Origin of the sequence: Bacillus cereus group sp. BfR-BA-01330 (assembly GCF_022663885.1) — a bacterium.
GTDB classification, from domain to species: Bacteria; Bacillota; Bacilli; order Bacillales; family Bacillaceae_G; genus Bacillus_A; species Bacillus_A cereus.
Map to the genome: position 1 here is coordinate 519,044 of NZ_JAKUGK010000004.1, position 57,671 is coordinate 576,714.

The window sequence follows — 57,671 nt, forward strand, 5'->3', positions numbered from 1 at the left end:
TTCTACCCATACTTTAGATCCTAATGGGATTACTTTCGGGTCAACTGCAATAATTCTCATATTCGGATTTGCCGTTAAATCATGCCCCATCGCAGTTAATACGCGTCCACCATATGTACCATTTTCACTTGGATCAGCAGTATACGCTGTCGCTACTACCGTTAATTCACGTTTAGCAGACTGTATGTTGTTTTTAGATACTTCTTTCGCTCTCTCTTCTTCTTTAGCCTTTGCTATTTCTCTTACTCTCTCTTCTTCTTTAGCCTTTGCTATTTCTCTTGCTTTCTCTTCTTCTTTAGCTTTTGCTATTTCTCTTGCTTTCTCTTCTTCTTTAGCTTTTGCTATTTCTCTTGCTTTCTCTTCTTCTTTAACTTTTGCTATTTCTCTTGCTTTCTCTTCTTCTTTAACTTTTGCTATTTCTCTTGCTTTCTCTTCTTCTTTAGCTTTTGCTATTTCTTGCGCTTTCTCTTCTTCTTTAGCTTTTGCTATTTCTCTTGCTTTCTCTTCTTCTTTAGCTTTTGCTATTTCTTGCGCTTTTTCTTCTTCTTTAGCCTTTGCTATTTCTTGCACTTTCTCTTCTTCTTTAACTTTTACTTCTTCTTTGATTTTTGCCTCTTCTTTAGGCTTTACTATTTCTTGCGCTTTTTCTTCTTCTTTAACTTTTACTTCTTCTTTGACTTTTGCCTCTTCTTTAGGTTTTACTATTTCTTGCGCTTTCGGTTCTTCTTTAACTTTTACTACTTTTGCCTCTTCTTTAGGCTTTACTATTTCTTGTGCTTTCGTTGTTTCTTTCGCTTTTGCTACTTTCTGCGTCTTTACTTCTTTCTTTTCTTTAACTGATTTTTGTACTTTCGCTACTTGCTTCGTTTTCTCTTCGGTTTTCTTTTCAGTTGGTGCTGTACTTGATAGGAAAGAAACGTTTGCATAAGCAGTTTTTCCTTTATACTCAAATTGCAGCCATCCGTCTTTTACTTGATGCGTTGATTCAATTACATCATCTTTTTTTAGTCTGCCAAGAATTTCTGAATCTGTGTTTGCTTCAGTACGTACATTTAACAAATTCGCCGTTACATGATATACATCTTTTGTAAACTCCGAACTTACAAACACTTCTTTACCATTCAACTCAATTTTTGACCAGCCATCTTCGGTATTTATGACTTTTAACTCTTGCCCATTCTTTACTTTTTCGACCACTTTTGATTCTGTAGTCGGTTTTTCACGTACGTTAAGTACATCTGCTGTTACGATTGTTTCTGCGGTAGCAGTTGTGGTAAACGCTCCCAATCCAAAAACAGTTGCTGTTGCTGCGCCAATTACTTTTTTCATATTAGCCTCCATTAAATTTTTTTGAATTTTATCAAATGCCTCCGTAAAATTGTATAATTTTACATAATATCAAAACATTTGCAACAGTATATTAATATTGTTTAATATACTGTTATTAAAACTCCTTACTCCAATACTATCAAATTCTCATTTCTAATTCTATATATTATAAATCTCCTTATCTTTTATAAAAGCTCCATGCCCTTCTTCACACTAAATAGTTGTGGCAATTCCCGCCAAAAATAAACTTACGATTGCTAAAATTTGAGTAGCGACAATAGCCCCTCTTAAATGAAACTTATAATCTTTATATCCTTTCATACCTTCCGTACTAGGAATCACAACAAACCTTGGAGTAATCCAGCAAAAAATTAGCCAATCAATTATAAGTAAATCTACTAAATTGAAAATCATTAAAATACCAAAAGTGTGTAAATAGGCATCCATATACATTAACTTTTCATGCTTATGTAGTATATATGTAGAAACGAAAGGAGTACCGAAAAGAATAGTATTATATACAATATTAAAATAAATGGTTTGCTTTTTTTCATGAATCGATTTTGGAAAAACTACTTTTTGAATATCTTTCGGATAATCAGTTAACGAAAGTCGAGGATTATAATATAAGGACCCTAAAATCATTACGGATAGTACAATAGACATGATGACACCAACGTACATCATTTGCTCAAATTGATTCATATGCTTCATTCACCCTTTTCTGTAATTACTATGATGGTCATTCACTTAATTACATATTGTATGTACGTACATAATCAAAAATTAACAACTAGCTTTAATAGCGAAGCAAAATTGTTGCAATGCAAATGCAAATTTAATACAGTGGAAGCCTAATTGATACAGATAGGATTGGTGAAACCTATGAAAATTGAACATATTGCAATTTGGGTAAATGACTTAGAATGTATGCGTGATTTTTATATGAAATACTTTAATGGTAAAGCAAACTCTTTATATCATAATAAAACGAAACAATTTGAATCTTATTTTATTACGTTCGAATCTGGAGCAAGACTTGAACTTATGCGTAAAAAAGGGATTGAAAATAAGCCTAATTTAAACATAACCGGCTATACTCATATGGCTTTTTCTGTCGGTAGTGAAGAACGTGTGAATGAACTAACAAAGGTGATAAAAGATGCTGGTTATCCTTTATTAAATGGACCACGTTTTACTGGAGATGGCTATTATGAAAGTGTAATAGGCGATCCAGAAGGCAATCAAATAGAAATTACGATTTAACTTACCCTTTTCCACCACCTCCGTATTTTTCCACAGATTAGGCGGTGCTGTTGTTGAGGTGCCAAATGAGGCAACTGCTTACTTTTACCGAAAAGCACTATCAAACATGCCAATATTCGCTACTTGGGAACAGCCAGAAGGTGCTGGTGGAAGTATTCGATGGGTTGAAGACTTCCGCTTAGCAATGCTTCCATTTACAAAAGGTGTCTATGTTAATACTCCTGACCTATCCATTAAAAATTGGCCAGATGCATACTTCAGTTGCAACTTTGACCGATTAATGGAAGTAAAAGCGGAATACTTTGCGAAAAATGTCTTTAACTTTCCGCAAAGTATTCCGCTTTTTTAAACTATATATTCCACCTAATATATCAAAATATAAAACATCCATTTTTTTATGGGTGTTTTACAAAAAGAGTTTACATAATATAATTATTAGTTGCTTCTTTTACTAAATATCTATTCAACAATCGAAAGTAACACTTTCTCAAGGTCTTTTTTAGATAACATACTTTCGTTTATATAGCCATTCTTTTAATTGTACTTCATCCAAAGCTCCGTTCCCCTCTCATAATCCTTCACACTATATTCGCTCGTTTTTCACAAAAGGTTCATTTTACATGAAAATTTATTTATTACAATAAAAATATAAGGTATATTTTTATGAAAAGGAGGAATTCAATAATGAATACAGAGGATAAAATTCACGCTGAAAAAGTGTTGAAAAATCTATTCATCGGATCACAAGTTGATGGATTACAATTTGGTATTTCTCCAGGCGCTATAAAGATTCATTTCACAAACTTTCACGACTCAGTTGATTATGACGGACAATTATATATCAATATCGAATCCAAATGGTGTTTATTTAATAAACCTCAAAAAAGCTACCCATTAAATGAAGATGAATTTGAAGTTTATTCTGAGAAAGAAGAATATGAAAGAATATGTAAGATAAGAAGACAAAAAGTTACCGATATACAACTTGGCTTAGAAAGCCCTCATTTAATTATTACATTAGAGAGTGGACAAATTATTTTTTTAAATGGTTTTCATGATTATTATGAATATTGGCAAGCTGGTGTCCTATGTGAGCAATGGCTTGTAGTCGCTGCACCTGGGAATGAAATCGCCACTTGGGCTCCCGATGAGTTTACCGATAAGTAAACTGTCTTCACGAAGAAGAAACGAAGATATTTTATGAAGTACTATACTAATGAACTACATAATCATTTCTATTATACGTAAACAAAATGACGATTTTACTTTAATAGAACTCACTTTATTAAAGTTGAAAGGATGATAATGATGGCATGTGTCCATGATTTTGGAATAATTGACGATTTTACTTCTCAAAAAAATTACGAAGATTATACACCAGAGAAATATCATTGTATATCTGTTGATGATGATATTATCAGTAGTTTAAATCAAAATTTATCAATTATGAAAACCTACTTCCATACAGTCAAAAATCAGAAATACGGTTTAGCTTATTGTGGTATTACAATTATCCCGCCTGAATCATTAGCAATTTTCTATGAAACAGTTACATCCTCAAAGTTCTTCAGAAAATCTGATGAGCTGAATGAGTTAGCTTCAAAAATTGTACAAGCTGCAGCAGAACAGAAGTACATGATCCATTATGGGGTTTAAATGTAATTCAAAAAATGCTTAGGATTTCTCCGAAGCATTTTTCGTATGTTACTAATACATTTATTCCTTAACCATTTAGTCAATGCTTGAGCCTATGGATCCATCTTTTACAAGTGAGGGCGCCCCTATTAATCTAAATAAGCGTCTCATTTCCAATCTTCCAGCTAAACCATCTCCCATGCCCTTCTGTTTCTCCAACCGTTTCACGATATTCGTTTCCGTTAATATAATAATCAATATGAAGGTCACGATCCCACATGTTGTTATACAGGTGGAATACATCACGTTTTGCTCCAATTTCTTGTATTTGTTTTTCTAACTTATGTTTTACTTGTTCTGGTATTTGATTTGCAACATGTGTATGGAAAATACAAATAACAGCTTCTTCACTTATTTGTTCAATAATAGATGATAATAGCTCTACACCGTCTCCTTCTATTAATTGGACAGATTCATTTTTCACTAAAGATGCAGCTTGATCAAACATCTCAAGCCTTTCTTTATGTTCTGGCCAAATTAAAGCACGTAACCATAAATAATCTTCCTTATTATGTAAATCATTCACATGTAAGTCCAGTCCAATTCTTTCTACGACAGATGGGCTTTCTTTTAGAAAATGCGGCACATTCGTCCCTCTTATTTCAGAAGTTACATGCACATTTGAATTTATATTTCCGTACATTTCATCCGTCCCGTACGAATAACTATATTGGTCCCAGAACAGTTGCAACCCAGAACTTGTCCCAATTTCAATTAACGCTAACGGCTTCTTCACTTTGTTAAATATGTAGCAGAAACTTGGGTATAAGTATGCGCACCGTCTTACTTCATTTGTTTGAACGAGTTTCGTTTGTAACAAAGTAATGATTTCTTCTCGGTACTCTTTACAGAAATCTTTAAAATGATTAAAAGCTTTATCTAAATTTGTATCAGCATTTTCAACTAAACTACTATAATACGTTTTTAAATGATGTTCTTTCCCTGCTAGCAATAAATAATGTACTGCACCTAATAGTAAGTTTGGGACTGGTTGACCTACCTGAGCATAGGACGATAGTGTAAGTACTTCCTCATCTTCAGCAATTTTCATTGATAAATATTCATATAAATCACTTGACCCTTTACATTCCTTTATTGAAAAGTTTCGAAATAAGTTTGAAATTTGTTCTTTTGTGCACATTAGAGTCCCTCCTTTTTATTTTTCAGAATAATCTTACCATTACAGAAAGAATAATCCTATAAAAAGGTACTCGATTTAGTCACTTAAGGATACGTAAGCTTTTTCGAGATAATTTCAAACTGTAATTTTTTTCTATTTATCACCTTAAAAGAGCTTGTTAAATAAGATTTTTAGCGAATAAAACGTTAAATAGTTTAAAATTATCAGATAACACTAGATATTTTAGTCTATTAATTATTATAATAGAGTATGAGATGGTTATATAATTGAGACAAAAAAGGTATACACCTAGGTGGGGCCTAGGCGGTGTTTCTCTTTTACGGCTTAGACATAGAAAACACCTACACTTTTTTGCCAATATAGGGGATGGAGAGATTATCATGAGCAACATGCAGCAAAAAACAGACGTTATCTTAATTGGTGCAGGAATTATGAGTGCAACGTTAGGCTCATTACTAAAAGAATTAGCACCAGAATGGGAAATTAAAGTTTTTGAAAAACTCGCAAGTGCCGGGGAAGAAAGCTCTAACGAATGGAATAATGCAGGTACAGGGCATTCTGCGCTATGCGAACTGAACTATACTTCCGAAAAAGCTGACGGATCTATAGATATTAGTAAGGCTGTAAAAGTGAATGAGCAATTCCAGCTTTCAAGACAATTTTGGGCATATCTTGTAAAGAGCAAATTAATTCGTAATCCACAAGATTTTATTATGCCACTACCTCATATGAGTTTAGTACAAGGGGAAAAAAATGTTGAGTTTCTAAAAAACCGTTTTGAAGCGCTTTCAAAAAATCCACTGTTTCAAGGAATGGAATTTTCTGATGCTCCTGAAACATTAAAAAAATGGCTTCCACTCATTATGGAAGGCCGCACATCTAATGAACCGATGGCGGCAACGAAGATTGACTCTGGAACAGATGTTAACTTCGGTGCATTAACACGTATGTTGTTTGATTACTTAAAAACAAAAAATGTCGAGCTAAACTACAAGCATAGTGTCGAAAATATTAAGCGCACGAAAAATGGTTTGTGGGAAGTAAAAGTACACGATATGAATAGTGGTAAAATTGAGCATCATACTGCTAAATTCGTCTTTATTGGCGGCGGTGGCGGTAGCCTACCTCTACTTCAAAAGACTGGTATCCCTGAATCAAAACATATCGGTGGATTCCCGGTAAGTGGACTATTTATGGTATGTAAAAACCAAAAAGTTGTAGAGCAACATCATGCGAAAGTGTACGGTAAAGCTAAGGTTGGTGCTCCGCCAATGTCTGTACCTCATCTAGATACGAGATATATAGACAATAAAAAAGCTTTACTGTTTGGACCATTCGCAGGCTTCTCACCTAAATTCTTAAAAACAGGTTCAAATCTTGACTTAATCGGTTCTGTAAAACCGAATAACGTCTTAACGATGTTAGCCGCTGGTGTAAAAGAAATGGGACTTACAAAATACTTAATTCAGCAAGTTATGTTATCACATGAAAAACGTATGGAAGAATTACGCGAATTCATTCCGAACGCGAAAAGTGAAGATTGGGATATTGTAGTTGCTGGGCAACGTGTACAAGTAATTAAAGATACTGATGCTGGCGGTAAAGGGACACTTCAATTTGGTACAGAAGTAGTAAGTGCAGCTGACGGCTCAATCGCCGCATTACTAGGCGCATCACCAGGTGCTTCTACTGCTGTTCACGTCATGCTTGAAGTATTAGAAAAATGTTTCCCAAGCCGCATGGTAGAATGGGAAGAAAAAATAAAAGAAATGATTCCTTCATATGGCATTTCACTAACTGAAAATCCAAGATTGTTCCAAGATCTTCACACTTCTACTGGTCGTACACTTGGATTAAACGAAAAAGAAACTGTTCATAATTAATGAAGAAATAAAAAAACGTCCGATATATTCGGACGTTTTTTTGTCTACTAAAAATTATACTTATCAATATTGTCTTTCGTAAATACAACTCGTTCTGGTAATACGATAATTCCATTCCCTTCTGCCTCATAATCATATCCTTGAATGGAGTTTGGCTCTACCTTCACTTTTCCAATTCCTTTTACTTCGAAGCTATCCCCTACTTTTAACTTCTTCCCTTTTACAACAATTTCATTTGCTACATACGTTGCGAGAGCACCTTGTTGTTTTACATCCCATAAACCAAATTGTGCTACTGTTCCTCGTTTTACGTAATCACGCATAACGTTTGGTGTAGAGAAGCCAGTTACGACAACCTTTTTATCCATTTTTAAATTTTCAGCTGCTTGTGCCATTGCCGGAAGTGCCGTTGCATCTGGACAAATGACTGCATTAATATCAGGATACGTTTTTAAAATATTCTCTCCTACTGACAAAGACTTTTGCGCATTATTTTCACCGTACTGCGTCGTTACAATTTCCCAGTTCGGATATTTCTTTTTAATAATTTCTTTCGCTTTCGTTACCCATTGGTTTTGATCCGTTACTGTCGGGCTAGAATAAAAGAAGGCTACTTTTCCTTTATCTCCAATTTGCTTTGAAGTCATTTCTATTAATAAATTAGCAAGTTGGTCTGGTGTTCCTTGGCTGATATAAAAGGAACGGTCTTTCGGATTCACATCAGAATCCCATGTTAACACCGTCATCCCTTTTTTCTTAGCACGTTGCAGTGATTGCGATAACCCATCCACTGACGTAGATGAAACCATAATCGCATCATAGTTTTGATTAATGAAATTGTTTATATATTTAACTTGCCCTGAAACACTCGCTTCAGACGGTCCATCATACTTCACTTGCACGCCTAACTTATCTCCCATCTCTTTTGCCCCTTCACCACCCGATGTGAAGAAACCAACTCCTGTTAATTTCGGAATAAATGCAAATTTCACATCATCAACCTTTTTCTTATCTGCCGTTTGGCTAGAACACGCAATTAAACCGATTAAACAAATACATACAATCAATACAATCCCCAGTTTTCTCTTCATGACATTTCCCCCTTATGCAAATTCTTTCTTTTCTCCGCTAAGAATTGATGTAATTTGAAATGTCTCATAATAACTGAAAGAATAAGGATAATACCTATTACTACATTGGATTGTTCATTTGTTAAACCCGTCATTTGCAAGCCATACTGCATGAGCCCAATGAAAATACTCGCCAGTACAGTACCAATAATGCTTCCTTTTCCGCCTGTAATAAGTGTACCGCCTAAGACGACTGCTGTAATGATTGGTAAAATTGTTTCACTTCCCATATCAGCACGTGCGGAACCGAAGTAGGCAGTTAAGAAAGCGCCTCCTAATCCACCTCCTAACCCTGAAAGTATGTAAGCAATAATGACTACTTTTTTCGTTTTAATCCCGGTGTATTTTGCTGTATTTTCGTTCGCACCTGTTAATTTTACATGGCGCCCGTATATAGTTCGGTGAAATAATACAGTACATAAAACTGTTAATACGATCAGTAGCCATAATAAATTCGGTATTCCTATAAAACTACCGTTTGCCAGTTGTACAAATGTGTCAGGTAAACCGCTTATTCCTTCGTACCCAGAAGCACCTGCCCCTCCTGAAATGACGAGGGCAATTCCCCCATATAAAAACATCGTTCCGAGTGTAACGACGAGTGGTTCTACATCCGTCATTTTTATAATGAGTCCGTTTAAAGCGCCTGCTAAACAACTAATTATTAGGGCGATTATAACAGCAAACAAAATAGGTATTCCGTTCATCCAAAGTACACCGATTAAGATTGAAGTGAGCCCCATTATTGAGCCGATCGATACATCAATTCCTCCTGTTACTATAACAAAAGTCATTGGTATCGCCGCAATTGCGATAAATAGGAAATCATTTGTACTAAAAAGGAGATTACTAATATTTAAGAAATCACTATTTATTAAACTAAAAAGGATGAATTCTACAAGAAGTAATACAATTAGAACCCCTTCCCATCTATATACATACTTCATAGATTCATCCTCCTTTCTGCCTTCCACTTTTTCATAACACTATCTAATATGATGATAAGTAATAATAAAAAACCTGAAATAGCATTATTCCAAAATGCTGGTATTTTTAAAAAGACGAGTGAGCTACTTATTGTTTCTAAAAATAACGCTCCTAATGCAGCTCCAAATAAAGATCCTGTTCCTCCTTTTAAATGAATTCCTCCTAGTACAGCGGCTGCGATTACTTGTAATTCTAATCCTGTACCTGTTTGATTTGGCACGAAACCGATATTCATAACAAATATGCAACCAGCGAGCGCAGCGCTTATGCCTGAAATCATAAACGCATATATCTTCACTTTATTTACAGGTATACCAATAAGCCTCGCGCCATCTTCATTATCACCTACCGCATAAAAGTATCTTCCCAATGGCACTTTTCTTAAAAAGAAGTATAGTAGTAGTAAAATAATAAGAACGAACCATACAGTTATAGGTAAACCAAGAATGATGATAGATGACAGCTGCTTAAAATCGTTTGGAATATCTTCAATCCACTTCCCGCCTGTGAAAATTAACATTGTACCTCTAATAATTCCTAACATGCCTAATGTCATAATAATGGCTGGTACCCGAAACTTCGCAACTCCAATACCATTTACGAAACCAATAATGGCCCCAAGTATAATAGCTACAAATATCGACAAGAATGCACTATACCCATTCGTTAACATCATTCCGCAAACTGCTGCACTTAACCCCATGCTTGAACCAACTGATACATCTATATTTTTCGTAAATAAGACGAACGATTGACCGATTGCTAGCACGACTAAAATAACGCTTGATTTCATCAGTAAAGATAACGAGTTAAATTGAATAAAACTAGGGTTTATCATTCCTACAATAGCTATATAAATTAGTAGTAACAGTATGATAGACGTTTCATGCATTTTTAACATATGTTTCATTCCGCTACACCTCCGTATGCAAGGCGTGTAACTTCATTCACACTCAGTTGTTCTTTTTCCATATGAGAAACAAATCGCCCATTTCTCATTACATATACACGGTTTACTAATTGGACAATTTCTTCAACATCTGAAGAGATTAATAAAATTGCGAGTCCTTCCCTTTTCATTTTTTTTATCGTCTCATACACTTCAAGCCTTGCTTTCGCATCAATTCCGCGAGTCGGCTCATCAAGAATAATAATTTTAGGATTACATGCAAGATACTTCGCAAGCACGACCTTCTGCTGATTACCTCCTGATAAAGATGCCAGTTCTTTATTCATATCCTGTACAACAATTCGGAACTGTTCTATAAACGAATTAACTAAAGCGCTTTCTTTTTCTTTATTTATAAAAAAGCGATTATTTTGATATAAACTTGCTGCTGCAATATTTTCTTTAACAGAAGCAATTGAGAAAATTCCATTCCTCCCCCTATCCTCTGGCACATAAACTAGTCCTTCGTCTAGCCTTTTATGCAAAGAACACGTATCAATTGATTTTCCACCCAATAAGATAGACCCTGATTTTATAGTTTTCAATCCAAATATCGCTTCTGCTAATTCCGTTCTGCCAGATCCTATAATGCCAGCAACACCTACAACCTCACCCGCATGTACAGTGAATGATATATTTTCGAATGCGTGACCATTTATATCAACCACTTCTAATATTTTTTTCGTCTTTACTGTCTCTTGAACTACTTCTATTTTCTCTTTCTGTTTATATCCTTTTGGCAATAGTCCCTCCATCAGCATGTCATATGTATAGTCACATACATCACCTTGGCTTACAACCATTCCATCACGTAGTATTGCTACTTTGTTGGCAATTTCAAAGATTTCTGGAAAACGATGCGTAATATAAATCATCCCAATTCCTTTTTCTTGTAAACTTTTCATCAACACAAAAAGACTCTTAATTTCGTGTGTTGTTAATGTCGATGTTGGCTCATCTAGAATAAGAATCTCAGCTTCTCTTATTAATCCTCTAACGATTTCTACTAACTGTTGTTGCGCAATCGATAATGTTCCTCCTAGTTTATTAAGGTCAATATCCCATCCTAAGCTGCTAATCAATTGCTGAATCTGTACTTTTAGTTTCTTTTTCTTTTCTTTTAACCCGATACATATATTTTCTTCAATAGTCATATGCGGAAAAATGAGTGGTTCTTGCGGTATTAAATAAATCCCTTTTCGGTGTGCTTCTGATGGATTTGAAAACTGTTGCTTCCTTCCTTTTACATACATCTCTCCATCATCATACGAATATAACCCCGTTAATATTTTCATTAATGTTGATTTCCCGGCGCCATTTCCCCCCACTAAAGCGTATATATCTCCGCGCTCTACTTGTAAGTTCACTTCTTTTAATACAAGTTGATTTAAAAACGCCTTACTCATTTTCTTTACTTGTAATAAAGGTACGTTCTCCACATGATGTCACCTGCCTTTATCCAGAACATTTTTTGAGAAAATGATTATTTGTTCTACTTGTTTTGTAGCATTGTATATTCCTTTTTTTATATCTAGAACACTTTTTTCTACGTACTATTAATCGTTTCAACTGGAATAAACAAAATATATGGTACATATGTTTAAGCTGTGGTCAATTGTTGAAAGGGATGAAGAGTATGACTCAGCTGAACTTTGAAGAAAATTTATTAACTAAAGTAGCTTGGTACTATTATAAAGACCAATTAACACAACAGGAGATCGCGTCACTTCTTCATATTTCAAGAAATAAAGTCGTCCGGTTATTAGATAAAGCGCGGAGTGAAGGTATCGTTACATTTCACGTAAAAGGGACTGGTTTGCACTGTTTAAGTATTGAGCGTGACCTAATGAAAAAATTCCACTTAAAAGATGCTTTTATTATCCCTACCCCAGTAAACAATTATCACGCTTCTCTCGGAAAAGCTGCTGCACAATATTTAGAAACTCATCTCCAGCAAGGCGATTTACTCGGTATTGGCTGGGGAGAAACAATTAGCAAAATGCTAGAAAACATTCATTTTGAAAGTTCTATCAACCTTTCAATCGTAACGCTCACAGGCGGGGTAAATCACTATCTCCCGAGAAAACAAAACTATTTACACTACATGCAAGGCGAACTTCACATTATCCCTACGCCGTTTCTAGCGTCTACAACCGAAATGGCACAAAGTATTCTATCAGAACCGAGTGTAAAAGATATGCTTCAAGTCGCTTCACTTGCTCATACGGCTGTTGTCGGTATTGGGGGATTATCTCAAGACGCTACGATTGTAAAAGAAGAAAAATTAACACTACGTGAGATGACATATATTCGTAGTCAAAACGGTGCTGGCGATATTTTAGGACAGTTTTATAATACAAATGGCGATTTATTAGAACTCTCGCATCACAATCGTCTAATTGGCACGCCCCTCTCTATTTTGCGCAATATGAAGCATGTCGTCGGTGTTGCTGGAGGTACTGAAAAGATAGATGCAATTTATGGTGCCTTAAAAGGAAAGTTTATTCATTCATTAATTACCGATGAGGAAACTGCCCTCTCCTTATTACGAAAGGATGGTGATTGTTAATGTCCCATTTATTAGCTTTCGATGCTGGTACAGGGAGCATTCGAGCAGTTCTTTTTGATTTACATGGTAATCAAATTGCAGTAAGTCAAAAAGAATGGATTCACAAATCTGACCTTCGTTATCCAGGCTCTATGAACTTTGATGTAGTAGAAAATTGGAAGCTAGTACAAGAATGTACGAAAGAGGTGCTTCAAAAAAACAACACTCCTGCCTCTTCTATTCTTGCTATTAGCGCTACAAGTATGCGAGAAGGATTTGTTTTATATGATCAAGATGGGCAAGAAATATGGGCGTGTGCAAATGTTGATGGGCGCGCATCCGTCGAAGTTAGTGAATTAAAAGAAATTCGGTCACATCTTGAAAAAGATTTATATACAAAGTCTGGTCAAACTTTTTCATTAGGTGCTTTACCACGCCTACTCTGGATAAAAAAACATGAACCCGACGTCTATAATAATATTTACTCTTTTACAATGTTAAACGATTGGATTTTATATAAACTAAGTGGCGTACTACAAATTGATCCCTCAAACGGATGCACGTCAGGTATTTTTGACTTACAAAATAGAGTGTGGGATAACGATGTCGCTAAGGAGTGCGGTCTATCTTTGCCATTTTCACCAACAGTAAATGAAGCTGGTACAGTAATTGGCAACGTTACAAAAGAGTGTGCAGCATTAACTGGATTACGTGAAGGGATTCCTGTCGTCGCCGGGGGTGGAGATGCTCAAATGGCATCGCTCGGAACAGGAATCGTGAAACCAAATCAAACGTTAATATGCGGGGGTAGCTTTTGGCAACAAGAAGTGAATGTTACTGAGCCAATAACAGATCCACATGCTGCGATTCGAGTAAATTGTCACGTCGTTCCGAACCTATGGCAATATGAAACAATCGCCTTTTTCCCAGGTCTCGTTATGCGCTGGTTTCGAGACGCTTTTTGCCAAGAAGAAAAGAAACTTGCTGATAAACTTGGTGTAGATGCTTATGAATTACTAGAAGAACAAGCGAAAGACGTACCTGTCGGTTCACATGGCATTATCCCTACTTTTTCAAACGTTATGAACTACATTTCTTGGCGTCATGCCGCACCTTCATTCTTAAATTTAAGTTTAGACGCTGACAAATGCGGAAAAAAAGAACTGTTTCGTGCTATTGAAGAAAATGCAGCCTTCATTACACTTGGAAACTTAAAATTAATAAAAAATCTAACTGGCACATTCCCTTCTGAAGTTATTTTTGCTGGCGGTGCCGCTAAAGGAAAACTATGGCCACAAATTCTATCAGACGTACTCGGTATTCCTGTAAAAGTACCTGTTGTGAAAGAAGCAGCTGCTTTAGGAACTGCGATTGCTGCTGGAGTTGGTGCTGGCATATATTCATCTATGGAAGAAACTGCCGAAGAGTTTGTACAGTGGGAGCAAACATTCGAACCAGTTACTGAAAATCACGAACTATATAAAGAGTTCTATGAAACATGGAAAACTGTATATGACAGTCAGCTCGCTTTAGCTGATAAAGGGCTCACCTCACATATGTGGATTGCGCCTGGTGCACTGTAACACATTACATAAAGGAGTGAACTGTATGTTAAAAGCGAATGAAAATGACTTCTCCTATCGCTTCGGTGATAACGGGCCGAAATATTTAATACAAGGGCCAAATATTGATCTTGGCCTTGTTGTCATTCAACCGGGCCAGGAGTTTCAAAACCATTATCATACGACGTGCGAAGAGGTCTTTTATGCATTAGAAGGTGAAATAGATTTCTATGTAAATAACGAAAGAGTTCCGATTAAACAAGGTGATGTCCTGCAAGTTCGCCCTCATGAATCTCACTATCTGATTAACCATTCTGACAAACCTTTTAAAGCTGTTTTTATAAAGTCACCACATTTACCAAATAAAGATACGGTACAAACGGAAAATCCAACATTAACGAAGGAGTGATTTTGAATGACTTGGGGATTTAAAAATCGATTAAATACAATTTTACCTGATGGTAGAGCGGTTATGTTAGCAATAGATCACGGCTACTTTTTAGGGCCAATTCACGGGCTAGAACAACCACTTGAAACAGTTAAAAACTTACTTCCGTATACAGACTCCCTCTTTTTAACACGCGGTGTACTTAGTTCCTGCATTCCTGAAAACTGCAGCACACCGATGGTTATGCGTGTATCTGGTGGCGCTACTGTCGTCGGTAAAGATTTAGCGAATGAAACAATTGTTACACCTGTAAAAGAAGCAGTGAAGCAAAACGCAATTGGCGTTGGCGTTTCTGTTTTTGTCGGATCAGACTATGAAACACAAACTGTTACAAATCTCGCAAATGTAGTTTCTGAAGCTCATGATTACGGCCTACCAGTACTCGGCATTACCGCAGTCGCAAAGGAATTACAAAAACGTGAAGCTCGCTTTCTAGCACTTGCTTCCCGCGTATGTGTTGAAATGGGTGCTGATATTATTAAAACGTATTACTGCGAAGGATTCGAAAAAATAACGAGCACATGCCCTGCCCCAGTCGTCATCGCGGGCGGCCCAAAACTAGATTCAATTGAAGACGCATTAAACATTACGTACAATGCATTGCAAGAAGGAGCAATTGGAGTAGACATGGGCCGAAACATATGGCAATCCGAGCACCCAGCTGCGATGATCCAAGCAATACATGGCATTGTGAAAAATGGATTGAATGTGAAAGAGGCACTTGAACTTTATGATGATGTGAAGAATTAATGTGAAAAGACAGACTATTTATTAGTCTGTCTTTTTTACTTTACAGTGAAACTTTCATAATCCGTCTTCTAATATGATACATACTTAAATTTTATACACCTTCAAATGATTACTCTTGTTGATCGCTATTAAGCTTTGAAACTTTCTTACCTTCTCTATAATCAAGACAAGACACTTCAATTAATAAGCCATTAAATACTGTAAAATAAAAACCATAACTACTACCTCGCATCGAATAAGGTTCCTTATCTATTTCAATGCCGCCTGCTACTAAACGATTATACGCTTGATCAACTTCATTTGAAGTATCCACTAAAAAACCAATATGAAAAGCTTCAGGATACATCACTTCCTTATTCCCCTTAAATGCTTTGGGGTCGCTTAGCACCAGTATAAATCCACTCTCATCACTCATTACTAATAATGCCTTTCCCTTTTGCTCTAAAAATTGAAAATCAAAAAATGTTTCAAAGAAATGTCTCGCTTCTGATAAATCATCAACACATAAATTCAAATGATTTAACTTCATTCACTCATCTCCTTTTAAGCAGAGGGTATGTAGACTCATTTTCATAACACTTAAATATGAAAGGTAAGATATTCAAGCGTTCCGTCTAAGACTATGCTTTATAAGTCTAATACTTTTCTCCATAGCCTAGAACGTTTTTTATGACTGCAATTATATAAACTGTTCGACGTGAAATATTAATGTACCTATATAAAATAGTCTCATTATTTATTTTCCAGATTGTGTAGAACCCACTCAACCAGGAAAATTGCTGAAGGGATGCGCTCTGTTGTATCACCTAAAAATAGCTTATTAAGTAACTCATCTAAATGAATTGGCTTATTCGGCAACGTTTGAATATACCTTAAAGCAGATCCCGCTGGCGGTACTGGCTTATTATTAATAGCCCATATCCCTTCTAACAATGTCCAAGTTGACGTATGAACTAAGTATGAAGCTTTTAACTCATCATTTGCTTTTAAAGCAGATTGAATTTTAATAAGCGAACTATGCAACCAATGAGAAATGCCCTTCATTTTGTCGCTTGAAACACGATAGTTTTCAAATTCATATGTAGCTATTTCCTTTAACTTTTTTAACTCACCGCTTTTATCAAACAAAATTTTCCCTTCTAGAAATGAGTATAGTTCCATCGGATTGTTTTTAAAGTTTACTTGAATTTGATTAAAATCTGCACTCTTATATTCAACTAAAATATCTTCTCTCATTTCAGAATGAAATTTCTTCTTTTGTCCGTCTTCTAAAAGAATATAGAAGTCTAAATCAGATTCAGGATATGCATCGCCTCTTGCAACAGATCCAATTAGCATGAATCCATTTACCTTTTCCATAGATAAGACTTCCGCTACTATTGTTTGCACTAATTTTTTATGTTGTTCATATGTAATGAATGCAAGTTTTTCTATCATTCCCATCCCCCCAGTCATAAAAAAGAGGATACATGATTGCTTCTACAACATGTATCCTCTACTTATATATTACGACTGTTGATAAGCCGATTTCGATGATTTCACATAATAAACTGCATGATCCACATTAATAATATGATCTGGCTTTGGTTTACCACGGCCCGCTCTATGTCCAGCTAAGTGTTCTTCACTTGTTTCCCAGTTTTTCCATGCTTCTTCAGATTCCCAGCGAATCATTACGACAACTTCTTCGTCGCCGCGTCTTACTTTTTTCACGAGAACACTTAAATCGATGAAGCCTTCAAATTTTTCAATAATACCTTCTCCAGTGAAACGTTCTACAACTATATTTGATGTACCTTCTTTTACTGTAAATGTTTTCGTTTCGATAAACATATATCCCACTCCCTCTTTGTTATACGAATACTAGTATTCTTCTATTATAATTGATTATGATAATTATTTTCAATTGTAAAGTTTTAATTTTTTGAATTATGCTGATTTCTTTTCTATCGCCTCATCTAAAAATTTGAAATATGGAAGTAACATCCCTATTAAAGATGTAACACATATAATTGCACCGATGATTACATATAGCGCTCTTACTCCCCACATTTCACTCAATATCCCCCCTACTAACACACCTAATGGCATAGCGGATCGTATAAAAAATAAACGCACTGAAAATACTTGTCCTATCATATTATTTGGGACGGTTTGTTGGCATATTGTCGTGTTATGAACATTGAAAAATGCAATACAAATCCCTGCTATTACTTCAATTATTATTGCAATGATAATACTATGATTGAATCCTAATGAAATGTATGTGAGTCCCCCTATAAACAATCCTCCAAGCATAAGTATACGCCGGCTTTTATATGTTACTTTTCCGACTAATACTGAGCCAATTACGTAGCCAAGTGGAAAACCTGCCATGAAATAACCGTACTCTGCATATCCCGCTGACAGCTCGTCTTTTATATAAGGAAGATTTGTGACCATCGTTACCCCTACTCCAAACTGCACGAAAGTAAGAAATATACCGAGCCAAACGATGATTGGTTTTGTGAAAAAATATGTAAAACCGTGAAAAAACTGTTCTAGCCACGTTTTCCGAATAGGTTGCGACGTTCTATTTTCTTTTATATAAAATAAGAAAGTGCCACTAACAAATAAACATATGCATACGAAAGATAATGTAAGTTCTGTTCCAATCAAATGAATGACTACTCCGCCTAATACTGGCGCAAGAAACATCATAAGGCGAGTCATTCCATCAATGTACGCATTTACATCTTGAAGTTGTTCTTTCCCTACAATGCTCGGTGTAATTGCTTGACTTGCAGGTGTATAAAGTGGTGTAATAAGTCCCACTACAATTTGAACAACATAAATGTGCCAAACTTCTATACTACCCGAAACTAGCATCACCAAAGGTAATAAAAATACGGACGCTCGTATCCATTGTGAAAATATCATAATCCACTTCCGGCTCCATTTATCAATAAATGGGCCACTTATTAATTGCAATATGAGTGATGGGATGAAATATAATAACCACATACTACTTAAAGCCATTTCTGATCCTGTTAACTCATATACTAGAATTGAATTACATAACGTTCCGAAAGCCCCTCCTAATTCAGAGATTGCACTACCAATCCACATAAAAAAGAACGAACGATTTTTCAATACACTCTTCATTATAGCTCACCAACTTTTCTCTTAAATTCCTCCCTTTATGTACATTCTTGTTGCATATTATCTACTCAAAAACGCTTCTAATTCTTTCGCTAACGACTGCACTGCTTTCTTCCTTAATACATACTTTCCATCATGTATATCAACTAACTTCGCTGCACGTAACAATTTCAAATGATGGTGTACTGTCGATTTACCGAGTTGCAATCTTTCCGTTATTTCCTGTAATGTACGTTCTTTTTCAAACAACATTTTTACAATTCGCAATCTCGCTTCATCTCCAAGAGCCTTATGTTTTTGAACTAAAAAATAATTCGGTTCATACGGATCTTCAGGATGAATGCTTTCATTCGCAACTGGATAATGAAATACTTTCGTATCATCAATATCTGCTTCAATATTCCACGGTCTGTACGTCATTTGCGGAATAAGAATTACGTGATGAACACTTGGCTCTGGCATATAGTTCACGCCACCAGTCGCCCACTCGACAAACTCTTCCGGCTTCATCTTTTTATTCATTTCATTTTTTGCTTCATAATCTCGTTTTAATATAGAAAGTATTTCTTCTTCCTCACTCTTAATTACACTCCCATACCAACCTGTCATTACAGCGATTAAATGAGATTTCAGCACTTGTACATCTACATCACATATAAAGCGAATGTACGTAGAGAAAAACTGATGATCATGTGTTAATTCCTTTAGTTCATGTATTGCAGTTCCATCTCTACTTGCGGCTAAACGTCTTTTTTTCTCATATTTCTCCCCTAAAAACGGTAAACATATATACTTCAAATCTTCTTCTGAAAGTGAATCGATTTTAACATGAAACTGTGATACATCCTGTATGTCTTCTTCATACAACAACTGAAGCAATGCTTTCCACGTATTATTTTCTTCGACAAATTGTAAGTGCTCTCTCATTTCTTTTGTTAATGATTTCTTAATTTCTTCCCATTCATTTTGACTCTTTTCAAGTGTATCAATTAACCTCTTATGAGTAATTGCTGCAATGCCAAGCGCACATTCGAAAAGTATCGAATATTTCACTTGAACGTTATAAGTTTCCCTCTTTCTACTCGTTATGTGATAGACCTCCATTTTTATCCCCTCCTTGTTTGCTATATATCAAATTCTATTTTTATCGAATTTAACCTTCTATATTTTTAGAATTATTTTGCGACTTCAAAAAAACTCTAATCCATGAGCAAATAGAGAAAGGTTTATACTCTTTTTCATTCTGACTCAATTAAAGCCTTGATTATTAAGTATCATATTAAAAAGAAGTTTTTTAATGGCTCTGTTATAAGTTGTCTTTCACCCTCTTGTGCAACTATAGAAAAGGTTTATTGAAGAGAAAAGAGAATTGGTTTTATTAAGAAAAATGAACAGGAGGCTATACGAATGGGAAGAAAAGAAATGTTGCAAAATGGAGTCCAACAAGTTTTTTACGAAGAAGAGTGGTACCCACCAATATCAGAAGCGTTAAAGAATCTTACGGTTGAACAAGCATGTTGGCAACCAGAAGGTGCTGCCAGTAATACGATTTGGGAAAATGTGAACCATTTATTAATCTTTAAAGAACGCCTACTTTCCCGTTTACATGAAGACGACACATTTGTTGCTCCACAAAATAATGATGAGACGTTTATCCAAGGTGGACCTAATGATGATGCCGCTTGGCAGCAAACCGTAAAGCGAACGCTTCAAGTACATGATGCCTTACAATCTTCATTAACCGCCCTTCAAGAAGCAGAACTAGATCAACTAAGTCCTTCTCTACCAGTTTGGCAACAATATATGAATATCCTTTTGCATGATGCTTATCATACAGGACAAATTATACACCTTCGGAAACTTCAAGGTTCATGGCCAACTCACCGTTCTTATTTATAAAGTGAAATTTTAATCAGCTCTTACCAATCGGGATTTTGCGGGCAGCCCATCCCCACCTCACTTCTTTGCTTTCCTTGAATTTTGAGGTAAAAATCTTACTGCCCGTTAATGCGGAATAAACGATGTTTAAAATCGCATACGTTTAATATCCAACAAAACAATTGAAAACAGCTAATTGTTCGATAATTACTGCGATTGCTCAAAATAAAGCAAATTAAAATACATTGATTCCTAACATAACTTACATGCTTCATAACTTCTAATCATAATCCAAATTTGGAAGAATAGATGCTTTTTTATATACAAATAATAACTCTCAAGGAGTTGTTGACATGCATTTCATATTGAATATGTTAGGGATTTTCGTTGTCATATTAATCATTTTCTTATGTTCGCCTAATAAAAAACATATAAAATGGAGACCGATTGTAATTCTCATCCTATTGGAGCTTTTTATTACGTGGTTTATGTTAGGCACAAAGCTCGGCAGTATTATCATTAATAAAATTGCGTCATTTTTCAGTTGGCTACTAGCATGTGCGAATGAAGGTATTCGATTTGCATTTCCTTCAGCTATGGAAAGTCAGCACATTGATTTCTTCTTTAGTGCGTTACTTCCTATCATTTTTGTTATTACTTTTTTCGATATTCTTTCTTATTTCGGAATCTTAACTTGGATTATTGATAAAGTAGGTGCAGTTATTTCAAAGATTTCTCGTTTACCAAAGTTAGAAAGTTTCTTTTCGATTCAAATGATGTTTTTAGGAAACACCGAAGCACTTGCGGTTGTTCGTGATCAATTATCTGTTTTAAAAGAAAATCGATTATTAACTTTTGGAATTATGAGTATGAGTAGCGTTAGCGGATCCATTCTTGGTGCTTATTTATCAATGGTTCCAGCAACATATATTTTCAGCGCAATCCCATTAAACTGTATTAACGCATTAATTTTAGCCAATGTATTAAATCCTGTGGAAGTTTCGAAAGAAGAAGACGTTGTTTACACACCTTCAAAACATGAAAAAAAGGATTTCTTTTCTACTATTTCAAACAGTATGTTAGTTGGGATGAATATGGTTATCGTTATTTTAGCTATGGTAATTGGTTATGTAGCTTTAACAGCATGTTTAAATGGGATTTTAGGATTTTTTGTAACGGGGTTAACAATTCAAAAAATCTTCTCCATTATCTTTAGTCCTTTTGCATTTTTACTCGGTTTATCAGGCAGTGATGCTATGTATGTAGCTGAATTAATGGGGATCAAAATAACGACGAATGAATTTGTTGCAATGATGGATTTAAAATCAAACTTAAAGTCACTACAACCGCATACGGTTGCGGTTGCAACGACATTTCTAGCTTCTTTTGCTAACTTTAGTACAGTAGGTATGATTTACGGAACTTACAATTCATTATTTGGCGGAGAAAAATCATCAGTCATCGGTAAAAATGTTTGGAAGCTTCTTGTTAGCGGGATGGCTGTTTCTTTATTAAGTGCTATGCTCGTTGGGCTATTTGTATGGTAATTAATTTTTATAATAAAAGACACCCAAGCCAATTGAGTGTCTTTTATTATTATTTTCGAATTTGTCCATTTCCACGAATCACATATTTTGTAGAAGTTAATGCTGGAAGCCCCATTGGTCCTCTTACGTGTAACTTTTGTGTACTGATACCAATTTCCGCTCCGAATCCAAATTCGGATCCATCTGTAAAACGAGTCGATGCATTATGATAAAGTGCCGCGGCATCTACAGAAGTAAAAAACTTGCTGACGTTTTCCTCGTTTTCAGTAATAATTGCTTCAGAATGCATAGATCCATACGTATTTATATGATGAATCGCTTCTTCAACAGTGGAAACCACTTTCACTGCTAGTGTGAGAGATAAAAACTCAGTTTCCCAGTCTTCTTCTGTCGCAAGTAAGATAGAAGAATCAATCACCACTGCTTTATTATCACCACGTAGCTCCACTCCTCTTTCCTTCAAGGAAGAAAACAACTCGCTACCATATTGCTCTGCCCAATTCTCATGAAGTACAATCGTCTCAATTGCATTACATACAGATGGACGCTGTGTTTTTGCATTTATAATAATATTAAACGCCATTTGTTTATCTGCTGTTTCATCAATGAATATATGACAATTTCCCGCACCTGTTTCAAGTACTGGAACAGACGCTTCTCTCACAACAGTATCGATTAATTGTTTGCCACCTCTTGGAATAAGAACGTCTAGATAATCCTTCATTGTAAACAACTGCTTCGCGCTATTTCGCGTTGTATCTTCTATAAGCTGTACGCTTTCTTGAGGTAAGCTTGTTAGTTTGAGCGCTCTGTGAATAACGGCAACGATGGCCTTATTAGAATGAATAGCAGAAGAACTACCACGTAATATGACTGCGTTTCCTGTCTTCAAACAAATTGTAGCTGCATCCACTGTTACATTCGGTCTTGCCTCATAAATCATGCCTATAACACCAAGTGGTACGCGCATCTCCTGAATAGATAGTCCATTTGGCCTTTCCCATGCACTTACACATTCTCCTACAGGATCACGTAATTCAATTAGCTGCTTAATCCCCTCTGTCATATCAATAATACGATTTTCAGTTAGCAGAAGACGATCAAGGAGTGAATCAGAAAATCCTTTTGCCTTACCTTCTTCAATATCCCTCTTGTTTTCTTCTAAAATATAAGCTGTTTCTAATATTAACTGATCAGCTATTGCGGAAAGTGCTTCGTTTTTTTGCTCTGTAGATTTAAGCACAAGCTCTCTAGCAACCTCTTTTGCTTTTATCCCCTTTGCCAACACTTCATTCATTTTTATTTCCTCCTTTTTAAAGTGAAACCCAATGATCCCTATGGATGACTTCATAACTATGTCTCTCGCCTCTTACTTGAATATCTTGGCTTTGCATACCTTTTACATCTCTTAGTTCCTCTGCACTATATGTGCATTGTCCTTTTCCTATTACGCGCCCTTGTTGCGTTACAACCTCTACAACTTCACCCACTTGGAAAAATCCTGATACATTCGTAACACCAGCTGGAAGTAAACTCTTACCATGCTGAATGATGGCAGTAGCTGCCCCAGCATCTACTTCAATTTGTCCGCTAACAAGCGAATGTAAGGCAATCCATTGCTTGTTCATCTTCATTTCTTTTTGAGGAGCATTACCAACATACGTTCCATCACCCTTACCCTTCAAAACATCTACAAACTTTTCCTGTCCACGTCCTGTTCCGATAAATACACTCACACCAAGAGAGAGCGCTGTCTTTGCAGCATCGATTTTTGATTTCATACCGCCAGTCCCAAGTTTTGAGCCAGCATCTCCTGCAAGAGAAGAAATTTCTTCCGTAACTTCAGGAAGAAAATAATATTTTTTTGCATCCGCATTTTTCTGAGGATTTTTGTCATATAACCCGTTCACATCCGTAAAGATCATAAGCATATCCGCCGAAACAAGCCCGCTTACTAAAGCTGACAGCATATCATTATCACCGAACGTCAGCTCCTCTAAGGAGATGGAATCATTTTCATTAATAATTGGAAGAGCGGAGCGGTTTAATAATTCTCCTAACGTAGCGTAAGCATTACTATATTGTTCTTTTCTAGAAAAATCACTTCTCGTCAGCAAAAGTTGCGCAGTAACGATGCCATATTTACGGAATTCCTCCGTGTACGCCTGCATTAACAAACTTTGTCCGACAGCTGCTGCAGCCTGTTTCCCTTTAATCGTTACAGGTCTGCTAGGATATCCTAGCGCTGAAAAACCTGCAGCGACGGCTCCAGATGTAATTAACACAACCTCGTGCCCATCTTCTTTCAACCGAGCCAATGCGGCAACGTGATCTGAAAGCTGTTCTGTAGAGATGCCTCCGTGACTATCTGCCAAGGAACTACTCCCAATCTTTACAACAACTCGTTGTTTTTTCACTTTTTTATCCCCCAAGTCTAAAATCAAAGTTTTTTATAAATTACACTTCATTCACTTTGTAACTATATCTATTCTCATCAATGCTGCAATGAGGTATTTAAGAGCAAAATAAAAATGACCGCTTCGCCCTTAATAAAATAAAAAGGACGAAACGGTCATTGTTCCGCGGTACCACCTTAATTGATATACATAGATATCCACTTGGTGCCTATAACGCAGGCGAACGCCTAAACTTTCATTTAAGACTCAGGGATAGGTTCGATATATTCTATACGAGGAATCTTTCAGCCGGTGAATTCCACTCTCTTTCGCAAGAAGACATATGTACTAGTTCCCTTCAACGATTTTCAATCTAATTTTTTTATATTATGCGATATAGTTCGATTCGGTGTCAAGAGGTATTTTTAAAAATAAATAGAGCCGCAAGTTATTTGTATGAAATTATCGCCCTACTGAATGAAAATACAAAATGATATAAGTTTAACTCATATTCATAAACATAAAACCTTACATTATAGTGTATATATTTACATAATGTCGAATATAATTAATTTTTATCTTTTAGTGTTGCAAAAAGGAATATATTCTCTTAGAATGTTTCTTTATATTGCACAGGGATGTTATTCTTATTCTAAGAAAATAATATCAAACAGATATAATTGATTATAAAAGGAGCAAGATTGAGTTATTATGGATAAACAAATTGGATTCATCGGTTGCGGAAATATGGGAATGGCTATGATTGGCGGAATGATAAACAAAAATATAGTGTCTTCAAATCAAATTATTTGTTCAGATTTAAACACTGCTAATTTAAAAAATGCTAGTGAAAAATATGGGCTAACTACAACTACCGACAACAATGAAGTAGCTAAAAATGCTGATATTTTAATTTTATCAATCAAACCAGACCTATACGCGTCAATAATTAATGAAATAAAAGAAATAATCAAAAACGATGCTATCATCGTTACGATCGCTGCTGGGAAAAGTATTGAAAGTACTGAAAATGCCTTTAATAAAAAAGTAAAGGTTGTAAGGGTAATGCCTAATACTCCTGCTCTTGTTGGAGAAGGAATGTCTGCATTATGCCCGAATGAAATGGTGACAGAAAAAGATTTAGAAGATGTACTAAACATTTTCAATAGTTTTGGTCAAACAGAGATCGTAAGTGAAAAATTAATGGATGTTGTAACATCTGTAAGTGGTTCTTCACCAGCTTATGTATATATGATTATAGAAGCGATGGCAGATGCTGCTGTACTAGATGGTATGCCAAGAAATCAAGCATATAAATTCGCTGCTCAAGCTGTGTTAGGCTCTGCAAAAATGGTACTAGAAACAGGAATACATCCAGGTGAATTGAAAGATATGGTTTGTTCTCCTGGCGGAACGACAATAGAAGCTGTAGCAACATTGGAGGAAAAAGGACTGAGAACAGCGATTATTTCAGCTATGCAGCGTTGTACGCAAAAGTCTGTTGAACTATCTGGTCAAACTAAAAAGTAAAACTGTAAAAGAGATCGCGTTAGCTATGAATTCATATGAATTTAATTAGAAATTCACTACATGATAAACGGCCAAACTCATATATAATTGAGTTTGGCCGTTTCAGTTTTAATTATATTAAAATAATTTTATTCAAATCTTCTTTACAGGTTCTGTTTTATCCCTTACCTATTCCCTACTATGATTGTGTAATTTTATTAGAAACTAATAATTTTTCAATGCACTTCGGTAACATATCTAATAGCGTTTCAAATGCGTAGTTTACATCTAGACGTTCTGTCCATTGATGTGCATCTTTTCCTACCGGCCCCATATTTAATACTGGAACATCAAACTCTTCTAATTCCTGAAGCGGAATTGAATAACCTTTATCCCATAATGGCATATTGTCTACAAGCGAACTCATTGAATCCAGTGGATACTGCAAGCCTACATAACTTAAATCTGAAATCCCCCCAAAATAATTTTGGTTTTCAAATGTAATTTTATGATTGTAGTGTGCATACTTTTCCATTTCTACAACTACCTCTTTTATTAAAGGATTGTTGCGTGAACTCACAGCTGGATAGTACGGCGGAGCGAAGAAAAGTACAATCATCGGTGCCTTTTCTTTACATAAAATCGCTAATTTATCTACTAAATCAATGGTTACCGCACGATCATCTTTATCTCCTCTATTTTTTATAATATTAGATTGAATATGATTTATTTTTCCTCGTCCATGTTGCTCAATTGCATATGTGATAAGCTCTTCATAAGTTAATACATTTACTTTGAGATTAGGTGGTATAAATGGATTATATTTAGAAAAACGATATGCATGTTTTTCATACGACTCTTCTATTTTCTCTGCTACTTTCGTTACTTTTTGACGTAACAATGAAACTACATCTGTCATTGATTTTTCTAATAAAAACAAATTAAATAATGTAACTGCACGATGCGGAATTTGTACAGAATAATCCTCTTTTAAGTCCCTTTGAAGTAAGTTAGTTGGCGGAGGACTCGCTTCCCCTTCTACAATATCACAAAGGTCTGTGTTTAACTCTAATTCTGCTGTTATTAATGAAGCCATATAACTCCCATTTAACCCTGCAAAAGGTTCACCTACATGTGTCTCTTTTCCGTAGCAAAGAAAACCAGGTAACACTTTACCAATAGAGCCCGTGTAAATATACTTATTTTGGTCACCAGGATGTCTTGAAAACATAGGCTCTGAGTTTAGTACCGTTTTATACTCTAAATCATGTTCTCTTGCTAACTCTAGTAATCTTGGAACAGCAGCTCTCATCCCTACAGAGTTTACTTCTTCATCTGGTACAGCCAATAAAAGAACATTCCCATCAAATCTTTCTTCGCAAGCTTGCTCAATCATTGCCATTTGTAATGCGAGGCCGCATTTCATATCCATTGTTCCTCTACCAAACAGCCATTCTCCATGTTCTATATCTTCACGTACATGGTCTGGAAGTTCATCTTTATGAGAATAAAACATAGATGTTAACTTTTTAGGATTAAATGCATCTTCTTTCCACATTCCGTAATCTTGTACATCTACAACATCAAAGTGACTTACTAGAATTACAGTATTTTTTGTACTATCGCTTTTCTTTACTAGTGCTGTAACAAAATATCGTCCGTCCCCTGTCGGATTTTTTTGCAAATGGTGCGGGTTTTGTTTGAAATACTGTAAGTCAGATAATTGTTCCACAACAAAGTCTGGCAATATTACTTCAGCTTCTGAACCGGTAATACTAGGAATTTCAACAAGACTGCTTAATAATTGAACCAATTGTTCTTTTGATTGCCACTTTGACATATAAATCCCCTATTTTCCGCATTATGAAAACTAATTCCAGTATATGAATAAAAAATGACGACAGCTATCAAAATTATAGTTCTGATGTACTGCCGATTTTTATTGATATTTCATGAGCCGCTTGTTTTACCTTGCTAATAAGAAAAGATAGTCGATCATCATTAATACGATGACTAATTAACCCAACACTTAATGCTCCTACTACTTTATGATTAAATCCGATAATAGGTGCAGCTACTGAAGCTGTCCCTTCTGTTTTTTCACCATAACTGACAGCATATCCTTCATTTTTTATTTGCTTTATTTGATTAAGAAGAATTTGCTTTTGTTCTGGTAATGAAGGAAGTAAATACTCTACAATATGTTCCATTTCATTCGTTTTCATATTGGCAAGCATCGTTTTATTTGCAGCACCAATTGAAAGTGGAATTTGTTCTCCTAGATTATCGATAACTCGAATTTTTAAAGGACTATCAATTCTTTCAATGATAATAGAATGTGTTCCGTTTGGAATATTCAAATAGACACTTTCTTCCACTTCAGAAGCCAAACGTTTCATCACTTCTCTTGCAACAGATCTATAGTCTACCTTCTCCAATTGACGCAACCCTATTTCCATCCACATTGGTCCAATTTTGTACTGTTTTGTCTCTGTAATTTGTGTAACTAACCCATGCTCCATTAGAGAGTTAAGTAATCTATGTACTGTACTAACCGGGAGATGTGTTCCATCAGCTATATCAGAAATAGCCCAATACTCTTTTTCATTTGTAGAATTCAATAATTTAATAATACTTATCGCTCGATCAATGGACTGTACCATAACTCGCCTCAACTTTACTCGTAATATGTTAGTACGCTTAATTAACTATCAATTTAGCAAACATTCGAAATGAAATCAATCTATTTATTTAATTTTCTAACAATAAAAACATATCACTAACAACGAATTGAAAACGCAAACAAAAAAATATTGACTTTTCTTTTTAATTATCTGAAAATTATAACAATATTTCACATCACGGAATACATTCCATAATACGGAAAAACATCAAACGTTATTCTATCAACTACGAAAGTGAGGAAAACAATGGCGCAAGTAAGCAATACAAACAATGAATTAAAACGTACGATGAAAAGTAGACACTTATTCATGATTGCACTCGGTGGTGTGATTGGAACCGGGTTATTTAACGGATCTGGCTTTATTATAAGTCAGGCTGGACCTGGTGGATCCGTACTTGCCTTTATTGCTGGTGGATTATTAATGTATTTCGTTATGCTATGTCTTGGTGAACTTGCTGTAGCCATGCCTGTTTCAGGTTCCTTTCAGGAATATGCTACTAAATTCATCAATCCTGCAACTGGCTTTACAATCGGATGGTTGTATTGGTTAAGCTGGGCGAATACGACCGGTCTTGAATTTACAACTGCCGGTATTACAATGCAGCGCTGGTTTCCTGATATTCCTGTTTGGGTTTGGTGTTTAATATTTGGCGTTACCATCTTCACTATTAACGCATTATCTGCTCGTAGTTATGCAGAAACAGAATTTTGGTTTTCAAGTATAAAAGTATCTGCCATTATAGCTTTTATAATTCTTGGTGGCGCCGCTATGTTCGGTTTTATTGATTTAAAAGGCGATGAACCAGCTCCACTTCTTTCAAATTTCGTAAATCATGGTGGTTTATTTCCGAATGGACTTGCAGCTATTCTATTAACAATGGTTACAGTCAATTATTCCTTCCAAGGTACAGAGCTTGTCGGAATCGCAGCAGGTGAAAGTGAAGATCCAGCAAAAACTTTACCTCGTTCTATTAGAAATATTATATGGCGCACAATGTTTTTCTTCGTCTTAGCAATCTTTGTTCTTGTTGCTTTAATTCCTTGGGAAGAAGCTGGATTAACAAAGAGTCCATTCGTTGCTGTTTTTGATAATATCGGTATTCCATATGCAGCTGATATTATGAACTTTGTTATTCTTACTGCTGTTCTTTCTGTCGCAAACTCAGGACTATACGCTGCTACTCGAATGCTTTGGTCTTTATCAAAAAACGAAATGGCTCCAGCATTTTTAAAGAAATTATCATCACGTGGGATTCCTCTCAACGCTTTAATCATGACAATAGCTATTTCTGCTTTTTCTCTTTTGACAAGTGTAGTAGCTGCTGAAACTGTTTACTTGTGGCTCATTTCAATTTCCGGAGTCATTACCATTATTGTTTGGATGTCAATTTGTGTTTCTCAATTCTTTTTCCGCAAACATTATTTAGCAGACGGCGGAAAATTAGAAGACTTAAAATTTAAAACGCCACTTTATCCACTCGTACCAATTCTTGGTTTTGGATTGTATGGCATTATATTAATCAGTCTTATTTTTATCCCAGAACAACGACTTGGAATCTATTGCACTGTCCCATTTATCATCTTTTGCTACACTTACTATCACTTTAAAGTTAAGAAAAGAAATTCTACTAACACTCATAGTGAAACTAAAATTAGCGAGACTTCGTAATATTTGACTATACATAAAAGACTACACATGGCGTTTCACTTCATGTGTGGTCTTTTTTCATCATTTTAATATGATTTCATCTGAATTTAATGAATATATCCCCTTTCCTACAAAAGTAGTAGAGTGTTCATTTAAACACTTACTACCTCAGTGGGATTTATCACATTCCAATTTCAATATAATAGTAAATAGGTATATCGGATATAGATGTACATTACTAGGCTTATACATATTTCAACTTTAGAATTATATTCACTATTGAATTGGTAGTTACCAATAAAGAAAGAAAGAAAGGAATGATCATAATAATACAGAACATATACGAAACTCATTTACATGTAAGAAATTTAGAGAAGGCAATAAATTTCTATCAAAACAAGCTAGGATTAACGTTAGCAAGAAAACTCTCCAAAAGAAGAGTGGCTTTCTTTTGGGTCGGAGAAAATAAACAACAAATGCTTGGACTATGGGAAGTACATAACATTGAAGACTTTGAGCCGAGACATTTTGCTTTTGGTGTAAATTTAGAGTTTTTAATGACTTCTAAAGCGTGGCTAGAGGAACGTGGAATAGCAGTGATAGGAAGTCAAGGAAAAGGAAATCAAGAGCCAATTGTCCAAAGGTGGATGCCTGCTGCAAGTGTATACTTTCTAGATTGTGATGGAAACAAATTAGAATTCATTTCTATGTTACATGAGAATCCAGATGAATTAGAATATGCGTCCTATTTAAGTGTATGGAATGCGGAACACCAAGAAAAATGAATGGAATTTTCGTTCAAGTCTTTTCTTATTTTTGGATATAATGTTGTACGATCCCCCCTTTTACTATGAATTTGTTAACATAATGCATTTACTGTCATCTTATATTTGTACTTACGTACGAGCAATTCCTAATCTGCTTCAATTACAATTTGAATTATGTAAATTTTCCTCTTATCTGGTCTGGCATCTACTCTTTAAACACAAACTCCCCTTAAATCGAAAATGATTAAGGGGAGTTTTATATACGATGCAATTATAGTTCAGATTTCACTCGAACAGAAACATTATTTTTAATTATATTTTTGACATCTTTAAAGCTAACAAAATTGTTACTTTTCTCATCCCAAAGACGGAAACGTAGTGATTGTAAGCTTGTAGCAAGCGTAATCGTTGGTACATTTTTTAACGGAAGCGTATTATTGTGTGCCTCTTCTAGTTTATAGTTAGGTACCCTTGGGCTTAAATGGTGAACATGATGGAATCCAATATTACCAGTTAAGAATTGCAAAATTTTAGGAAGCTTATAAAAAGAACTTCCTTCCACTGCCGCTTTCACATATTCCCAATCTTTATCCTCTTCAAAATAAGAATCTTCAAATGTGTGCTGTACGTAAAACAGCCAAATCCCTACTGAACCTGCTATTAAGAATATAGTACCATGTACTAACAGAAACGATTGCCACCCAATTGCCCAGCAAAGTATAGCTACTACAGCAACAATTATAATATTCGTCAAATAAGTATTCATACGTTCTTTCTGCCTTGCACCTTTTCGGTTAAATCTATTTTTAAGCAAGAAAACATAAATCGGACCTAATCCAAACATAACGAATGGATTGCGATATAAGCGATATGCTAAACGAAGTCTAAATGGTGCAGCTACATATTCATCAACTGTAAGCGTCCAAATATCCCCTGTACCCCTCTTATCCAAATTACCACTCGTAGCGTGGTGAATAGAATGTTCATGCCCCCACTGATCAAATGGGAATAATGTTAAAACACCCATACACGTTCCAACTATTCTATTTGCACGTCGACTTTTAAAGAACGAATAATGGGTGCAATCATGAAAAATAATGAAAATTCTTGTCATAAATCCAGCGGCTAACAGTGCTGGAACTAATGTTAACCAATAAGAAACTGACAAACTTTTATAAGCAAGGTACCATAAAATAATAAATGGCACGATTGTGTTGATCAGTTGCCAAACACTTTTTTTAATCGTTGATTTTTCAAAAGGAGCAACTTGTTTTTTTAAATTTTTAGTATTTTCTAAGGTCATTGTTCTAATTCCTTTCCTTTTTGTTGCTAATTCATATTATAGCACACTATTAGTATCAGGTGTTAAAAGTAGCTATAATAAATATTATATACTATGAAAATCTCTTTTTTTCTTACTCATTACTTACAAATTACTTACGCCCAAAATAGCTTCTATAATTGGACAGGCGGAGTATTTTATTTATAAAAGAAACTTCGAATTTTTCCAATAAGTACATAAAAAAACAGCAAGTTTTTTCACAAGAAGAAAAAAGCTGCGATAAGTCAGTTTCACCGACTTATCGCAGCTCCTCTTCGTTTTACCTTATTTTATCGATGAAGCCACACTGCACCTGCAGACTTGTCTTCAGCTTGGCCTACCACTTCAAACTTCAGTCCTAGTTTCGGTAACTTACGTCCTGCATCAGGAATAATGCTGTTGATGTATTGCTTAGAATCATCAAATTTTGCCACTCCTGGTAATCCTTTATAATCGAAGATACCGCGAGTTGGTGAATTTACTTTCCATGCTGGTGTTTGATCAAATGAGAATGCCGCATCGGCAATTTGGTAACGCGTACTGCTCTTCACAGTAGGTTGTCCGTTTAATGTCCCTACAATTGCCTCTGGATGAGAATCTACTACTCCTAAGAACCCTTCACCTGGATGAACGCCTACCCAGTTATCTGTAAAGCTTTGATCCGCATACCATACAACCATTCCTGTATTAAATACTGGGCCACGTGCATGTTGTAACGCAGTGTCAGAACCAGCGTAATTTCTCCACTCTACATAGTAATTATGTTTTTTCTGTTCAAATCCGTTAGACACAGTAAAGCCTTTTAACGTCATTGCTGGCTGACCTTCTGCATCATCAGAGAAAACAACTTTTCCATCTACAGTTAATGCTGCATTATCTAACGCAAACCCTTTATAAGCTACTGCAATATCTGTTAAGTACTCAAATTGCAGTTTTACTTTTTTTCCTTTGAATTGGCTTAAATCGTATGATTTATCAACCCACTTACCATCAGTTGTATCCGCGCCGCCTTTTACATCTTTTTCGCCCATTCTATCAATGCGTGTCTTCGTTCCATCTTCTGCAATCGCATATACGTCAAGGAAATCATACTTCGCTTCAAGTTCGTAAAATGCCTTATAATCGAACTTAGCATCCTTTGCATTTGTTAAGTCAAATACTGGTGTCTCAAGTGTTGTATGAATGTCATTTCCTTTTGTACTGTAATAGAACTTCTTACCAAACGCTGATTCGATATTTTTTATATCTTTGTCCGGCAAGTTAACACGAACGATTCCAGGTCGTTTAGATTTTGTAGTACTTTGATCTACATATGTCGCAACACCGATTCCTTTGCTAAGTTTGTCATAATCTACTTCAAGGATATTCGCCCAGTTCCCCTTCATATTCTTTTGGAAAAATTCTTTATTTTGTGGTGAGAAACTCGTTGGCTCTGTTCCTGCAATTTTTCCAGCCCAGCTACCACCACTCATAATAGACCATGACTCAACAGGTTCACCTTGTCCTGAGTACTTTGTATCATATTCATCTGGTAAGCCTAAATCATGGCCATACTCATGTGCAAACACACCAACTGCCCCGTCTTCAGGCTCGATTGTATAATCATATGCAGCCATCTTTCCGCCCCAGTTCGAAACAGAAGATTTCGTGCCATCAATTGCATATGGTTTTGAACCTAGTTTTGAACGATGTGACCAAATCGCATCATCTTTCAATTTACCGCCGCCAGCTTCTTGACCAACGCCAGCATGTACAACCATTAAATGATCAATAATGCCATCTGGCTCATTTTTATTTCCATCACCATCTTGATCGTATTGATCAAATTGGTCATAGTCTGCTAAATTGATTCCTTTTGCTACCGCTGCTTTTAATGCTTCTTTCACAAAATCTTTTGGTCCTAAAGGCCCCTTGTTATCATGCCCAGTACCCGCATCAGCACCATAATCTGATGCTTTTCCTGGAACAGTAAGCCATTCTGTTACAGTCCCATCAACTGTGTAGCTACCACCAGATTGTTCTTCATAATATTGCTTAAATGTGTTAATCTTCGATCCATCAAATAAAGTAAATGGTTCATCACCAAATAACATTTTTTGATAATGTTCACGATTAAAGTCTTTAGAATACATGTATCCTGGCTCTTGATCAATATTGTTATGCTTAAAATCGCTAAATTCTACAAGTAAAACAAGTACTTTATCTTTTCGAACAGCTCCATTGTATTCTTCTTGCTTCGCTGATGTAGTAGGTACTTTTCCATTTAATTTCCCAGGGTTCAATGCTGCACTTTGTCCAGCTACTGGGCCTACTTCAGGCTGCTGCGCCTGTTCATTTTCCTTCATTTTTGCATCTTTTACTTTTTTCATAAAATCAGAAGCTTCTTGCGTAAGACTATCTCCTGTTAAGATTTCTTTCCCAGGGTTTTCCCCTTTCTTTTTCTCAACATATTTTTCGACAGCCTTTGACGTCTCAGCTTGCGATGCAGATTGATCAATTACCCCCCGTTGTTTTAGCGCTTCAGCCAAACGCTCCTCCGGTATTAAGTGCTCATCTATTGGTAGAGATGATGTTTGTGTCTCAGCATACGCTGCGTGATCTCCAAAAGCAAACGTACTACTTAGTACTGCTGCTGTTGTTAATACCGCTAATGGTTTTAATTTCTTTTTCTTTTTCAATGTATTTCCTCCCCAGTGTCTGCAAATTATCGTTTTTTGCCGATAACAACATAATATTCGTTATAATACGAATATTCAATCTTTTTCAACAAATAAAATGTTGAGAAATATTTTTTATGCAGGGGGAAATACATAAGATAGAAAAACAAACTCACCTATAAATAACAGTGAACTTTTTTAGTAAAAATAAGAATTAAATATTTTCTATACTACTTAATCTATGGGTTACCATATTACTCACTAATCTCATTATTACAAGCTAATAGTGGTTCGTACATCATTATAGCGTGATTCTCTGTTACATATTGATCTTCTATTAACTGTTTCTGTTGATTATATACTTTACGTTGAATCACATTATGTCGTATATAACCGCCCCAGTATGCCGGTTGAATTGAGTGTTCTTTCTCATACACTTCATATTGATAAAGTTGCGGATAGACTGTTCTCCATTCACCAACTAAATGTTCATCTGTCATATAAAGGTGAAGTTGATACGGTTGGTCCGTTTCATTTTTAATTTGCAAATCCAAATAGTTATAGGAACAAGTCGCCCCACTCCCAAACGGTTGAGTTCGCCTAGAGTCAGGAAAGACATCAAAGCTATGACGATATCGTTCTGTTACTGTCAGTGGTGTATGTAAAGTCATCCAATATATTAAATTCGAAAGCTGACAAAGACCTCCTCCAATACCTATTTGAAAAGATCCGTAATGTAATACCATACCTTCTACATACCCTTTTTTCCTCGTTGGCTTACCTATTAAACGCCAGTAAGAAAATGTTTCTCCCGGTCTAATGACGATACCATTTAGTTTTTTAACAGCAATTTTCAAATTAACAACCTTATTCTGTTGATACCACATATCTACATCTTTGAGCTTACGAAGTAATATCGTTTGATGCTGAATTGCTGTACAAGGTAGCTTTTCTTGTTGGAACCTTTTTGCATATGTTTTTCCGTCTGCTAACCACTGAATGTACCTCTTTGTAGAGTAATACCACTTCCCTAGCATAATGCGATACTTAGACCGCTGTTTAGGACGTAAGTGCACTATATTCATTTTATTCCCTCTCTCTTTCTTCAACTAAATTCTAATATATTTCTAATTCAATAAACTACAGTTTTCTTAGCTGCATAATAATTTCCGCAAAAAAATAATAAATTTACTCTAGTGGAGATTTTATTTTGATGATTGCTTTATAATTATATGAAACTGCGCTTCAATACAATAAATTGAAATAAACATATTATAAATATAACGGATAACCTTAAATAAAAAATAATGAACATTAAAGAAATTCTAAAGTATTAATATATTTTTCGTAAATATTAATTGATAACACATTAGACTTTACTATATGTATAACTTCTTATTCTACAAAACGAAATTTTTTAATGTAAGAAAAAAATATAATTTCCCTTTAACATTTATACAAGTCTCATATGGAAAACTTTACAAAACAATTCGAACACTTATATTTAGAATAAACACAAAAAATTGCCACCAGTTAGCTTAACTGGTTGGCAATTTTTTAACGAGAATGCTCTACAAATAGTTGAATTGCTTCTTCTGGTACATAGCACTTTCCATTACTCTCTACAATAATACTTTTTAATTCATACCCTTTACCATTGATACGAATTATATTTTTGTTACCAAATAATTGTGCTTCTACTTTATTATGTTTTACTACGAGTAACGGGTTTGCTCCTTCGGTTTTGTCGGCTGTTACAGTTGCACCGATTTTCTTAAAGGCTTGTTCACTCTCTAAAAATATTTTATTCGTTACTTCTTCTAAGTTAAAGCCCATCGCTTTCGCCATCGTCTTCGCAATGTCTGTATTTTGGATTAAGCCTTCTGGTTTTTGAGGTCCATAAGAATGTAAGAATACATCCTCACCTGTATGTCCTCCTGTCGTAAAGCCGATATTTGCACGATTAGCCAATAATGTAGTAAGAATTCGTCCTACATCCATTTTCTTTTTTGCCGCTTTTAATTTTTCTTTTTCATCATGAGTTAGATTATCCAAACCGTATAGTTTAGCTACATCTTCTACATTTGATAAATCAGATTTCAGTTTATTTATAGTTCCTTCAAGTGTCATTTTCGCCTTTTTCAATGGATCAATGTATGCAGAAACCGGTGTAGTATTGTATCCTTTTGTCGTATTCCTATTCCCTATAGAGATGCCGCTGTTACCATGATCAGTTAAAGCGATGAGCATCGTATCCCCATCTTTCTTCGCAAATTGTAACGCCTTTGCTACCGCTTCATCAAATGCCAATATATCACTAATCATCCCAATTGGATCATTAGCATGGGCTGCCCAATCAGGCTTACTACCTTCTATGAATAAAAAGAAGCCATCTTTATCTTTTGATAATGTTTGAATTGCTTTTTCTGTCATTTGAGAAAGTGTTGGTTGTTCTGGGTTTATTGCTATACGATCCATATCAAACGCAAGAGCATGATGTGAGAAAGAGCCCCAAATTTTATTAGATTTGGAGTTCAATAACGCATCTTTCGTTTCAACGAAATCGTATCCTTTGTCCTGAATCACCTTCACTAAATTTTCACCATCTTTTCGGATTCCATTACTTTGCATAGGTAGCAGCGCTGCTTTTCCCCCGCCTAATACGACATCTATATTTTGATATACTTGCTGCTTCGCAATTACGTCAAATTGCTTGCGATTGACATGGTGAGCCGAGAATCCCGCCGGAGTAGCATGCTGAATTTCAGATGTAGCAACAATTCCAGTTGCACGACCAGTACGTTTTGCCCCCTCTAATACGTTTGCGACCGGCCGTAACTTGTCCTCTTCTTTTATTGGCTCTAAGCTAGGCGAACTTACAATAGAAGGTAATACACCTACATATCCTGAATTTGATTTATTTCCAGTTGCTAATGCTGTTGCTGCTGGCGCTGAGTCTGTAATAGCTGATTCCGCCGAAAACGTACGAACTCCTCCTGTTACAATTTGATCTAACGTAAGCGGTGCCCCTTTATACCAGCGAGCCAATGTTGTCGCCGTTGAACTCGTTCCGTCCATAACCATCATAATTATATTTTTAGGCTGGTGTTCTATTTTTTTCACCTTAGCTTTGGCCGCATGATAATTCATCATACTTTCCGTACTTAATACGCTTACTATTATAGCTGCCACTAATAGCAACTTTTTCATCTTCACACCATAATTCAACATGATTGTTCCTCCATAAACTTTGCATTCATTTTAAATACACACTATTTCCTTTTCCATACCAAAACCTACATATGTTTTATTAGTTCCCAATTCTCATAAAGCTAACAATAGTTACTTTCCCTTTCTTTCCTTTATTAAATATCGGTATGTATCATCTATCTTATAAAAAAGATTTAACATCCTTTTCATTAATTACTTGTTTAACAATAAATCCTCGATCAAAAGAAATAAAAATTTATTGTTAAACAATAAATTTCGTGTTAAATTAATAAGATATTAAATAAATGAGGTGCTTTTTATGAAACAAGGATCCACACTCTTTTTAAAGACCGTTGTGATTCTGATCGGAATCCCCGTTCTTGCTATGTGCATTTTTTTAGTCCCTAAAATAGGAGCTTTCGCTGCAGAATTATATCCAGATATTGCATATATTAAATATCTTGTATTTATCAATTTATATGCAACAGCAATACCTTATTACTTCGCACTGTACCAAACATTTAAGCTTTTAAACTATATTGATAAAAATAACGCATTCTCAGAGTTATCTGTTCAAGCTTTAAAAAATATTAAGTACAGCGCATTGGCAATTAGTGTATTATATGTATTAGGTATGCCACTTTTCTATCTCGTGGCAGAGAGAGATGACGCCCCTGGCATTATTATTATCGGAATGATTATGATTTTTGCTTCAATGGTAATCGCGGTCTTTGCTGCCGTTCTCCAAAGACTATTAAAAGATGCTATAGATATAAAATCAGAAAATGATTTAACGGTCTGAGGTGAATAATATGGCAATTATTATTAATATTGATGTAATGTTAGCGAAAAGAAAAATGAGTGTAACAGAGCTTTCGGAGAAGGTTGGAATTACAATGGCTAACCTTTCTATCTTGAAAAATGGAAAAGCAAAAGCAGTCCGTTTTTCAACTTTAGAAGCAATATGTAAAGCATTAGAATGCCAACCGGGGGATATTTTAGAATATCAACCTGAAGATACCGAGTAAAAAGAGTCCTTCATACGAGAAGGACTCTTTTTATTACACATTACGGCGCAAAACTAATTTGACCAGTAAACAATAGGATAATCGCTATGATCCAAAATATAAAAAATGATGAGGACAGTATTAATGAAAGGATAGCAATCCCCTTCTTCTCTGTTTTTTTCGTCATTGTGATTATTGAAAGCATGATCCCTACACCTGTCAGGGCAATTGTAATATAATCTCCAACTATATTACCTGCATTCGCTATCCTTGTTGGCGTTATAAAAACGAATAGAAAACACAAAATGCCGATGAGTAAAGATATATAGCTTATTATACTGTACTTCTTTTTAGGAACTATTTCTGTTTTCATACTAATCCCACCCCTTCTATATAGCTATGAGTTTATATTAGCATGAATAACCATAATTTGGTTATGATAAAAAGCAGATAAAACGGACACTATCACTTTATCTGTCTATTTCTATCTAACAACTAACCTGACTATTTCTTTACTAAAGATATACAATCATTCTTTAATCCACGGCAATTGGTATATAATAGCTCTAAAAAATAAAGACTGTACCTTTAAAATGAAAGATACAGTCTTTATTAATAACTTTTTTTATAAAGAAAACTCTCTATCACTCACTACCTTAAAAAACTCCGAGTAATGTGATAAAGAATAATCCGCTACATCACAATTACCTTGAAACATACATGTTGAAATACCTAATTCTTTTGCAGGTAATAAATCTAATTCTCTATCTCCAATAGCTAAATCAATATTGTATTTTTTATGCAGATGATTATAAGCTAAAGAGTTTGGCTTTCGAGGAAAGCCATCGTCAATTGTAACCATATCTACGAAGTATTTTTCCCAGCCGTAATATTTTAAAATGCCCATAACCCCTTCCCTATGTTTATGGGTCATAATCACATTTTTATTTGCAAATTTCAAAACCTCTTCGACACCTGCAAAAGGTTTCATATCTTTTGGCGTGAATTTCCCCTTCAAAACTTTAATCTTTTCTTCCTGCTCACATGAAATATTATAATACTGAATTGCATGAGAGTATGATATTTTTAAGTTTTTGTATATTTCTTGTTTTTCTACTGAATCACCTAATATTTCAGAAAGCATCATTGTATATGCAGGATACGTATCAAATAACGTCCCATCAAAATCCCATAAAATATTCATTCTATTCACCTTCTATTTTCAAATCATTCAATGACTAAATCCGCCCTATCCCTCGGCAATTCCGTTTTTAAGTAATAATCCTCTGCTTTCCAATACCTATTTTCAAACTTTGAAAGGTTTTTCTGCGTTTTTTCACTCTCACGTAGAAACCTTGTCTCTCTTGGACAGTCCAAATAGACCATATAATGAAAAAAATCTCTCCATTCTTTTCGCTGCAGAAAAACTCCTTCAATAACAATTACGCCTACAATAGGAATCTGTACTTTTTCCATTTCACATATATCTGTTTCTTCATGAAAGAAAGGTAATTTCAATTTTGTTTCATGTTGTAGCTTTTGAAAAAATTTCCGCCTTAGCCATTCAATGTCCCATTGTAAATAATAATACTCATACCATTCTTCATATCCAGTATGATATCGTTTATTACGCTCCACTATATGATCATCAATATGGAAAATACGAAACGGAATGCCTTCTTGTTTCATATTTTCTTTTAAATTGGCTACGAATGTTGTTTTTCCAGATCGACTTAAACCATCTATACCTAAAATGAATCTATTTTCCCTATGCTTCTTCATAATCGTTATAAGTTCGTTTGTACTCATTACTTCTTCCACTCTTCTTTTAATAAAGAATATAAAATGGTATCATGAGCAACTCCATTTTGAATCATATGTTTTCGAAGGAATCCTTCTTCTTGAAATCCTGCTTTTATTAATAACTTTTGAGAAGCATTATTTTCTACATATACAATCGCTGCGATTCTTATTAGTTGCAGTATTTCAAATCCGTAAGCTAAAATTGCTTGTAATGCTTCCAATGCATATCCTTGTCCCCAATATGTATCATCTAATTCATAACCAATTTCAGCTCGTTTATGATGATTATTAATTAAATGAAATCCGCACGTTCCGATTAATTGGCCCGTCCCTTTTTTCTCGACTCCCCAGCGAAATACACTGCCCTCTTCATAACGATTTTTGAACGTTTGAATCGTTGTTTTCGCTTGCTCAATATTTTGGAAAGAATCCATTCCGAAATAACGTATAACTGATTCTTTCGAAAAATATTGGAACATCGTTTCTGCATCTAATAGTGTAAGTTCTCTTAAGAATAAACGTTCTGTTTCTAGTTTCGGAAATCCCATCTCTCTTTCTCCCTCTATTCTAATGAACTGCAAATTTCAATATAATTTCCATCTGGATCAGCAATGTAGGCAATTGTTTGTCCCCACGGTTTTACAATTGGCTCCACTAAAATTTTAATACCTTGCTCTCTAAATTGCTCAATCGTTTCTTGTACATTCTCAACAACGAATCCTAACTCGAAATGAGAAGACTGTAATTCACCTTCTGTAAGCGGTAGTCCTGTTAATTCTTTCACATCTTGCCGCGTATTCATCGCTAAAATGGTAGTTCCAGTATTAAATTCAATATATGTGCCGTGCTCTGCTTTTATAGGTAACTGTAAAATATCTTTATAGAACTTTAAACATTCCTCAAACTTTTCTACATATAAAATGATGTACTTCATTTTCAAATTCATTTCACATCCCCCTTTGTATCTATCCCTAAAATTTCGACAAAAGTCTCATAAAAACCTTGTTCCTTGTAGTAATGAGCAAAAAAAATGAGGCCGATTTCTCGGCCCCCCAGCTTATTGGCATAAAACAGGAGATTTGGTTTGGACATAACCAGTTCGTACTTTTATTATATTTTATTTTTTCTGAATTTTAAATACATTAAACACCTATTTATATTGAGAAAGTTTTTTGCTTGCATAAAATTAAAGATTTTAAGAAATGATACAAATGGAGGTGTATACATATGGAACCAATGCTATGTCCAAGTTGTAAAACGAACCGTACTCGCTTTAATATTCTTGAGCAACAAGTAAAACCAGTCAAAATAAATCCACAAACTGGTCAAGTGGAAGAAGAATACACAAATGAAACGATGAATGCTTTTCATATGGCTTATCAAGGACCTACATACCGTGTCCAATGTGCTGTATGCGGACTTGTTGAAAACCCTGAACAATTTATTAAACCTGCGCAAAATCAGTCTTTCTAATAAAAATATGATTATCCCTTGTAGAAATAGATTTTTCTATAAGGGATTTTTTCGTTTAATACGTTAATTAAAAATGTATTTCTTCCTTATTATATGTTAAATTCCACACCATTTTAGTAATATTTATATAAGGGAGTTGAAACAAATGATTTTAAATAAAAAGATAATGCTTCCATCAACATTTCTACTATTAACTTGTCACATAATCATCTTTTACTTTTGGATTTCCGATTGGAAGAAAATCTCGAGTTCTTACGGTTTAGCTATATGGATACTTTCTACTATTTGTGGTCTTTTACTTTATTTCCTTTATAAAAAACAAAAATCTAATAAAGTGATATTCATTGCTAGTTCGTTATTATTAATTACTTCTTCATTTATGATTTTTTTAGGTATTGTTACTGGTATCATCTTTGTAACTGTTAGTTCTATGCCTTAAATATACAATATTTTATTATATAAAAAATATCCAACAAAACAAGGATATATAGAAATTAAAGAAGATGATTTCCATTCAATATACAACCATCTTCTTTAATAAACCCAATCTTTGTTACAATATTTCATTTTTTAACTTTTTAATCTTCCTAAATAAATTAATAAACGCATATAAATATATACAAACTAAAAACCCAACCATACCTTTATATAATCCTGATTCTGATACTCCAAGAAAACATAAGTAAAACACTGGAATTAACATTACAAACATAATTGCAACGAACTGTATCAATTCAACAAATTTTTGTATCTTCGTTTCTTTGTCTGAATAAATATCAGGTAACTCATTTTCCTCGTCTACTTCTTTACAAAAATAATTCCACTTCGCAAAACTCGTTACATGTTTCCATCCACACATTTCATATATTTCAATATATTCTTTTTGTTTTTCTTTTGAATCTTTATAATCCAGTCTAAAATCCGCTTTATATACTACATCTTTTGGTTCAGTTTTCTTAAACGTATACATTACATTATACTTTTGTAAAGCCCATCCCTTTTGATGCATTTTTCTTAAAAAAGCTTCTTCTTTTTCCAAGCTCCATATCGCAAAAGGTTTGAATATCTTCTTTGTCTCCATCTCTCATTCACTCCCCTAATATACTATTTCCATTCCTTACAGATCTCTGCAATCTGTTATACTCGAGCTCTAACACTTCTCTCCCAAACGGCGTTAACTCATAGCACTTCTTTCTGTCTGTAGAGGCAACTTCAACAATTAACTTCTCTTTTAGTAATTTCGTCGTATTTCCATATAAAGTACCAGGGCCGAGCTTTACTTCCCCATTTGTCATCTCTTCTACCATTTGCATAATTCCGTAGCCATGCAACGGCTTCACGAGTGACAATAATATGTAATATGTCGCCTCAGTTAACGGAATATATTTTTGCGCCTTCGCATTCATTATAACTACCTCCGATACATCGATATATGATATATCGACTCACGATACATCGTATATCGATATTGTATAATTATATTCCAAAATATGCAAGAGTAATTTAATAATTAAATATCCATTTCTTTGAATTAAAAAATCATACCAATTTTCTGAATAATTTGTTAAAATATAGAAATATTAGCTCTTTTATAATGAAAGGAATGGTACATATGATAAATAAATTGAAAGAAAACATCGGATCTGTGTTTGTTGGTAAAGAAAATGTTATTGATCTACTGCTCGTTTCACTTCTTGCTGATGGACATGTACTACTCGAAGACGTGCCTGGTACTGGGAAAACGTTACTGGCGAAAACCATTTCAAAAAGTATTGGTGGTAGTTTTTCTCGCGTTCAATTTACCCCTGATGTACTTCCAAGTGATGTAACAGGTATTGAATACTTCAACCCAAAAACAAGCGAATTCGAATTAAGAATTGGACCAGTTATGACAAACATTTTGCTAGCAGATGAAATTAACCGTGCAATGCCGAGAACGCAGTCGAGTTTGTTAGAAGCGATGGAAGAACGACAAGTGACGCTGGAGAAGCAGTCAACTCCTCTTCCGAAACCGTTCTTTGTTATTGCGACGCAAAACCCAATTGAATCACAAGGGACTTTCCCTCTTCCAGATGCACAGCTTGATCGCTTTTTAATGACGATTTCAATCGGTCATCCAACTCCTAAAGATGAGTTACAAATGATGCGACGTTTTCGGAACGATTTACCATTAGAAAGTGTCACATCTGTCATCTCATTAGAAGATATTTTAGAAGCTCAAAAACGAGTAAAAGAAATATTTGTTTCGGAACCGTTAGAACATTACATTATTAAACTTGCTCATGCTACAAGAAATCATGATTATATCGCTAACGGTGTAAGCCCACGTGCCACATTAGCTTTAGTACGTGCTGTTCAAGCTTTAGCCTTTTTACACGGGAGAGAATATTGCACACCAGAAGATATACAATTGTTAGTTCCTTCTGTTTGGAATCACCGTATCGTCTTATCAATGGAAGGTGCCCTGCGTACGACAAAGAATGATATTATGCAAAGTATTTTAAAAGAAGTTGACGTACCTGTGGAGATTGAACAAGCATGAATGGACAGCGTGTTGTAACTGTGCCTTTATTTTTTCAACTCCATATTATTCAACTAACCGTTCCAATCGCATTACTTTTCACATTCTTTTTCCCGCAACGAATGCTTATGTTTCTCTTTTTCTTCTATTATTTATTTGCGATTTTTATTTATAAATATGTCGCTTTCATAGAGAAGAAGTTTCAAATCATAAATGAGAAACAAACTACACGGATTTTTCCTGAGGAATCTGGACAGTTTTTTATTCATTTAAAAAATGGAGCCAGCATACCAATCGTTAATGGTGTTTGTTACTTTCATTTAAATTCGTCCCTTATACCGCATAAAGAGCAAGGCATTGAACAAATATCAAAAACGTTATTCTCTTTCCCATTTTCACAACCTGCACATTCGGCACAAAAATGGGGGTTAACATTAACCGCCACGAAGCGTGGTGTGTTTCAAATTGAACAATTTGAATGTGTATTAAAAGATCCATTTCATCTATTAACTGTACATTTACCTGTTTTTGATAAATTAAGGACTGAAATTATTGTGTATCCTTCTCCTAAAGAAGTAGCAGGTTTGCAAGAACTTCAGCAACTTTTGAATGGATCTTATCGAACGAATTTTTCTTTTTACAATGATGAAACATCTATTATCGGTGTAAAGCGATATGAGCGTGAGTCTTTCCGCTCTATTCATTGGAAGGCATCTGCTAAAATGCAACAATTACAGGCGAAGCAATATGAACCTGTAAAAAATTATAGTTGGACGATTTGTCTTTCTTTAGCTGCCGATCGTGGATTTGGTTGGAAAGATAATGTAGAAGAACTTATTTCATATGCAACATACATTTTCCAGTATGCAACGAAGCACCACATTCCGTTTGAATTGTTTATTAGTGTATTAGCAGAAGGCGGTGCATTACATGTACCGTTAAATGAAGGACAAACACAATATGCAAAAGCTTTAGAAGAATTAGCCCGTATTTCAGATGATAGTACGTTACTTCCGAAACAAGGATTCCTTCATTATGTAAAGAGAAAAAGAGAACGATCGTCTACAATGATATACATTGGTTTACAAAGAAATGAACTCCCTCTTCTCTCGCAGCCAACGTTTCTCATTACTAGTGAAGGGATGGTGGAACCAGTTGAAAACTTGGCTATATCACATTCATGATTTCATTCTGCTCCTTCTGCTTTCATTATTAACAGAAAGAGATGAACTAATTAGTATTGCAATATTTTTAACAACAGGCTATATTGGAGTATTTCTTATTCATAAATTTATGCAGAAAAAAACAACAGGATTTGTAATACTTTTAGTTCTTCAAATCGTTCTTTTCTCTTTATTTTTACCTTTTTCTCTATTTGGCACAATCATATTACCACTATTTTTCTTTATCGTACATGTGGTCGGACCTGGATATCCAGTTCAAAAATCTTTAGGTGGTATTGTATGGTTTGTCGTTTCAGCTATATTTTATGCACCCTTTCCACCGTTGTGGAAACTATTAATGTTAGCCTTGCATCTTATGATTACATTTTGGTTAACCGGGGCAAATCGCAAACAACAACTATTACGTTTTTCTTCTATCATTACGATTGGCTTAATGAGTATATTAATTGTTCAAGTATTTCCTTTCATTCGACTTATTTTTGGTTTTATAACGGAAGTAGTCGCATTAGGCTTCGGCTATGCTTTAATGCCATTAATTAAAGCAGCGGAATTAAAAGATACTGAAGATGTTTGGGCAAATAAAGGACATCTCTTAAAACCAAAAATTGAAGACGGAAAAAAAATTCCTGATTTTGATCCAATACTCATAAATAGCACTACAATAATAGTCTGTACAGCTATCGCTATTTACGTCGTTTGGAAAATAGTAAAAAAACGAAAACATTTAAGTTTACCAAATATGCCCGCCTTCGAATCTACTATCATTACTGATAAAGAAGGAATGAGCCAAAATCGTTTTAAACGAAATAAACCGCCACATAACGAAATTCGGAAGGAAATTTTTAAGCTAGAGAGTAAGTTAACCCCTCCTTTAAATAGAAAACGGGGAGAAACTGTTGAGGCTTGGCTAGAAAGAATAAACGATGAAGAAGATGTAAATATTCAAAGTGATATTATTATAGATACTTATAATACGGTGCGTTATTCAAATAGTGCAAACACTGTACTTCTACATGAATTTAAGGAAGAGATTCATAAGCTTTATGCATATCAAAAAAGTTTGAAGAAATGAAAGAAATAACGTAACAAAAAGACTCCTATATTCATAGGAGTCTTTTTGTACTTCTACGTTGCTTTTTAAATGGAAGCATTCTTCCCTGCTTCAATTTCTAATGACTCTTCATGCCACCAAAGTGTTTCTTCAGGGTCTTCTTTAGCGATTTGGTGTGCTTCTTTTTTCGTTTCTACTGTAGGATATGAACCTTTTAGCGCACGCCCTGAAGTTGTAACGAATAGTACACTAAATACAACTAATCCAATAATACTTACACCTGCTAAATAAAATGCCGGTGCGAGCGGGTTACCAGTTGCATGAACTAAGTATGAACATACGAGCGGTGTTGTTCCACCGAATATCGATACAGAAATATTAAATGAGATCGAAAGTGCTCGATAACGTACATCAGTGAAAAAGAGTGATGGTAATAATGAAGGTAATGTTCCTTCATATACACTTAAGAAGAAACCTAGTACGAAAATACCTGCAAATATAGCTGCAATATGTCCGTTACCTATTAGTAAAAATGCTGGAATTGCAAATACAGTTAAACCAAGTAAACCAATTTGCACAACGCGTTTATTACCAATTTTATCACTTAATTTACCGAAATATAGTGCTAGTGGAATCATAAGTGCCATCGTAATAGAAATAATTAATAAGCCTGTTGTTTCTTCGACTTTAAGTACTTGAGTTAGATAAGAAGGAATATACGAAAGAATCATATAATTTGTAATATTAAAGAAGGCGACAATTACTGTGCTTAATAAGAAGTCTTTTTTGTGATATTTAATAATATCCATGAATGAAAATTGTTCATTGTCTTCAGATTCCTCTTGTGCTTTTTCCATCTCTTCAAAGATTGGAGATTCATCTAGATGACGGCGTAAGTATAAACCGACCAAACCAATTGGTGCAGCTATTAAGAACGGAATACGCCATCCCCAGCTGAGCATTTGCTCATCTGTTAACAATAACGTCAAAATGGTAACAATTACCGATGCAGCAATGTAACCTGAGAGTGTTCCAATTTCAAGACCACTACCGAGTATACCACGCTTTTTATCTGGAGAAGATTCTGCGATATAAACCATTGCTCCTGAATATTCGCCGCCTGTAGAGAAGCCTTGAATCATTCGGGCAACTAAAAGTAGTATTGGTGCCCATACACCAATTTGTTCATAGGTTGGTAGTAATGCGATGAATAATGTAGAAAGTGCCATTAAAATAATAGTAGTACTTAACACGATTTTTCGGCCGTACTTATCTCCTATTCTACCAAAGAATACACCTCCGATTGGTCGAACGAGAAAGGCTGCTGCAAATGTACCGAATGTAAGTACAAGTTGCAATCCACTATTATCAACACCAGAGAAGAATAATTGACTTAAAATTACCGCTAAATACGCGTATAATCCGAAGTCAAACCACTCCATTGCGTTCCCTATACCAGTAGCAATTACTGCTTTCCTGGCTTGTTTAGGATTAACAATATTAACGTCTTGAGGTTCAAAATTTAAATCATTATTTTGTTGCATATAATAAAACAGCTCCTTATTTAATTTAACTTCTTTAAGCACACCTTCTCTTATTGAATAAAATTAATTCGAAGCACTTAAGGAAAAGCAACGTCTCCTTATCTGTTATTATTATTTCACATAATTAATTATTTGTCCAATTAAATGCTCTTTTTATATAAAATTAAACCCTGTTTAACTTGTTATAGAATGACGTTCAGCTTATATAACACATACCTTTACACTACAAATGAAATTTTAATTTATTTATATTTATAACGTTTCTGTAATTGCTTCCTTTAACCCAGAAATTAGTAACTTTTACTAAAGATTTGCATATATTTAAAAAGTGAACTCATTAGCTCGAATTTTGTCTTATTACATTCAACTATAGTATTATTATAGATTTAAAGGAGGCTATTTTATGTTGGAAATAATACTTTTACTTGCTACTGTTTCTTTTCTCTTCATTATTTCTGGATTTTTCATTACCTTAAAACAATATAAAGAAATAAAAAATATAAAGACTATATTAACTACAAAAAAAGAAAATGAGAAAACTACATCCAAAAACTCAATCCCTATGCAATTAGACCTGAGCGTTCTCAATAATTTACTCGCGTCTGGAATAAATAAAGGTTCCAATTCAAGTAATGAAAATTCTAAGTCTGATAAAACTAAATAGTCGTTACGTATATAATAAAATATATATCTCCTATTTTATCTAACCTTATTAATAACTACCTCTGATTCAAAAGGAGACTACTTATGTGTAAAAATCCGATTTCTATTATTATTCGTATACAGCATAACATAAAAGTTTTACCTGAAATTTTGAAAGCCTGTGAACAACTACAGCCTTTAGAAATTATCCTTACTATTAACGGATGTATCGATGATTCCATTGATATTGCACAATCTTACAATTGTAAAATTATCACACTAGAAGAACCGACAGAATCAAATAATTGTTATGTAATTGGTGCAAAAAAAGCAAAGGGTAAGTACCTCTTATTTTTAGATGCAAATTACATTATCCAATCTTCCTTACTTACACAATTTCTTCAACCATTACTAGACGAATCAGCTGACATAGTATTAAACAATTTAAATGACTTTTTTTATCAAAAGCAAAAGCCAACTATAGAAATGATTTGGCAGCAAGTTACGAATCATTTTTTTCATCGTCCAGATTTACATGTTAACTCACTATTATTTCCTCCCTATGCAATAACAAAAGAGATTCTTGATGCAATTACTCCAGAAAGTTTATTAAATCCGATATTGGCACAAATGAAAATTATTAAAAATAAATTTCGCATTAGCAATCATTTTAAAATTTCTATACCGCAAATTCCCTCCTTCCCCTCAAAACAACTCATTCGTTATCACCTAGAAGCAATTGAAAATTGGGTAAATATATTACAAAATTCAAGAGGAAACTATACTGATAATAATCGAAGGCGAGATATTATTTTAGAACTTCAAAACGGCGAACAAAGAGCTATACCCAAAATAATTACAGGTAAAAAGTTTTATTCAAATACTTATGGAAATAAACAATTATCCATCATTATCCCTGTTCAAAATGAAGAAAAAACGATAGAATCTATCATTTTTGAGGTGCAGAAATTAAAACCTTTAGAAATCATCATTATTGTTAATGGATCAACAGATAAAACAGAGGAATTGGCGAAGAATTGCGGTGCAACAGTTATTACTTACAAAGAAGCACTCGGCATTGATACCGGACGTGCCGTTGGTGCATATTTTGCAAAAGGTGATATATTATTATTTATTGATGGTGATTTCTTAATTCCTAGTTCTGATTTATTACCATTTGTACAATCTGTTCAAAATGGAACCGATTTAGCTTTAAATAAATTAGAGCACTACTACATGTATCGTGTTCCTTATACTATCGTAACTGCATGTAAGCATGTTGTTAATTTAGCATGTAATCGAAAAGATTTAGGTATGGGCTCCACAACTGCTGTCCCTCATGCTTTTAGTCGAAAATGCATTGATACAATTGGGTTTGATTCTCTTCTTTCACCAACCTTAAGTCAAGTTAAAACAATTTTAGCAGGATTGCATGTACAAAATGTTCATTCTATCGACGTTGACAAGATAAATCGAATTCGACCAGAAAAACACTTCTCGCAGGAAGGCTACCTTTCATTAGCAACGCAACAAATCATTGGTGATCATATAGAAGCAATTTCTTACCTCATTGAACAAAAAAGAAACACTGAATACTTTTAATTGTATATTCTTACCACCAAATAATATATGAATTCATTTTAAATATATAGCAAAATAAAAAAGATGGTTGTAACCATCTTTTTTATTTTTACATTAGATCAAAAGAAAAGTAGCAGGCAGGCTTTTCATTTCTGTATCTTTCTTAAGAAGTTTGAAAATAGAGGCTTGTTAATGAAGAGTCAACACTTAAATCATCTTTTAGTGCAATTGAGAAACATGCAACTAATGGTAAAGTAATAACAATTGATCCACTAGGACTAATTACAATAGTAGGACTTGTCCCACATGTGCCTCCACAATCGACTACTGCATCAATTCCACTACCAGGGGTAATTGTAATTTTAAGACACACATCTAAACAAACATTATTCGTAGTACATGCCATAACTCTCCCTCCTTTCTTTTAACAATATATGCAGTTAATTAAATTCGGACACGACTCTCTTACTAAGTCTTATAAATTAGATGTTATTTTATTATTAACTGCATAGAAAATTAACGTTTTATTAAACTATCTAAATCAACTAAAAAACTCAAATCATCCTTTACTGAAATAGAAACACATGCAATAAACGGTATTACATTAAAATTAGATAAACATTCATCATTGCACCTTACGAATATTTCTGCCCCACCATTTGGATTGACTTTAGTTTCTAAAGAAATATGAAAACAACTTTTATTGATGCAAGACAAGATATTCCCTCCTTTCTTATATCTAATATCAATTTATCCAAAAATAAAAATACCGTTACAACTTTATTTACTCTTTACCTTCCATACTTAAAATAAAAAAGATAAAAGCTTCTTCATATATATAAAGAAGCCTTTACCTTTTAGTTACTTGTTCATTTACTATCAGTCAGTGAAACATGCTCTTCACTTGTACCTGAGCTAAAAATAATAAAAATTTTTGATTTTAGTTTCATTGCAATACTAAATATCGTCAAGTTGCATAAATGAAATGTTTAAGTTACTCATTCAATAGACAAATTTACCTTTTAAAATAAATCTTTAAAATCCTTATTCTTCAATAAATATGAAAGTCCTTCTAAATGATCCCCAGTAATTCTCAATACAGCTGGTGGATGTCCTATCGTCGCAAAATGCTCTTGTGGCCGAATACGATTTGGTTTCATTACATCTACAAAATGGACACATTCGACTTTATACCCTTCTAATATTGCCTTTACTTGTGCAACACACGCTGTGTGAAGAGTGTCCCAGCCAATTCCCTCTAAACATTTTCTACTAATAGCATGGGGAACAGCAATTGTAGATCCTACCCCTAAATCTTTACGGTTACAAGCAATATTCAACATATATTTATATAAACTTACAATATATAGAGGAAATCTAAGATTTAAATTTAAATCATTTAAAACCATATCAACACCATCCGCAACAGCTTGCGTTAACGGATGAAGATCTTTTGCTGGAATAGCAAAATCAGCATCAATAAAGAGAAGTATATCTCCTGTCGCTTCTTGTGCACCAATTGCCCGTCCTACATCATGCCCTAATCTTTCTTCATAAACAATTACTGTTGCCCCTGATTGCTTAGCAATTGCTTCTGTTTGATCTGTTGACCCATTAATGACAACAATTATTTCTTTCGGTTCAATTTTTCTTGCCTCAAGAATAACTTCTTTAATCGTTGATTCTTCATTTTGTGCTGGTATAATAATTGATAACTGTTTTCCATTATAAATAGAGGAATTCATTCCCCATCCTTTATGGAAACGTGAATAATTCTTTTGTTTTTTTAACTGCTCTATAATTTCTCTTTTTCTTCCTCCATCTGTATAATTACCTCTATCATCTTTTCGTTGTAACCAACTCTCCAAAGCTTTTATATTTTCTTTAATCTCATATACTTCTAATTTAGTTAATCCATTTTTATAGAAAGAGGTTTTGTTTGCAGGCATATTATTCAAGGAGGTGTTAGTGATGGCTGACGAGGATTGTAGTCGCCACCCTTTCTCAATAAGAGTTACTTGGGACAGAATAGGGTTCTGCAAGATATCATATCCAATGTCTTCAATTGCTTTTTTAGTAATAGCATATGGCATAGATAACATCGAATCATATTTTAAATCCATACGCCCCAATACATCGTTTACTATTTTTCTATACACCATAGCAATGCTTGGCCATTCTACTCTCATCTTTTCAAAACAAACCGAGTCTATATTATTTAAAATTACATCCTGTTCCTTTTTTAGTAGCGGTTCTATAAATCGTTCTAATTCTACCGAAAAAATAACATCTTCTCCATTTAAAAATAAGACTACATCACCATTGGCGACTTTTGCCCCATGAACTGGTGCTTTCCATTTACTTTTCTCCTCAATCACAACAACGTTACTTTCAACAAATGTTGGTATAGATTGTATCGCACTCATTCTATCATCAGCTACAATAATAATTTCTAGTGGTTTTATATGCTGCACTTTATTTAAAATTTGATTCAATTTTGATTTTTCTTCTCCTAAAACTATAACAACTGATAGGTCCACTTCTTTTTGTTCTTCTTTTACAGTCTGATTAGGTTTTACTTTTTTTATATATTCAATTGTTTCACTCTTCCCTACAGCTGCATGCCCTGCTTTTTTATCAAAATATAAGTCAATTATAATTTGATTTACTTCCGTGTCTTTATCAAGTTGCTCTAATTCGGAAATAAATGGTAGCAAATGATTTTGCACATCAAATTCACACGCGAAATTTTGCAAAAAATAAATATTCGGTACATATTTAATGTGATTAAAAAATTTCACAACATTAATTCTTTCACCAAATTTCTCTTCAACTTCTTCTCTTGATAAATTTGGATAAGACAAATCGAAAACTAGATTTATTGGTACAGGTATCCATTTTAATAAATTTGTTTGAGGATTATTAATGAAAGCTGTGGAGCCCTTAACGAATCCAGCTAAAATTAAAGACATAAATCCTCCCCCAGAACTGCCATAAAACAACACATTTTTCGAATCAACTTTTAACTTTACAAATACTATTTCTAAAATATTTGCTATATCTTGTAAATAAAATCTATTTAACTCTCCCTGTCCCCAACCTAAAGATAATTTTCCAAGATATAACGTAGGGTCATTATAATATATAACAGTATCTTCAAATTCATCCATCCAAGAATGTCGATGAAAAATAGGTGGACCAATTGGCTGTTCTTGAAACCCACCTGCTCCGGATCCAAAAACAATAGTGTTAGAAGCATCGGGCTTAATACGAATTAAAAATTCATACGTTACTTTATCCCAATCAACCTTGAGTATAAATGGTTCTGTAATTTGAAAATCCATTTGCCATAATTGTTCATATGAAATGTTAATTATTTTATACTGGTCTAACAGTTTAATCACCCTTTCCATCCATTTCGAGTTGTTCTATCAAGTAAGAGAGAGCTTCAACGTGATCACCAATGATTCTTAATACTGCCGGAGGATGCCCATTGTGACTTACATTCTCCATTAAACGAATTCTATTCGGTTTTACAACATCAACGTAATGTACACATTCTACTCTATACCCTTGTAATATTGCTTTTACTTGTGCAAGACTAGGGCATAGTAAGCTTTCCCAGCCTATTGTATCTAAACATGATCTACTCATAGCATGTGGAATTGCTACTAATGAGCCATTGCTTAATTCTGGACGATTATATGCTAAATTAAGCATATATTTTACGACGTCTACAACATAAAACGGAGGGTGTAACATCGGATTCAAATCATTTAATGCTATGTCTACACCAGCTGAAACTGCTTTTGTAAAATGATGCAAATTACTTCCTGAAACACTAAAATCACCATCAATAAATAAAAGAATATCTCCTGTAGCTTCAAGCGCTCCAATAGCACGTCCAACATTATGACCAAGTCGTTCGTTATATTCAATAATAGTAACACCAAGTCTTTTAGCAATATTAGCCGTTTGATCTGTCGAACCATTTACAACGACGATGATTTCTAGTGGTTCTATTTTTCTCGCCTCAAGTATTACTTGTTCTATAGTCTCTTCTTCATTTTGTACTGGTATAATGACAGAAAGTTGCTTCCCATCATAAATTGAAGAATGCATTCCCCACCCTTGATGATAGGAAGGGTATCGCTTACATTCACCTAGTTTTTGAACAATATCTCTTCTTTTTCCTGCATCAGTAAACCCTACTCTTCTTCCTTTTTTCTCTATCCATTTAGCTATACCGCGTAAATATCTTTCTACTTTCTCTTTTTCATTTTTGGATAACTCTTTTTTTATTAAATATCCTCCTTCCTCTATAGTCTCATCTTTAGATAACGTATTGATTGCATATTGATCGTTAATCCGCCACCCTTGATTCACAATCTTCATATGAGATAGAACGATATCTTCCATATAATTAAAGCCGATATTTTCCACTACTTCCTTCGTAAGCGCATATGGTAACGAAAGTATTGAATTGCTTTTTAAATCTGGTCGACTTAAAATTTCATTTAACATTTTTCTCCATACAATATCCATATTTGGACATTTACCTATTTCTATCAATTTATCTATTTTATTTAAAACTACATCGGCTTGATTTGTAACAATTGGCTCAATAAATCTCTGCATTTCATTTGTGGATAACGAAAAATTGCCATCTAAAAATAATAAAACTTCTCCTTTTGCTGCCTTTATACAAGCTCCATATCCATCATAATGCTTATTATATTTGTCCATAAAAACAATATGACATTTATGTTTCTTTGCTATTTCATACAAATTACTTCTATCGTTAGGAACTAAAATTATAATTTCAAGAGGATTTAGCTTCCATATAGATTGAATTGACTCTTCTAATATTTGCTCTCTTTCACTGTACAAAATAATAACCGTTAACGATTTCATTACACGCCCCCTTTACACATCATGTGACATAAAATATTAAGTATTACCATTTCCTATGAATTTGCTACTTTATTAACATATTCAAAAGTGAATTATACTGTGTGAAAACAAACGTCTATTTTTAAAAATATAAGTTCTGCACTTACCTCCTTTCTCTTATCATTGTTTGTTACAACTCTCACCATAAAAAACAAAAAAAGTCCTAATTTCTTTAGGACTTTTTTAAATAAATTTATCAATATTATTAATTTTATATACTACCTTTTTCCATGTTATACCGCGATCTTTTGTAGTAAATATTTCTTTTTTATTACACGCCCAACCTTTACGCCGATTAAAAAAATGCAAACAAAATACATTTTTTAACAATGGATTACTTGATACTTTAATCCATTTTGCTCCTTTTTTTATTATTTGATACACACTTCCATTTTCACTATTTATAACCCAGCCATAATAGGAACTAAAAAACGAAACAGCCACTTTACTAGTATTTATTGTTTTATTTGAAATATGCCACGAATTCCCCTTATCAAATGAGTAATTCATTAAAAATACATCATCATTCTTTTTAGTTGGTATTACTAATAAGTTATTTTTATAGATTGCTTTATAAGCCATAGCAGTCCCATTGTTAATTCCTTCAATACTTGGAATACCTTTTATAGGATGCCAACTTTCCCCACCATTTATTGTTTTAAATACCGTTGATGTTTCATAATGTTTTTGTAATGAAATAAACCCAATTAGATCGTTTATAAATGTTATCCCTGAAATACTATCACTAATACTTATATTTTTTATTACTTTCCAAACTTTCCCTTTCGTTTTCAAATAGTATAAATTATGTTCAAATTTATTTGATGCAAGCTTTCTAGATAATACAATCCATATACTATCCATATTCGTAGCATGCAATTGTACTTGAACATCAGTCGATTTCTCCCAATCTTCTTCAACCGGTAAAATAAACTCACTCCACCTTTCTCCTCTATTAACTGTATAAAATATAGCTGGCAATAAATCGTCATTCTTTTTTGTTAAACCATATGCCCAAGAGCTTCGAGCGTTTATTGGATACCCAAATAATACAATTGAATTAAGAGGATTGACAACATCCCATTCTACTCCTCTATTTTGAGTATATAAGATAGCCTGCTTTTTATTTGTATATTGAATACTAGCCCAACCATATTTATCCGTTCTCATTTGTAAAGAAGTAAATTGAATATCATTATTTTCCAATATATCACCTCATTCTTATTATTTATATATTCGTATGCTATTATTTTCAAAACGTTCTATCATTAGTTATTTAAACCACCCGCTTTATCTACTATCTTTATACTTACTTTCCCTTTTCTTCACCACTCAAATATAACGAAATTCCTTCTATTTTTCCGTTATCATATACAAACGACTGTATTTTACAAAATTCAACTATAAAAAATGCACCCCAATTGTAAACTATCCCCAACAATTAGAGTGCACTTTATATAAAAT

General features: G+C 34.3%; 56 protein-coding genes and 1 other annotated feature (1 of these 57 cut by a window edge). Of the genes, 23 read left to right on the plus strand and 33 right to left on the minus strand.

All coding sequences use genetic code 11. The annotated features are described in order from the left end of the window. Both entB and MR112_RS14730 read right to left on the minus strand, forming a co-directional pair. Positions 1-1,329, minus strand: partial view of a cell wall-binding protein EntB gene (entB, locus tag MR112_RS14725; RefSeq protein ID WP_242245073.1) — the 5' portion only. The gene continues 129 nt to the left of window position 1, outside the view; 1,329 of the gene's 1,458 nt are visible here — the first part of the coding sequence; the start codon lies at positions 1,327-1,329; its stop codon lies beyond the left edge, outside the window. Positions 1,330-1,542: 213 nt separating this feature from the next. Further along, positions 1,543-2,034 (minus strand): hypothetical protein, encoded by a 492-nt coding sequence (locus MR112_RS14730; RefSeq protein ID WP_001071244.1) that lies wholly within the window; start codon positions 2,032-2,034, stop codon positions 1,543-1,545. A gap of 180 nt (positions 2,035-2,214) precedes the next feature. Between MR112_RS14730 and MR112_RS14735 the strand changes: the two genes are divergently transcribed. The 4 genes from MR112_RS14735 to MR112_RS14750 all read left to right on the plus strand — a co-directional run bounded on the left by MR112_RS14735 (position 2,215) and on the right by MR112_RS14750 (position 4,251). Beyond that, the gene (locus MR112_RS14735; protein ID WP_000687535.1) at positions 2,215-2,595 is read left to right on the plus strand and encodes a VOC family protein; all 381 of its coding nucleotides are present in this window, start codon (positions 2,215-2,217) and stop codon (positions 2,593-2,595) included. A gap of 58 nt (positions 2,596-2,653) precedes the next feature. Continuing rightward, positions 2,654-2,944, plus strand: coding sequence for a BBE domain-containing protein (locus MR112_RS14740; RefSeq protein WP_002041349.1), 291 nt, complete (start codon positions 2,654-2,656; stop codon positions 2,942-2,944). A gap of 335 nt (positions 2,945-3,279) precedes the next feature. Continuing rightward, on the plus strand, positions 3,280-3,762 hold the full coding sequence (locus MR112_RS14745; protein ID WP_242245074.1) for a hypothetical protein: 483 nt from the start codon (positions 3,280-3,282) through the stop codon (positions 3,760-3,762). A gap of 138 nt (positions 3,763-3,900) precedes the next feature. Continuing rightward, positions 3,901-4,251 (plus strand): hypothetical protein, encoded by a 351-nt coding sequence (locus MR112_RS14750; protein WP_001999997.1) that lies wholly within the window; start codon positions 3,901-3,903, stop codon positions 4,249-4,251. A 133-nt stretch (positions 4,252-4,384) separates the two neighbouring features. Here the strand turns inward: MR112_RS14750 and MR112_RS14755 are convergent, their stop codons facing one another. Beyond that, positions 4,385-5,431: a DUF2332 domain-containing protein gene (locus tag MR112_RS14755; RefSeq protein WP_000337441.1), complete on the minus strand. Its 1,047-nt coding sequence runs from the start codon at positions 5,429-5,431 to the stop codon at positions 4,385-4,387. Positions 5,432-5,811: 380 nt separating this feature from the next. Here MR112_RS14755 and MR112_RS14760 point away from each other — a divergent pair, with 380 nt between their 5' ends. After that, on the plus strand, positions 5,812-7,314 hold the full coding sequence (locus tag MR112_RS14760) for a malate:quinone oxidoreductase (protein WP_000069138.1): 1,503 nt from the start codon (positions 5,812-5,814) through the stop codon (positions 7,312-7,314). A 47-nt stretch (positions 7,315-7,361) separates the two neighbouring features. On the opposite strand, the gene lsrB is transcribed toward MR112_RS14760, so the two are convergent. From lsrB to MR112_RS14780, 4 genes are read right to left on the minus strand one after another with little or no spacing between them, the layout of a single operon-like run. Then, positions 7,362-8,405 (minus strand): autoinducer 2 ABC transporter substrate-binding protein LsrB, encoded by a 1,044-nt coding sequence (lsrB, locus tag MR112_RS14765; RefSeq protein WP_000823660.1) that lies wholly within the window; start codon positions 8,403-8,405, stop codon positions 7,362-7,364. After that, positions 8,402-9,391: an ABC transporter permease gene (locus MR112_RS14770; protein ID WP_000878521.1), complete on the minus strand. Its 990-nt coding sequence runs from the start codon at positions 9,389-9,391 to the stop codon at positions 8,402-8,404. Before MR112_RS14770 ends, lsrB begins: the two co-directional genes overlap by 4 nt. Then, positions 9,388-10,341 (minus strand): ABC transporter permease subunit, encoded by a 954-nt coding sequence (locus MR112_RS14775; protein WP_000682144.1) that lies wholly within the window; start codon positions 10,339-10,341, stop codon positions 9,388-9,390. Before MR112_RS14775 ends, MR112_RS14770 begins: the two co-directional genes overlap by 4 nt. Next, positions 10,338-11,819 (minus strand): sugar ABC transporter ATP-binding protein, encoded by a 1,482-nt coding sequence (locus MR112_RS14780; protein ID WP_242245075.1) that lies wholly within the window; start codon positions 11,817-11,819, stop codon positions 10,338-10,340. Before MR112_RS14780 ends, MR112_RS14775 begins: the two co-directional genes overlap by 4 nt. Before the next feature lie 197 nt (positions 11,820-12,016). Here MR112_RS14780 and MR112_RS14785 point away from each other — a divergent pair, with 197 nt between their 5' ends. From MR112_RS14785 to lsrF, 4 genes are read left to right on the plus strand one after another with little or no spacing between them, the layout of a single operon-like run. Next, positions 12,017-12,949: a sugar-binding transcriptional regulator gene (locus MR112_RS14785; RefSeq protein ID WP_000192709.1), complete on the plus strand. Its 933-nt coding sequence runs from the start codon at positions 12,017-12,019 to the stop codon at positions 12,947-12,949. After that, on the plus strand, positions 12,949-14,511 hold the full coding sequence (gene lsrK, locus MR112_RS14790) for an autoinducer-2 kinase (RefSeq protein ID WP_242245077.1): 1,563 nt from the start codon (positions 12,949-12,951) through the stop codon (positions 14,509-14,511). Before MR112_RS14785 ends, lsrK begins: the two co-directional genes overlap by 1 nt. Before the next feature lie 25 nt (positions 14,512-14,536). Continuing rightward, a complete protein-coding gene (locus MR112_RS14795; protein ID WP_000909986.1) occupies positions 14,537-14,899 on the plus strand; it encodes a cupin domain-containing protein in 363 nt (120 codons plus the stop codon). 6 nt (positions 14,900-14,905) lie between these two features. Next, positions 14,906-15,688 carry a 3-hydroxy-5-phosphonooxypentane-2,4-dione thiolase gene (gene lsrF, locus MR112_RS14800; protein WP_000219782.1) on the plus strand — a complete coding sequence of 261 codons (783 nt, stop codon included), beginning with the start codon at positions 14,906-14,908 and terminating at the stop codon, positions 15,686-15,688. Between the two features lie 109 nt (positions 15,689-15,797). On the opposite strand, the gene MR112_RS14805 is transcribed toward lsrF, so the two are convergent. The 5 genes from MR112_RS14805 to MR112_RS14825 all read right to left on the minus strand — a co-directional run bounded on the left by MR112_RS14805 (position 15,798) and on the right by MR112_RS14825 (position 19,933). Further along, positions 15,798-16,217 carry a VOC family protein gene (locus MR112_RS14805; RefSeq protein ID WP_000773073.1) on the minus strand — a complete coding sequence of 140 codons (420 nt, stop codon included), beginning with the start codon at positions 16,215-16,217 and terminating at the stop codon, positions 15,798-15,800. A gap of 203 nt (positions 16,218-16,420) precedes the next feature. Continuing rightward, positions 16,421-17,125: a nucleotidyltransferase family protein gene (locus MR112_RS14810; RefSeq protein WP_242245078.1), complete on the minus strand. Its 705-nt coding sequence runs from the start codon at positions 17,123-17,125 to the stop codon at positions 16,421-16,423. 69 nt (positions 17,126-17,194) lie between these two features. Then, the gene (gene hmoA, locus MR112_RS14815; protein WP_000469498.1) at positions 17,195-17,521 is read right to left on the minus strand and encodes a heme-degrading monooxygenase HmoA; all 327 of its coding nucleotides are present in this window, start codon (positions 17,519-17,521) and stop codon (positions 17,195-17,197) included. A 96-nt stretch (positions 17,522-17,617) separates the two neighbouring features. Then, positions 17,618-18,832: an MFS transporter gene (locus tag MR112_RS14820; protein WP_242245081.1), complete on the minus strand. Its 1,215-nt coding sequence runs from the start codon at positions 18,830-18,832 to the stop codon at positions 17,618-17,620. Positions 18,833-18,889: 57 nt separating this feature from the next. Continuing rightward, positions 18,890-19,933, minus strand: a complete 1,044-nt coding sequence (locus MR112_RS14825; protein ID WP_242245082.1) for an ArsR/SmtB family transcription factor — start codon at positions 19,931-19,933, stop codon at positions 18,890-18,892. Positions 19,934-20,236: 303 nt separating this feature from the next. Between MR112_RS14825 and MR112_RS14830 the strand changes: the two genes are divergently transcribed. Then, positions 20,237-20,728, plus strand: a complete 492-nt coding sequence (locus MR112_RS14830; RefSeq protein WP_242245083.1) for a DinB family protein — start codon at positions 20,237-20,239, stop codon at positions 20,726-20,728. A 332-nt stretch (positions 20,729-21,060) separates the two neighbouring features. Then, the gene (locus tag MR112_RS14835) at positions 21,061-22,254 is read left to right on the plus strand and encodes a NupC/NupG family nucleoside CNT transporter (RefSeq protein ID WP_000545479.1); all 1,194 of its coding nucleotides are present in this window, start codon (positions 21,061-21,063) and stop codon (positions 22,252-22,254) included. 49 nt (positions 22,255-22,303) lie between these two features. Here MR112_RS14835 and MR112_RS14840 read toward each other — a convergent pair whose 3' ends face one another. Both MR112_RS14840 and proB read right to left on the minus strand, forming a co-directional pair. Continuing rightward, positions 22,304-23,551, minus strand: coding sequence for a glutamate-5-semialdehyde dehydrogenase (locus MR112_RS14840; RefSeq protein WP_048656539.1), 1,248 nt, complete (start codon positions 23,549-23,551; stop codon positions 22,304-22,306). Between the two features lie 16 nt (positions 23,552-23,567). Further along, a complete protein-coding gene (proB, locus tag MR112_RS14845) occupies positions 23,568-24,671 on the minus strand; it encodes a glutamate 5-kinase (RefSeq protein ID WP_006924529.1) in 1,104 nt (367 codons plus the stop codon). 139 nt (positions 24,672-24,810) lie between these two features. Further along, positions 24,811-25,021 (minus strand) — a binding site (T-box leader). Positions 25,022-25,361: 340 nt separating this feature from the next. On the opposite strand from proB, the gene proC reads away from it, so the two are divergent. Beyond that, positions 25,362-26,180 (plus strand): pyrroline-5-carboxylate reductase, encoded by an 819-nt coding sequence (proC, locus tag MR112_RS14850; RefSeq protein ID WP_000360723.1) that lies wholly within the window; start codon positions 25,362-25,364, stop codon positions 26,178-26,180. Between the two features lie 178 nt (positions 26,181-26,358). Here proC and MR112_RS14855 read toward each other — a convergent pair whose 3' ends face one another. Then, entirely contained in the window at positions 26,359-27,999 is a 1,641-nt protein-coding gene (locus tag MR112_RS14855; RefSeq protein ID WP_000049572.1) for a M20/M25/M40 family metallo-hydrolase, read from the minus strand. 73 nt (positions 28,000-28,072) lie between these two features. Further along, entirely contained in the window at positions 28,073-28,822 is a 750-nt protein-coding gene (locus MR112_RS14860; protein WP_000250758.1) for an IclR family transcriptional regulator, read from the minus strand. 267 nt (positions 28,823-29,089) lie between these two features. Between MR112_RS14860 and MR112_RS14865 the strand changes: the two genes are divergently transcribed. Together MR112_RS14865 and MR112_RS14870 are read left to right on the plus strand one after the other, a co-directional pair. Then, positions 29,090-30,514, plus strand: a complete 1,425-nt coding sequence (locus tag MR112_RS14865; RefSeq protein WP_000079991.1) for an amino acid permease — start codon at positions 29,090-29,092, stop codon at positions 30,512-30,514. A 305-nt stretch (positions 30,515-30,819) separates the two neighbouring features. Further along, positions 30,820-31,278 (plus strand): VOC family protein, encoded by a 459-nt coding sequence (locus tag MR112_RS14870; protein WP_025687456.1) that lies wholly within the window; start codon positions 30,820-30,822, stop codon positions 31,276-31,278. Between the two features lie 253 nt (positions 31,279-31,531). Here MR112_RS14870 and desA read toward each other — a convergent pair whose 3' ends face one another. From desA to MR112_RS14890, 4 genes are all read right to left on the minus strand, one after another. Then, a complete protein-coding gene (gene desA, locus MR112_RS14875; protein ID WP_000171504.1) occupies positions 31,532-32,563 on the minus strand; it encodes a Delta(5) desaturase DesA in 1,032 nt (343 codons plus the stop codon). A 308-nt stretch (positions 32,564-32,871) separates the two neighbouring features. Next, positions 32,872-35,259, minus strand: coding sequence for an immune inhibitor A domain-containing protein (locus MR112_RS14880; RefSeq protein WP_242245084.1), 2,388 nt, complete (start codon positions 35,257-35,259; stop codon positions 32,872-32,874). A gap of 233 nt (positions 35,260-35,492) precedes the next feature. Next, complete coding sequence (locus MR112_RS14885; protein WP_242245085.1) at positions 35,493-36,323, minus strand: VanW family protein; 831 nt, start codon at positions 36,321-36,323, stop codon at positions 35,493-35,495. A gap of 472 nt (positions 36,324-36,795) precedes the next feature. Beyond that, positions 36,796-38,469, minus strand: coding sequence for an alkaline phosphatase (locus MR112_RS14890; protein ID WP_000935913.1), 1,674 nt, complete (start codon positions 38,467-38,469; stop codon positions 36,796-36,798). Between the two features lie 298 nt (positions 38,470-38,767). Here MR112_RS14890 and MR112_RS14895 point away from each other — a divergent pair, with 298 nt between their 5' ends. Further along, positions 38,768-39,250, plus strand: coding sequence for a DUF2975 domain-containing protein (locus tag MR112_RS14895; RefSeq protein WP_000809113.1), 483 nt, complete (start codon positions 38,768-38,770; stop codon positions 39,248-39,250). A gap of 10 nt (positions 39,251-39,260) precedes the next feature. Next, complete coding sequence (locus MR112_RS14900; protein ID WP_000974619.1) at positions 39,261-39,476, plus strand: helix-turn-helix domain-containing protein; 216 nt, start codon at positions 39,261-39,263, stop codon at positions 39,474-39,476. A gap of 40 nt (positions 39,477-39,516) precedes the next feature. Here MR112_RS14900 and MR112_RS14905 read toward each other — a convergent pair whose 3' ends face one another. The 5 genes from MR112_RS14905 to MR112_RS14925 all read right to left on the minus strand — a co-directional run bounded on the left by MR112_RS14905 (position 39,517) and on the right by MR112_RS14925 (position 42,204). After that, on the minus strand, positions 39,517-39,828 hold the full coding sequence (locus MR112_RS14905) for a hypothetical protein (protein WP_000845548.1): 312 nt from the start codon (positions 39,826-39,828) through the stop codon (positions 39,517-39,519). A 252-nt stretch (positions 39,829-40,080) separates the two neighbouring features. Further along, positions 40,081-40,659: an HAD-IA family hydrolase gene (locus MR112_RS14910; RefSeq protein WP_086404882.1), complete on the minus strand. Its 579-nt coding sequence runs from the start codon at positions 40,657-40,659 to the stop codon at positions 40,081-40,083. 23 nt (positions 40,660-40,682) lie between these two features. Beyond that, the gene (locus MR112_RS14915; protein WP_000106114.1) at positions 40,683-41,264 is read right to left on the minus strand and encodes a kinase; all 582 of its coding nucleotides are present in this window, start codon (positions 41,262-41,264) and stop codon (positions 40,683-40,685) included. Further along, complete coding sequence (locus MR112_RS14920; protein ID WP_000506640.1) at positions 41,264-41,806, minus strand: GNAT family N-acetyltransferase; 543 nt, start codon at positions 41,804-41,806, stop codon at positions 41,264-41,266. The genes MR112_RS14915 and MR112_RS14920 overlap by 1 nt, the downstream gene beginning before the upstream one ends. Before the next feature lie 14 nt (positions 41,807-41,820). Continuing rightward, positions 41,821-42,204 (minus strand): glyoxalase/bleomycin resistance/dioxygenase family protein, encoded by a 384-nt coding sequence (locus MR112_RS14925; RefSeq protein WP_001049849.1) that lies wholly within the window; start codon positions 42,202-42,204, stop codon positions 41,821-41,823. A gap of 281 nt (positions 42,205-42,485) precedes the next feature. On the opposite strand from MR112_RS14925, the gene MR112_RS14930 reads away from it, so the two are divergent. Together MR112_RS14930 and MR112_RS14935 are read left to right on the plus strand one after the other, a co-directional pair. After that, positions 42,486-42,731: a hypothetical protein gene (locus MR112_RS14930; RefSeq protein WP_000433602.1), complete on the plus strand. Its 246-nt coding sequence runs from the start codon at positions 42,486-42,488 to the stop codon at positions 42,729-42,731. 145 nt (positions 42,732-42,876) lie between these two features. Further along, positions 42,877-43,170: a hypothetical protein gene (locus tag MR112_RS14935; protein ID WP_000602672.1), complete on the plus strand. Its 294-nt coding sequence runs from the start codon at positions 42,877-42,879 to the stop codon at positions 43,168-43,170. Positions 43,171-43,284: 114 nt separating this feature from the next. Here MR112_RS14935 and MR112_RS14940 read toward each other — a convergent pair whose 3' ends face one another. Together MR112_RS14940 and MR112_RS14945 are read right to left on the minus strand one after the other, a co-directional pair. Continuing rightward, the gene (locus tag MR112_RS14940; protein ID WP_306292317.1) at positions 43,285-43,740 is read right to left on the minus strand and encodes a DUF2812 domain-containing protein; all 456 of its coding nucleotides are present in this window, start codon (positions 43,738-43,740) and stop codon (positions 43,285-43,287) included. A gap of 79 nt (positions 43,741-43,819) precedes the next feature. After that, on the minus strand, positions 43,820-44,137 hold the full coding sequence (locus MR112_RS14945) for a PadR family transcriptional regulator (protein WP_000991882.1): 318 nt from the start codon (positions 44,135-44,137) through the stop codon (positions 43,820-43,822). A 206-nt stretch (positions 44,138-44,343) separates the two neighbouring features. Here MR112_RS14945 and MR112_RS14950 point away from each other — a divergent pair, with 206 nt between their 5' ends. Genes MR112_RS14950 through MR112_RS14960 form a run of 3 tightly spaced genes read left to right on the plus strand, consistent with a single transcriptional unit; the run spans position 44,344 to position 47,508 of the window. Continuing rightward, on the plus strand, positions 44,344-45,273 hold the full coding sequence (locus MR112_RS14950) for an AAA family ATPase (RefSeq protein WP_000608783.1): 930 nt from the start codon (positions 44,344-44,346) through the stop codon (positions 45,271-45,273). Further along, positions 45,270-46,436 carry a DUF58 domain-containing protein gene (locus MR112_RS14955; protein ID WP_001014398.1) on the plus strand — a complete coding sequence of 389 codons (1,167 nt, stop codon included), beginning with the start codon at positions 45,270-45,272 and terminating at the stop codon, positions 46,434-46,436. The genes MR112_RS14950 and MR112_RS14955 overlap by 4 nt, the downstream gene beginning before the upstream one ends. Beyond that, a complete protein-coding gene (locus MR112_RS14960; protein WP_000860488.1) occupies positions 46,408-47,508 on the plus strand; it encodes a DUF4018 domain-containing protein in 1,101 nt (366 codons plus the stop codon). The genes MR112_RS14955 and MR112_RS14960 overlap by 29 nt, the downstream gene beginning before the upstream one ends. Positions 47,509-47,573: 65 nt before the next feature. Here MR112_RS14960 and MR112_RS14965 read toward each other — a convergent pair whose 3' ends face one another. Then, the gene (locus MR112_RS14965) at positions 47,574-49,031 is read right to left on the minus strand and encodes an MFS transporter (RefSeq protein ID WP_001186926.1); all 1,458 of its coding nucleotides are present in this window, start codon (positions 49,029-49,031) and stop codon (positions 47,574-47,576) included. Positions 49,032-49,434: 403 nt separating this feature from the next. Here MR112_RS14965 and MR112_RS14970 point away from each other — a divergent pair, with 403 nt between their 5' ends. Further along, on the plus strand, positions 49,435-49,695 hold the full coding sequence (locus tag MR112_RS14970) for a hypothetical protein (protein WP_000889743.1): 261 nt from the start codon (positions 49,435-49,437) through the stop codon (positions 49,693-49,695). Positions 49,696-49,778: 83 nt separating this feature from the next. Continuing rightward, positions 49,779-51,275, plus strand: a complete 1,497-nt coding sequence (locus MR112_RS14975; protein ID WP_000335245.1) for a glycosyltransferase family 2 protein — start codon at positions 49,779-49,781, stop codon at positions 51,273-51,275. A gap of 142 nt (positions 51,276-51,417) precedes the next feature. On the opposite strand, the gene MR112_RS14980 is transcribed toward MR112_RS14975, so the two are convergent. The 5 genes from MR112_RS14980 to MR112_RS15000 form a co-directional block, all read right to left on the minus strand. Next, positions 51,418-51,660: a hypothetical protein gene (locus tag MR112_RS14980; RefSeq protein ID WP_000752474.1), complete on the minus strand. Its 243-nt coding sequence runs from the start codon at positions 51,658-51,660 to the stop codon at positions 51,418-51,420. Positions 51,661-51,770: 110 nt separating this feature from the next. Further along, positions 51,771-51,971: a hypothetical protein gene (locus tag MR112_RS14985; RefSeq protein ID WP_001277646.1), complete on the minus strand. Its 201-nt coding sequence runs from the start codon at positions 51,969-51,971 to the stop codon at positions 51,771-51,773. 305 nt (positions 51,972-52,276) lie between these two features. Further along, a complete protein-coding gene (locus MR112_RS14990) occupies positions 52,277-54,598 on the minus strand; it encodes a glycosyltransferase (protein ID WP_002041379.1) in 2,322 nt (773 codons plus the stop codon). A gap of 52 nt (positions 54,599-54,650) precedes the next feature. Then, a complete protein-coding gene (locus tag MR112_RS14995) occupies positions 54,651-56,168 on the minus strand; it encodes a glycosyltransferase family 2 protein (RefSeq protein ID WP_242245089.1) in 1,518 nt (505 codons plus the stop codon). 222 nt (positions 56,169-56,390) lie between these two features. Beyond that, the gene (locus MR112_RS15000) at positions 56,391-57,413 is read right to left on the minus strand and encodes a hypothetical protein (RefSeq protein ID WP_098213841.1); all 1,023 of its coding nucleotides are present in this window, start codon (positions 57,411-57,413) and stop codon (positions 56,391-56,393) included. Between the last annotated feature and the right edge of the window lie 258 nt (positions 57,414-57,671).

Excerpts from the sequence above, each read along its gene's own strand:
- MR112_RS14730 (WP_001071244.1), bottom strand. The coding sequence starts at position 2,034 with ATGAATCAATTTGAGCAAATGATGTACGTTGGTGTCATCATGTCTATT.
- MR112_RS14735 (WP_000687535.1), top strand. The coding sequence starts at position 2,215 with ATGAAAATTGAACATATTGCAATTTGGGTAAATGACTTAGAATGTATG.
- MR112_RS14745 (WP_242245074.1), top strand. The coding sequence starts at position 3,280 with ATGAATACAGAGGATAAAATTCACGCTGAAAAAGTGTTGAAAAATCTA.
- MR112_RS14750 (WP_001999997.1), top strand. The coding sequence starts at position 3,901 with ATGATGGCATGTGTCCATGATTTTGGAATAATTGACGATTTTACTTCT.
- MR112_RS14755 (WP_000337441.1), bottom strand. The coding sequence starts at position 5,431 with ATGTGCACAAAAGAACAAATTTCAAACTTATTTCGAAACTTTTCAATA.
- MR112_RS14760 (WP_000069138.1), top strand. The coding sequence starts at position 5,812 with ATGAGCAACATGCAGCAAAAAACAGACGTTATCTTAATTGGTGCAGGA.
- lsrB (WP_000823660.1), bottom strand. The coding sequence starts at position 8,405 with ATGAAGAGAAAACTGGGGATTGTATTGATTGTATGTATTTGTTTAATC.
- MR112_RS14770 (WP_000878521.1), bottom strand. The coding sequence starts at position 9,391 with ATGAAGTATGTATATAGATGGGAAGGGGTTCTAATTGTATTACTTCTT.
- MR112_RS14775 (WP_000682144.1), bottom strand. The coding sequence starts at position 10,341 with ATGAAACATATGTTAAAAATGCATGAAACGTCTATCATACTGTTACTA.
- MR112_RS14785 (WP_000192709.1), top strand. The coding sequence starts at position 12,017 with ATGACTCAGCTGAACTTTGAAGAAAATTTATTAACTAAAGTAGCTTGG.
- lsrK (WP_242245077.1), top strand. The coding sequence starts at position 12,949 with ATGTCCCATTTATTAGCTTTCGATGCTGGTACAGGGAGCATTCGAGCA.
- MR112_RS14795 (WP_000909986.1), top strand. The coding sequence starts at position 14,537 with ATGTTAAAAGCGAATGAAAATGACTTCTCCTATCGCTTCGGTGATAAC.
- lsrF (WP_000219782.1), top strand. The coding sequence starts at position 14,906 with ATGACTTGGGGATTTAAAAATCGATTAAATACAATTTTACCTGATGGT.
- MR112_RS14805 (WP_000773073.1), bottom strand. The coding sequence starts at position 16,217 with ATGAAGTTAAATCATTTGAATTTATGTGTTGATGATTTATCAGAAGCG.
- MR112_RS14810 (WP_242245078.1), bottom strand. The coding sequence starts at position 17,125 with ATGATAGAAAAACTTGCATTCATTACATATGAACAACATAAAAAATTA.
- hmoA (WP_000469498.1), bottom strand. The coding sequence starts at position 17,521 with ATGTTTATCGAAACGAAAACATTTACAGTAAAAGAAGGTACATCAAAT.
- MR112_RS14820 (WP_242245081.1), bottom strand. The coding sequence starts at position 18,832 with ATGAAGAGTGTATTGAAAAATCGTTCGTTCTTTTTTATGTGGATTGGT.
- MR112_RS14825 (WP_242245082.1), bottom strand. The coding sequence starts at position 19,933 with ATGGAGGTCTATCACATAACGAGTAGAAAGAGGGAAACTTATAACGTT.
- MR112_RS14830 (WP_242245083.1), top strand. The coding sequence starts at position 20,237 with ATGGGAAGAAAAGAAATGTTGCAAAATGGAGTCCAACAAGTTTTTTAC.
- MR112_RS14835 (WP_000545479.1), top strand. The coding sequence starts at position 21,061 with ATGCATTTCATATTGAATATGTTAGGGATTTTCGTTGTCATATTAATC.
- MR112_RS14840 (WP_048656539.1), bottom strand. The coding sequence starts at position 23,551 with ATGAATGAAGTGTTGGCAAAGGGGATAAAAGCAAAAGAGGTTGCTAGA.
- proC (WP_000360723.1), top strand. The coding sequence starts at position 25,362 with ATGGATAAACAAATTGGATTCATCGGTTGCGGAAATATGGGAATGGCT.
- MR112_RS14855 (WP_000049572.1), bottom strand. The coding sequence starts at position 27,999 with ATGTCAAAGTGGCAATCAAAAGAACAATTGGTTCAATTATTAAGCAGT.
- MR112_RS14860 (WP_000250758.1), bottom strand. The coding sequence starts at position 28,822 with ATGGTACAGTCCATTGATCGAGCGATAAGTATTATTAAATTATTGAAT.
- MR112_RS14865 (WP_000079991.1), top strand. The coding sequence starts at position 29,090 with ATGGCGCAAGTAAGCAATACAAACAATGAATTAAAACGTACGATGAAA.
- desA (WP_000171504.1), bottom strand. The coding sequence starts at position 32,563 with ATGACCTTAGAAAATACTAAAAATTTAAAAAAACAAGTTGCTCCTTTT.
- MR112_RS14885 (WP_242245085.1), bottom strand. The coding sequence starts at position 36,323 with ATGAATATAGTGCACTTACGTCCTAAACAGCGGTCTAAGTATCGCATT.
- MR112_RS14890 (WP_000935913.1), bottom strand. The coding sequence starts at position 38,469 with ATGTTGAATTATGGTGTGAAGATGAAAAAGTTGCTATTAGTGGCAGCT.
- MR112_RS14895 (WP_000809113.1), top strand. The coding sequence starts at position 38,768 with ATGAAACAAGGATCCACACTCTTTTTAAAGACCGTTGTGATTCTGATC.
- MR112_RS14900 (WP_000974619.1), top strand. The coding sequence starts at position 39,261 with ATGGCAATTATTATTAATATTGATGTAATGTTAGCGAAAAGAAAAATG.
- MR112_RS14905 (WP_000845548.1), bottom strand. The coding sequence starts at position 39,828 with ATGAAAACAGAAATAGTTCCTAAAAAGAAGTACAGTATAATAAGCTAT.
- MR112_RS14910 (WP_086404882.1), bottom strand. The coding sequence starts at position 40,659 with ATGAATATTTTATGGGATTTTGATGGGACGTTATTTGATACGTATCCT.
- MR112_RS14915 (WP_000106114.1), bottom strand. The coding sequence starts at position 41,264 with ATGAGTACAAACGAACTTATAACGATTATGAAGAAGCATAGGGAAAAT.
- MR112_RS14920 (WP_000506640.1), bottom strand. The coding sequence starts at position 41,806 with ATGGGATTTCCGAAACTAGAAACAGAACGTTTATTCTTAAGAGAACTT.
- MR112_RS14925 (WP_001049849.1), bottom strand. The coding sequence starts at position 42,204 with ATGAATTTGAAAATGAAGTACATCATTTTATATGTAGAAAAGTTTGAG.
- MR112_RS14930 (WP_000433602.1), top strand. The coding sequence starts at position 42,486 with ATGGAACCAATGCTATGTCCAAGTTGTAAAACGAACCGTACTCGCTTT.
- MR112_RS14935 (WP_000602672.1), top strand. The coding sequence starts at position 42,877 with ATGATTTTAAATAAAAAGATAATGCTTCCATCAACATTTCTACTATTA.
- MR112_RS14940 (WP_306292317.1), bottom strand. The coding sequence starts at position 43,740 with ATGCATCAAAAGGGATGGGCTTTACAAAAGTATAATGTAATGTATACG.
- MR112_RS14945 (WP_000991882.1), bottom strand. The coding sequence starts at position 44,137 with ATGAATGCGAAGGCGCAAAAATATATTCCGTTAACTGAGGCGACATAT.
- MR112_RS14950 (WP_000608783.1), top strand. The coding sequence starts at position 44,344 with ATGATAAATAAATTGAAAGAAAACATCGGATCTGTGTTTGTTGGTAAA.
- MR112_RS14955 (WP_001014398.1), top strand. The coding sequence starts at position 45,270 with ATGAATGGACAGCGTGTTGTAACTGTGCCTTTATTTTTTCAACTCCAT.
- MR112_RS14965 (WP_001186926.1), bottom strand. The coding sequence starts at position 49,031 with ATGCAACAAAATAATGATTTAAATTTTGAACCTCAAGACGTTAATATT.
- MR112_RS14970 (WP_000889743.1), top strand. The coding sequence starts at position 49,435 with ATGTTGGAAATAATACTTTTACTTGCTACTGTTTCTTTTCTCTTCATT.
- MR112_RS14975 (WP_000335245.1), top strand. The coding sequence starts at position 49,779 with ATGTGTAAAAATCCGATTTCTATTATTATTCGTATACAGCATAACATA.
- MR112_RS14980 (WP_000752474.1), bottom strand. The coding sequence starts at position 51,660 with ATGGCATGTACTACGAATAATGTTTGTTTAGATGTGTGTCTTAAAATT.
- MR112_RS14990 (WP_002041379.1), bottom strand. The coding sequence starts at position 54,598 with ATGGATTTTCAAATTACAGAACCATTTATACTCAAGGTTGATTGGGAT.
- MR112_RS14995 (WP_242245089.1), bottom strand. The coding sequence starts at position 56,168 with ATGAAATCGTTAACGGTTATTATTTTGTACAGTGAAAGAGAGCAAATA.